61 protein-coding genes, 7 tRNA genes and 1 pseudogene (1 of these 69 only partly in view) are annotated in these 51,926 nt (G+C 51.0%); 24 read left to right on the top strand and 45 right to left on the bottom strand.

The features are described from left to right. Both AC0CW1_RS01100 and AC0CW1_RS01095 read left to right on the top strand, forming a co-directional pair. On the top strand, positions 1-411 hold a 411-nt coding region (locus tag AC0CW1_RS01100; protein WP_488181297.1), incomplete at its 5' end, for an ABC transporter permease. 181 nt (positions 412-592) lie between these two features. Next, positions 593-1,264 (top strand): hypothetical protein, encoded by a 672-nt coding sequence (locus tag AC0CW1_RS01095; protein WP_488181296.1) that lies wholly within the window; start codon positions 593-595, stop codon positions 1,262-1,264. Positions 1,265-1,305: 41 nt separating this feature from the next. Here AC0CW1_RS01095 and AC0CW1_RS01090 read toward each other — a convergent pair whose 3' ends face one another. The 9 genes from AC0CW1_RS01090 to AC0CW1_RS01050 all read right to left on the bottom strand — a co-directional run bounded on the left by AC0CW1_RS01090 (position 1,306) and on the right by AC0CW1_RS01050 (position 3,407). After that, positions 1,306-1,758 (bottom strand): universal stress protein, encoded by a 453-nt coding sequence (locus tag AC0CW1_RS01090; protein WP_488181295.1) that lies wholly within the window; start codon positions 1,756-1,758, stop codon positions 1,306-1,308. Between the two features lie 575 nt (positions 1,759-2,333). After that, positions 2,334-2,416: transfer RNA gene (locus tag AC0CW1_RS01085), tRNA-Leu, on the bottom strand. 8 nt (positions 2,417-2,424) lie between these two features. Next, positions 2,425-2,499: transfer RNA gene (locus tag AC0CW1_RS01080), tRNA-Gly, on the bottom strand. A gap of 2 nt (positions 2,500-2,501) precedes the next feature. Continuing rightward, positions 2,502-2,588 (bottom strand) — tRNA-Leu (locus AC0CW1_RS01075). 26 nt (positions 2,589-2,614) lie between these two features. Next, positions 2,615-2,691: transfer RNA gene (locus tag AC0CW1_RS01070), tRNA-Pro, on the bottom strand. Positions 2,692-2,744: 53 nt separating this feature from the next. After that, positions 2,745-2,829, bottom strand: a tRNA-Tyr gene (locus AC0CW1_RS01065). Positions 2,830-2,835: 6 nt separating this feature from the next. Then, positions 2,836-2,911 (bottom strand) — tRNA-Phe (locus tag AC0CW1_RS01060). 3 nt (positions 2,912-2,914) lie between these two features. Next, positions 2,915-2,991: transfer RNA gene (locus tag AC0CW1_RS01055), tRNA-Val, on the bottom strand. 50 nt (positions 2,992-3,041) lie between these two features. Continuing rightward, positions 3,042-3,407 (bottom strand): MmcQ/YjbR family DNA-binding protein, encoded by a 366-nt coding sequence (locus AC0CW1_RS01050; protein WP_488181294.1) that lies wholly within the window; start codon positions 3,405-3,407, stop codon positions 3,042-3,044. Positions 3,408-3,873: 466 nt separating this feature from the next. Here AC0CW1_RS01050 and tnpA point away from each other — a divergent pair, with 466 nt between their 5' ends. The 3 genes and pseudogenes from tnpA to tnpC all read left to right on the top strand — a co-directional run. Next, complete coding sequence (gene tnpA / locus AC0CW1_RS01045; protein WP_488181301.1) at positions 3,874-4,146, top strand: IS66 family insertion sequence element accessory protein TnpA; 273 nt, start codon at positions 3,874-3,876, stop codon at positions 4,144-4,146. Next, positions 4,140-4,496: an IS66 family insertion sequence element accessory protein TnpB gene (gene tnpB, locus AC0CW1_RS01040; protein WP_488181293.1), complete on the top strand. Its 357-nt coding sequence runs from the start codon at positions 4,140-4,142 to the stop codon at positions 4,494-4,496. Before tnpA ends, tnpB begins: the two co-directional genes overlap by 7 nt. Before the next feature lie 69 nt (positions 4,497-4,565). Further along, a pseudogene (gene tnpC / locus AC0CW1_RS01035) lies at positions 4,566-5,615 on the top strand (IS66 family transposase); the annotation flags it as partial. Here tnpC and AC0CW1_RS01030 read toward each other — a convergent pair. The 7 genes from AC0CW1_RS01030 to AC0CW1_RS01000 all read right to left on the bottom strand — a co-directional run bounded on the left by AC0CW1_RS01030 (position 5,570) and on the right by AC0CW1_RS01000 (position 14,389). Further along, positions 5,570-6,118, bottom strand: coding sequence for a DUF262 domain-containing protein (locus AC0CW1_RS01030; RefSeq protein WP_488181300.1), 549 nt, complete (start codon positions 6,116-6,118; stop codon positions 5,570-5,572). The pseudogene tnpC and the gene AC0CW1_RS01030 sit on opposite strands and share 46 nt — an antisense overlap. A gap of 103 nt (positions 6,119-6,221) precedes the next feature. Continuing rightward, positions 6,222-8,729: a DEAD/DEAH box helicase gene (locus AC0CW1_RS01025; protein WP_488181292.1), complete on the bottom strand. Its 2,508-nt coding sequence runs from the start codon at positions 8,727-8,729 to the stop codon at positions 6,222-6,224. Then, positions 8,730-11,045, bottom strand: coding sequence for a site-specific DNA-methyltransferase (locus AC0CW1_RS01020; RefSeq protein WP_488181291.1), 2,316 nt, complete (start codon positions 11,043-11,045; stop codon positions 8,730-8,732). A 19-nt stretch (positions 11,046-11,064) separates the two neighbouring features. Further along, a complete protein-coding gene (locus tag AC0CW1_RS01015) occupies positions 11,065-12,708 on the bottom strand; it encodes a DUF2326 domain-containing protein (protein ID WP_488181290.1) in 1,644 nt (547 codons plus the stop codon). Further along, positions 12,686-12,925: an ABC-three component system middle component 7 gene (locus AC0CW1_RS01010; protein WP_012283916.1), complete on the bottom strand. Its 240-nt coding sequence runs from the start codon at positions 12,923-12,925 to the stop codon at positions 12,686-12,688. Before AC0CW1_RS01010 ends, AC0CW1_RS01015 begins: the two co-directional genes overlap by 23 nt. Further along, positions 12,909-13,967, bottom strand: coding sequence for an ABC-three component system protein (locus AC0CW1_RS01005; RefSeq protein WP_488181289.1), 1,059 nt, complete (start codon positions 13,965-13,967; stop codon positions 12,909-12,911). The genes AC0CW1_RS01010 and AC0CW1_RS01005 overlap by 17 nt, the downstream gene beginning before the upstream one ends. 203 nt (positions 13,968-14,170) lie before the next feature. Further along, on the bottom strand, positions 14,171-14,389 hold the full coding sequence (locus tag AC0CW1_RS01000) for a helix-turn-helix domain-containing protein (RefSeq protein WP_488181288.1): 219 nt from the start codon (positions 14,387-14,389) through the stop codon (positions 14,171-14,173). Between the two features lie 268 nt (positions 14,390-14,657). On the opposite strand from AC0CW1_RS01000, the gene AC0CW1_RS00995 reads away from it, so the two are divergent. The 13 genes from AC0CW1_RS00995 (at position 14,658) to AC0CW1_RS00935 (ending at position 25,358) form a co-directional block, all read left to right on the top strand. Then, positions 14,658-14,867, top strand: coding sequence for a hypothetical protein (locus AC0CW1_RS00995; RefSeq protein WP_148207143.1), 210 nt, complete (start codon positions 14,658-14,660; stop codon positions 14,865-14,867). Between the two features lie 152 nt (positions 14,868-15,019). Then, entirely contained in the window at positions 15,020-15,499 is a 480-nt protein-coding gene (locus AC0CW1_RS00990) for an RNA polymerase sigma factor (RefSeq protein ID WP_488181287.1), read from the top strand. Positions 15,500-15,645: 146 nt separating this feature from the next. After that, a complete protein-coding gene (locus tag AC0CW1_RS00985; protein WP_488181286.1) occupies positions 15,646-15,828 on the top strand; it encodes a hypothetical protein in 183 nt (60 codons plus the stop codon). Next, positions 15,812-16,144, top strand: coding sequence for a DNA ligase (locus AC0CW1_RS00980; RefSeq protein WP_488181285.1), 333 nt, complete (start codon positions 15,812-15,814; stop codon positions 16,142-16,144). Before AC0CW1_RS00985 ends, AC0CW1_RS00980 begins: the two co-directional genes overlap by 17 nt. Continuing rightward, positions 16,137-17,258 (top strand): DUF2800 domain-containing protein, encoded by a 1,122-nt coding sequence (locus AC0CW1_RS00975; RefSeq protein ID WP_488181284.1) that lies wholly within the window; start codon positions 16,137-16,139, stop codon positions 17,256-17,258. The genes AC0CW1_RS00980 and AC0CW1_RS00975 overlap by 8 nt, the downstream gene beginning before the upstream one ends. A gap of 12 nt (positions 17,259-17,270) precedes the next feature. Further along, a complete protein-coding gene (locus AC0CW1_RS00970; protein WP_488181283.1) occupies positions 17,271-17,849 on the top strand; it encodes a DUF2815 family protein in 579 nt (192 codons plus the stop codon). Continuing rightward, complete coding sequence (locus tag AC0CW1_RS00965; RefSeq protein ID WP_488181282.1) at positions 17,846-19,786, top strand: DNA polymerase; 1,941 nt, start codon at positions 17,846-17,848, stop codon at positions 19,784-19,786. Before AC0CW1_RS00970 ends, AC0CW1_RS00965 begins: the two co-directional genes overlap by 4 nt. An 80-nt stretch (positions 19,787-19,866) precedes the next feature. Further along, positions 19,867-20,073 (top strand): hypothetical protein, encoded by a 207-nt coding sequence (locus AC0CW1_RS00960; RefSeq protein WP_012283926.1) that lies wholly within the window; start codon positions 19,867-19,869, stop codon positions 20,071-20,073. Continuing rightward, a complete protein-coding gene (locus tag AC0CW1_RS00955) occupies positions 20,070-20,738 on the top strand; it encodes a Rha family transcriptional regulator (protein WP_012283927.1) in 669 nt (222 codons plus the stop codon). The genes AC0CW1_RS00960 and AC0CW1_RS00955 overlap by 4 nt, the downstream gene beginning before the upstream one ends. A 15-nt stretch (positions 20,739-20,753) precedes the next feature. Then, a complete protein-coding gene (locus AC0CW1_RS00950) occupies positions 20,754-21,179 on the top strand; it encodes a DUF7768 domain-containing protein (protein ID WP_488181281.1) in 426 nt (141 codons plus the stop codon). Then, a complete protein-coding gene (locus tag AC0CW1_RS00945; RefSeq protein ID WP_488181280.1) occupies positions 21,176-23,569 on the top strand; it encodes a virulence-associated E family protein in 2,394 nt (797 codons plus the stop codon). Before AC0CW1_RS00950 ends, AC0CW1_RS00945 begins: the two co-directional genes overlap by 4 nt. Positions 23,570-23,734: 165 nt before the next feature. Further along, complete coding sequence (locus AC0CW1_RS00940; RefSeq protein ID WP_488181279.1) at positions 23,735-24,016, top strand: VRR-NUC domain-containing protein; 282 nt, start codon at positions 23,735-23,737, stop codon at positions 24,014-24,016. Next, positions 23,997-25,358 (top strand): SNF2-related protein, encoded by a 1,362-nt coding sequence (locus AC0CW1_RS00935; protein ID WP_488181278.1) that lies wholly within the window; start codon positions 23,997-23,999, stop codon positions 25,356-25,358. The genes AC0CW1_RS00940 and AC0CW1_RS00935 overlap by 20 nt, the downstream gene beginning before the upstream one ends. 292 nt (positions 25,359-25,650) lie before the next feature. Here AC0CW1_RS00935 and AC0CW1_RS00930 read toward each other — a convergent pair whose 3' ends face one another. Next, entirely contained in the window at positions 25,651-27,081 is a 1,431-nt protein-coding gene (locus AC0CW1_RS00930; protein WP_488181277.1) for an IS6 family transposase, read from the bottom strand. 213 nt (positions 27,082-27,294) lie between these two features. Here AC0CW1_RS00930 and AC0CW1_RS00925 point away from each other — a divergent pair, with 213 nt between their 5' ends. From AC0CW1_RS00925 to AC0CW1_RS00915, 3 genes are read left to right on the top strand one after another with little or no spacing between them, the layout of a single operon-like run. Beyond that, a complete protein-coding gene (locus AC0CW1_RS00925) occupies positions 27,295-28,863 on the top strand; it encodes a recombinase family protein (RefSeq protein ID WP_488181276.1) in 1,569 nt (522 codons plus the stop codon). Then, positions 28,864-29,295: a recombinase gene (locus AC0CW1_RS00920; protein WP_488181275.1), complete on the top strand. Its 432-nt coding sequence runs from the start codon at positions 28,864-28,866 to the stop codon at positions 29,293-29,295. Continuing rightward, positions 29,282-30,850: a recombinase family protein gene (locus AC0CW1_RS00915; protein WP_012283964.1), complete on the top strand. Its 1,569-nt coding sequence runs from the start codon at positions 29,282-29,284 to the stop codon at positions 30,848-30,850. The genes AC0CW1_RS00920 and AC0CW1_RS00915 overlap by 14 nt, the downstream gene beginning before the upstream one ends. Before the next feature lie 69 nt (positions 30,851-30,919). Here the strand turns inward: AC0CW1_RS00915 and AC0CW1_RS00910 are convergent, their stop codons facing one another. Next, complete coding sequence (locus AC0CW1_RS00910; RefSeq protein ID WP_041314041.1) at positions 30,920-31,243, bottom strand: hypothetical protein; 324 nt, start codon at positions 31,241-31,243, stop codon at positions 30,920-30,922. A 2-nt stretch (positions 31,244-31,245) separates the two neighbouring features. Further along, entirely contained in the window at positions 31,246-31,929 is a 684-nt protein-coding gene (locus tag AC0CW1_RS00905) for a helix-turn-helix domain-containing protein (RefSeq protein WP_012283966.1), read from the bottom strand. Between the two features lie 770 nt (positions 31,930-32,699). Between AC0CW1_RS00905 and AC0CW1_RS00900 the strand changes: the two genes are divergently transcribed. Then, a complete protein-coding gene (locus AC0CW1_RS00900; protein ID WP_488181274.1) occupies positions 32,700-33,185 on the top strand; it encodes an FxLYD domain-containing protein in 486 nt (161 codons plus the stop codon). A 27-nt stretch (positions 33,186-33,212) separates the two neighbouring features. Here AC0CW1_RS00900 and AC0CW1_RS00895 read toward each other — a convergent pair whose 3' ends face one another. Then, positions 33,213-33,455, bottom strand: a complete 243-nt coding sequence (locus tag AC0CW1_RS00895; protein ID WP_488181273.1) for a hypothetical protein — start codon at positions 33,453-33,455, stop codon at positions 33,213-33,215. A 130-nt stretch (positions 33,456-33,585) separates the two neighbouring features. On the opposite strand from AC0CW1_RS00895, the gene AC0CW1_RS00890 reads away from it, so the two are divergent. Both AC0CW1_RS00890 and AC0CW1_RS00885 read left to right on the top strand, forming a co-directional pair. Continuing rightward, complete coding sequence (locus AC0CW1_RS00890) at positions 33,586-33,738, top strand: hypothetical protein (protein WP_488181272.1); 153 nt, start codon at positions 33,586-33,588, stop codon at positions 33,736-33,738. A 472-nt stretch (positions 33,739-34,210) separates the two neighbouring features. Next, positions 34,211-34,342: a hypothetical protein gene (locus AC0CW1_RS00885; protein WP_488181271.1), complete on the top strand. Its 132-nt coding sequence runs from the start codon at positions 34,211-34,213 to the stop codon at positions 34,340-34,342. A 432-nt stretch (positions 34,343-34,774) separates the two neighbouring features. On the opposite strand, the gene AC0CW1_RS00880 is transcribed toward AC0CW1_RS00885, so the two are convergent. The 25 genes from AC0CW1_RS00880 to AC0CW1_RS00760 all read right to left on the bottom strand — a co-directional run. Next, the gene (locus AC0CW1_RS00880; protein WP_488181270.1) at positions 34,775-35,041 is read right to left on the bottom strand and encodes a hypothetical protein; all 267 of its coding nucleotides are present in this window, start codon (positions 35,039-35,041) and stop codon (positions 34,775-34,777) included. Positions 35,042-35,053: 12 nt separating this feature from the next. Beyond that, on the bottom strand, positions 35,054-35,836 hold the full coding sequence (locus tag AC0CW1_RS00875) for a peptidoglycan recognition protein family protein (RefSeq protein ID WP_488181268.1): 783 nt from the start codon (positions 35,834-35,836) through the stop codon (positions 35,054-35,056). Between the two features lie 3 nt (positions 35,837-35,839). Next, entirely contained in the window at positions 35,840-36,139 is a 300-nt protein-coding gene (locus AC0CW1_RS00870; RefSeq protein WP_488181267.1) for a hypothetical protein, read from the bottom strand. Between the two features lie 81 nt (positions 36,140-36,220). Further along, on the bottom strand, positions 36,221-36,373 hold the full coding sequence (locus AC0CW1_RS00865; RefSeq protein WP_488181266.1) for a hypothetical protein: 153 nt from the start codon (positions 36,371-36,373) through the stop codon (positions 36,221-36,223). Positions 36,374-36,376: 3 nt separating this feature from the next. Beyond that, entirely contained in the window at positions 36,377-36,691 is a 315-nt protein-coding gene (locus tag AC0CW1_RS00860; RefSeq protein WP_488181265.1) for a hypothetical protein, read from the bottom strand. Beyond that, on the bottom strand, positions 36,688-38,115 hold the full coding sequence (locus AC0CW1_RS00855; RefSeq protein ID WP_488181264.1) for a phage tail-collar fiber domain-containing protein: 1,428 nt from the start codon (positions 38,113-38,115) through the stop codon (positions 36,688-36,690). Before AC0CW1_RS00855 ends, AC0CW1_RS00860 begins: the two co-directional genes overlap by 4 nt. A 12-nt stretch (positions 38,116-38,127) precedes the next feature. Next, positions 38,128-38,691 carry a phage tail protein I gene (locus tag AC0CW1_RS00850; RefSeq protein ID WP_488181263.1) on the bottom strand — a complete coding sequence of 188 codons (564 nt, stop codon included), beginning with the start codon at positions 38,689-38,691 and terminating at the stop codon, positions 38,128-38,130. Next, positions 38,684-39,799 (bottom strand): baseplate assembly protein, encoded by a 1,116-nt coding sequence (locus AC0CW1_RS00845; protein WP_488181262.1) that lies wholly within the window; start codon positions 39,797-39,799, stop codon positions 38,684-38,686. Before AC0CW1_RS00845 ends, AC0CW1_RS00850 begins: the two co-directional genes overlap by 8 nt. Further along, positions 39,786-40,103, bottom strand: a complete 318-nt coding sequence (locus AC0CW1_RS00840; RefSeq protein WP_488181261.1) for a GPW/gp25 family protein — start codon at positions 40,101-40,103, stop codon at positions 39,786-39,788. The genes AC0CW1_RS00845 and AC0CW1_RS00840 overlap by 14 nt, the downstream gene beginning before the upstream one ends. Continuing rightward, on the bottom strand, positions 40,100-40,492 hold the full coding sequence (locus AC0CW1_RS00835; RefSeq protein WP_488181260.1) for a phage tail protein: 393 nt from the start codon (positions 40,490-40,492) through the stop codon (positions 40,100-40,102). The genes AC0CW1_RS00840 and AC0CW1_RS00835 overlap by 4 nt, the downstream gene beginning before the upstream one ends. 2 nt (positions 40,493-40,494) lie before the next feature. Next, complete coding sequence (locus AC0CW1_RS00830; RefSeq protein ID WP_488181259.1) at positions 40,495-40,926, bottom strand: phage baseplate assembly protein V; 432 nt, start codon at positions 40,924-40,926, stop codon at positions 40,495-40,497. 1 nt (position 40,927) lies between these two features. Continuing rightward, entirely contained in the window at positions 40,928-41,938 is a 1,011-nt protein-coding gene (locus AC0CW1_RS00825) for a phage late control D family protein (RefSeq protein WP_488181258.1), read from the bottom strand. Positions 41,939-41,942: 4 nt separating this feature from the next. Beyond that, the gene (locus AC0CW1_RS00820; RefSeq protein ID WP_488181257.1) at positions 41,943-42,143 is read right to left on the bottom strand and encodes a tail protein X; all 201 of its coding nucleotides are present in this window, start codon (positions 42,141-42,143) and stop codon (positions 41,943-41,945) included. Beyond that, positions 42,136-44,232 (bottom strand): phage tail tape measure protein, encoded by a 2,097-nt coding sequence (locus AC0CW1_RS00815; protein ID WP_488181256.1) that lies wholly within the window; start codon positions 44,230-44,232, stop codon positions 42,136-42,138. Before AC0CW1_RS00815 ends, AC0CW1_RS00820 begins: the two co-directional genes overlap by 8 nt. A 147-nt stretch (positions 44,233-44,379) precedes the next feature. After that, positions 44,380-44,661: a phage tail assembly protein gene (locus AC0CW1_RS00810; protein ID WP_488181255.1), complete on the bottom strand. Its 282-nt coding sequence runs from the start codon at positions 44,659-44,661 to the stop codon at positions 44,380-44,382. Between the two features lie 73 nt (positions 44,662-44,734). Next, complete coding sequence (locus tag AC0CW1_RS00805; RefSeq protein ID WP_488181254.1) at positions 44,735-45,253, bottom strand: phage major tail tube protein; 519 nt, start codon at positions 45,251-45,253, stop codon at positions 44,735-44,737. Between the two features lie 13 nt (positions 45,254-45,266). Next, entirely contained in the window at positions 45,267-46,451 is a 1,185-nt protein-coding gene (locus tag AC0CW1_RS00800) for a phage tail sheath family protein (protein WP_488181253.1), read from the bottom strand. Beyond that, the gene (locus AC0CW1_RS00795) at positions 46,452-46,910 is read right to left on the bottom strand and encodes a hypothetical protein (RefSeq protein ID WP_488181252.1); all 459 of its coding nucleotides are present in this window, start codon (positions 46,908-46,910) and stop codon (positions 46,452-46,454) included. Then, a complete protein-coding gene (locus AC0CW1_RS00790) occupies positions 46,907-47,473 on the bottom strand; it encodes a phage tail protein (RefSeq protein WP_488181251.1) in 567 nt (188 codons plus the stop codon). The genes AC0CW1_RS00795 and AC0CW1_RS00790 overlap by 4 nt, the downstream gene beginning before the upstream one ends. Continuing rightward, entirely contained in the window at positions 47,470-47,784 is a 315-nt protein-coding gene (locus AC0CW1_RS00785) for a hypothetical protein (RefSeq protein ID WP_488181250.1), read from the bottom strand. The genes AC0CW1_RS00790 and AC0CW1_RS00785 overlap by 4 nt, the downstream gene beginning before the upstream one ends. A 4-nt stretch (positions 47,785-47,788) precedes the next feature. Beyond that, on the bottom strand, positions 47,789-48,118 hold the full coding sequence (locus AC0CW1_RS00780) for a DUF2190 family protein (protein ID WP_488181249.1): 330 nt from the start codon (positions 48,116-48,118) through the stop codon (positions 47,789-47,791). Between the two features lie 47 nt (positions 48,119-48,165). Beyond that, complete coding sequence (locus AC0CW1_RS00775) at positions 48,166-50,055, bottom strand: prohead protease/major capsid protein fusion protein (protein WP_488181248.1); 1,890 nt, start codon at positions 50,053-50,055, stop codon at positions 48,166-48,168. Then, positions 50,006-51,511, bottom strand: a complete 1,506-nt coding sequence (locus AC0CW1_RS00770) for a phage portal protein (protein ID WP_488181247.1) — start codon at positions 51,509-51,511, stop codon at positions 50,006-50,008. Before AC0CW1_RS00770 ends, AC0CW1_RS00775 begins: the two co-directional genes overlap by 50 nt. A gap of 14 nt (positions 51,512-51,525) precedes the next feature. Continuing rightward, positions 51,526-51,726 (bottom strand): DUF6148 family protein, encoded by a 201-nt coding sequence (locus tag AC0CW1_RS00765; protein ID WP_488181246.1) that lies wholly within the window; start codon positions 51,724-51,726, stop codon positions 51,526-51,528. Beyond that, positions 51,723-51,926: the 3' end of a phage terminase large subunit family protein gene (locus AC0CW1_RS00760; protein WP_488181245.1), read on the bottom strand. Its footprint extends 1,686 nt past the window's final position; 204 of the gene's 1,890 nt are visible here — the last part of the coding sequence; its start codon lies off the right edge, out of view; its stop codon occupies positions 51,723-51,725. Before AC0CW1_RS00760 ends, AC0CW1_RS00765 begins: the two co-directional genes overlap by 4 nt.

The following is a 51,926-nucleotide window of genomic DNA, read 5'->3' as shown; positions in this document are numbered from 1 at the left end:
CCTCTGAGCGGGATGATCGTCGGCAACGCCATGGTCGCCTCGGGATTGACCATCAACCGGTTGCAGGCGGAACTCTCCAGCCAAAAGGCGCAAGTACTGGCCGCCCTCTCTTTGGGGGCCACCTCCCGCCAGGCGGCGGCTCGGGCGATCAAGGCGGCCGTGAAAGCCGGGATGAGCCCCACCATCGACAGCATGAAGACGGTCGGCCTCGTTCAACTGCCGGGGATGATGACCGGCCAGATCATCGCCGGCGCGAGCCCCGTCGAGGCCGTCAAATATCAGATCCTGATCCACCTCGTCCTGACGGGGGCGACGGCTGTCGCCAGCATGGCAGTTGGCCTCTCCTGCTACCGGCCCTTTTTCACGGCGGAGCACCAGTTGTCGCGCCATTATCCAGGGGCTGTACAGTGAAGGTGCAGTGACGGCATGGGGATGACGCGGTGATAACTCGGTAAGCGCGGTGACGGCTTCAAAGCGGCGGATAGCGGAATGGAATGTTGTTCGAAGTGTTGCCCTGTCCAGCCCAATCATTGATGATCAGTGGCAATGATGCAGATACTACCGTCATGACACATTCTTTGGACTTCACGCTATGAACGACCAAAAAGACCCTCAACCAACAGACGATCTGGAACGCTGGATCCTCGACTTTTATCAGTTGCTAAACCAGCCAGTTCTGGAAAAAGACACCCCGCCAAGCACAGTCCAGCCCAAGGGGTACCTCGATCTGTCACGCGGATCGAGCAACATGGCTCGCCTGTCGACGCAAGGCTGGCAACCGCCCCGTGTTGACCATCAGGAAGCCGCCCTGGAACGACTCCTTGACGCAATGGCCGGCCACCGCTGGTTCCGGGTGCGCTATGGGATCAACGAGTTGTTCAAAAAGTACCTGCGCGATCTGGCTGAACGTGACGCCGTAGCCGACCCGGAGGCGCACACCCAGCGGTATATGGAGATGGCCGGCCTCATCTTCGAATACGGCCACTCGACCAACTTTCCCTTTTCGGAGAGCCTCTGGACCTACCTGAGTGCCTGTCTCGAATCGGTGGGCCTCGCCCTGGCCGACCAGCAACTCTGGCAAGCGTTGAAGGTGGTTATCGAAGAAACAGCCGCCATGGGCCGGCAGGCTGCCCGCAGCGGCTTGCAGACGGCGCCACTGCAACACTTTTTACGCCGACTTGAAGACAGTTGCCATTGTAGAGGAGAAGGCGGGCGTGAAATCGCCCGCCTTGCCCGCAACCTCCGGTTCAACCTGGAGGTATAGCTCTCTTGCTTTTCTCTTCCATTTTAATCAAAGGGGACTTGTCAGTCTTTGTCTTCCTTGACGACCAGCACCGGACACTTGGCCAGGTGAAAGACACGGTCGCTGACGCTGCCTGCAAGGAAGCTACGAAACTCGCCCATGCCGCGTGATCCCATGATGATCAGGTCGGTCCCCTTTTGTTCGGCCGTATCGACGATGACAAAGGCGGGATGTCCCATGGCGGCCTCGGTCTGGCAGGTCAATCCTTCGGCTTCGAAAACAGACTTCGTGTCCGTCAGAACCTTCTCTGCCACCTCATTCAACTTTTCTCGCATGATGGTCGGATCAAAGAAGACAGCCCCATCGGAGCCAAGAAAGTACTGGTGGGACAGGTCAAAGACGTAAAGGACCGTTGTCTCGATCTGCGGGTCAAGCTTCATCAGGTGACAGGTGTAGCGGGCCGCTTTCAAGGCGTGTTCTGAGCCGTCAGTGGCCAAAAGAATTTTCTTAAACATACGCAAACCCCTCCCCCTCTTTTCACCTCATTTTCCTGCCATTGCCTTAATTATTCTACAAAGAGTAGTAAATTCCTGCTCCTTAGGATTTCAATCACAAATGAATTCATAATATTCTTTCCACTTGCAGTTCGTCTCACTTTTCGACGGGGATAGCTCCTTCTTTGCCTGATGCCCCTGTGGTAGTTGGCAAAACTGCAAAAAAAGCATTGCAACCTGTAATTATACAGGATCACAATGCTTTCTCGCTCCTTCAAAACTGGACAGAGGATTGTATTTGCGCAAAAGGTCAAGTCCTCGACCGATTCGTACCCGTCGACTGAACGCCTCGCGGCGCGTACATCTCGAGGCGGAATCTTATAATATCACGTTTCATTCGGCTTTTCAACTGGTATTTTTAAGCATTTATTTGTTGTCGCTTAAAATCCTTTTGAAAGTCATCTCAGACAACCAGACGATATCAATGAAGCAAATCATCGAGCCTGATAATCACGGAGGATTCCGAATCAAACGCCCCATCGCAGACAGGAACCGTATCTTATCATGGATTCACTGCAATGGCAAGTGGGAATGTTTGGTGCGAAAGGAGGGACTCGAACCCTCACGGTTGCCCACACGCCCCTCAAACGTGCGCGTCTGCCAGTTCCGCCACTTTCGCATGTAGAATGGAGCGGAAGACGAGATTCGAACTCGCGACCCTCGCCTTGGCAAGGCGATGCTCTACCGCTGAGCTACTTCCGCATTGGTGCGGTCGAGAGGACTTGAACCTCCACAGCCTTGCGACCACTAGAACCTGAATCTAGCGCGTCTGCCAATTCCGCCACGACCGCCTGTTGAGTTTACTATGAGAGTTCCATGGTCGGAGCGACACGATTTGAACGTGCGGCCTCTACCACCCCAAGGTAGCGCTCTACCAAACTGAGCTACGCCCCGAAAACATTTGGTTGCGGGGACAGGACTTGAACCTGTCTATGTAATGGTGGAAATGGTGGAGGGAGAAGGATTCGAACCTTCGAAGGCAGAGCCGGCAGATTTACAGTCTGCTCCCTTTGGCCACTCGGGAATCCCTCCGTGATATGGTGCCTCGGGGCGGAATCGAACCACCGACACGAGGATTTTCAGTCCTCTGCTCTACCAACTGAGCTACCGAGGCAAATGGTGGGCGATAACGGAATCGAACCGCTGACCTCTTGCATGTCAAGCAAGCGCTCTAACCATCTGAGCTAATCGCCCGCAACGGAATTGTATCTTACCAGTAAGACAAAAGAATGTCAATGTAATTTCTATCCATCTGAACCCATGATTTCTTTTTGCGTCTTTTTGCTTAAGCCGTTAAAGATCAGTTCGTAGGACTTATCCAACATGTCCTTGACCACGTCGTCCGGAACGTCTCCACCCAAATCGAGCGAATTCCAATGGGTTTTGTTCATGTAGTATCCGGGGACAATGTCTTTATATTGCCGTCTCAAAAAATCGCCGTACATCGGATCGAGCTTCACCGTTATGATCGGCTTATTCTCCTTGTTGCATCCCTGGAGGGCGAACATCTTTCCTCGAATCATGTAGCGTGTGGCGTTCCACTCGACCTGAAAGTCTTTCTCCGCGCCTTTTTTGCTTAGACAGTATTGATCGAGCCAACTGTACTTCACTCACATCACCTACAAATGCATTATAGCCTGATGACCTGATTTTCTCTTACGAAAACAGTAAAGATTGGCTTTCCCATTCGATGCCAAGTGTTCCCCACGAAATAACCATTGAATCTACATGGAGAGTAATATGGAAGATGAAAATGTTGTAAATCCCAAACCGTTTGAATATGCCCTATCACTTATCGGTGGGAAATGGAAGCTGCATATTTTATTTCGGCTTTGGAAAAGAGAAATTATGTTCTTAACATCTTCAGCGATTTTCTTAACAAAAATAATGTATAACATAATAAGCCAATATGCTACTAAAATTATGATAGATAGTATATCCGTAAGCGTCAAATCCGCCCCACATAGAAACGGGTTACAATTCGTGCAATAATCATCCCCACAAACCGAAATGGGGATGATTTTTTTATGACGAGAGGAGAACTTCGCAAAGAGTGGGCCACACAGGTCGCCGCGTATCGGGCAAGCCGGCCAGAGTCTCCCCAAGTGGTGTGCGGCCCACGATGTCAAGCCGTATCAGCTACGGTACTGGCTCAAGCAACAAACAGCAGAGCAACCCAAAGTGAAACCATCGCCCTGGCTGTCCGTGGAAGTGGCAGAAGCTTCGGAAGAGCTCGCGCCCGAAAGCAACGTGTCCATAAAAATAGGAAGCGCCACCATTGAGGTTCGGCCCGGTTTCGACCCGGCGCTGCTCACCCAAGTGGTACGGACATTGGTAGGACTATGCTAGACGAGGCGTCGATCGAGCACGTGTACATCGCCAGCGGAAGCACCGATATGCGCAAATCGATTGACGGGTTGGCCGTGCTCGTCAAGGAATGCTTCCAACTCGATCCCTTCTCCCCCTGTCTGTTCGTGTTCTGCAATAAACAGCGAGATAAACTGAAAATCCTCCAGTGGGATCACAACGGCTTCTGGCTCCATTATCGCCGACTGGAGCGAGGTAAGTTTAAGTGGCCCGATGAGAGCCAGGCGCCGTCGATCAAGATCAGCCGTCGACAGTTGCGCTGGCTGCTCGACGGCCTGACGTTGAAACAGCCGCAGGCGCACGCCCCTGTAACGGCCCGCACTGTTCTATAAAAATAACTTTATATTCGGATTTTCTACATTTGGATAGGACTCTTTCAAAATTCGTCGAAAACATTATACATGAAAAAAGCAACAAACACGCCAGACAATCCGACAACAGAACAACCGCTTGCGGTGCTGCAACAGCGCTGCGATCAACTGGAGCAACAGAACGCCGAATTGCAAGCGAAGCTGAAATGGTTTGAGGAGCAGTTTCGCCTGAGCAAGCATCGGCAGTTCGGCGCTTCCAGCGAGCGCACGAAAGATCCCGACCAGTTGGAACTCTTCAACGAAGCGGAAAAAGAAGCGTTGGCCGTCCTCGCCGAGCCGACGCTGGAGACCGTTACATACAAGCGCCGTAAACAAAAGGGCCAGCGTGAGGCCAAATTGGAAAACCTGCCGGAGGAGATCATCGAGTACCATCTCCGCGAAGAAGGGCAGGTTTGTTCCTGTTGCGGCGGCCCTCTGCACGAGATGAGCACCGAGGTGCGGCAAGAACTGCAGATCATCCCGGCCCAAGTGAAGGTTGTCAAGCACGTGCGGCACGTCTACGCCTGCCGTCGTTGCGAGCGCGAAGCGACCCAGACCCCCATCGTCACGGCTCCAATGCCGAACCCGGTGCTGAAGGGGAGCTTGGTGTCGCCTTCACTCATGGCGTACATCATGAGTCAAAAATATGTGGAGAGCATGCCGCTGTACCGTCAGGAACAGCAGCTTGAACGCCTCGGCGTGGCCCTGTCGCGCCAGACCCTGGCGAACTGGATGCTTCATGGGGCCAACCACTGGCTGCGCCACCTCTACGAGCGCATGCATCAGATTCTTGTGGCGCAACCCATCCTTCACGCTGATGAGACGCCTTTGCAGGTGCTTCAGGAACCGGGGCGGGCGGCCGAGACGAACTCGTACATATGGCTATACCGCACCAGCCGGGAGGGCGAGCCAATTGTCCTCTACGACTACCAGCAGACCCGGGCGGGCGAACATCCCCGCACGTTTTTATCCGGTTTCAAGGGCTATCTGCATGTAGACGGCTACGCAGGCTACCATGGGATGCCGGATGTGACCTTGGTGGGGTGCTGGGCCCATTATCCAAGAAATATGATTATCCGTATCTTGCCGACAGGAAACCAGTGATGGTTATCATCATTTGCTTTCGCTTCCGTATCAGTAAGAAACTCAAAATCATATTCAAAGTCCTCATCTTCCGGCTTTGAAAGTAGATTCAAATATAATTTTTTCTTTGGGTATGCCTGAGGATTGTCCCAGCGTTTATATGGCAACTTATCAGCATATGTCCCTTTCAAGGAGATATATAGTGATGTTAGCCGTTGTTGGCCATCCAGCACTGCCATAACATCGTCGCTGCCGCTAATATTTGCTTTTGGGTTGTGACGATTATCCTTTTTGTGATAATCCCGCAGAAATTCATAGAACTTGAAGTCAGATGCCTTCTCTTTCGGGACCTTCCAAAATAAAAATGCGTTGATAGGATAATCACGCATAAGACTGTCAAATAATTTTTTGATTTGCTCTTGACTCCATACAAATTCCCTTTGTATGGACGGCAAAAGATATTTTTTTGCATGAATGTCTGTTATAACCTCATTGATAGTTAGCGGCGTTTGAAACGACATAAACGACATAACGAAATCCTCCATTATCAATTATTATTTATCACCAAGGGGAAATCCTGTATCTCAATATAATTTATTGCAGAATGGCTGTCCCCATCAGAAGTTAATCCTCTCGCTCAGCATTTTCATCAAAAATTCTATCAAGTTCTTCATTTGAAGTAATGCCGCGCACTCTATTTCTAACAGGCGTTTTCGACATATCAAGGCGATAAAAATGGTCGCGGCCATCTACTCCTCGTTTTTGTCGAATCAACTGAATCCGTCCAAAAACATCCCAATGCTTCTCAGCAAACTTCGCTAAGCCCACTGCCTTGGGGTAATTATCCTTGCGACTTGGGTCATGCGGTTCCAATATATCAAAAATGTACCCTTGTGCGTCAGCGCGGACAATCACTAAATCCGGGAACATGGAAGTGGTTATACCGCCGACTTCATACGGGATTTCAAGTGACCATTTTTTACGGTCGAGATTACGAAGCCAGCAAACAGCACCATTGTTCAGCTCTTCTGCAACAACTCCGCTTTCCCAGGGGTTCAGCGTTGCTTGGAATATCCCGTCCTCAGAGCAAAAGAGGTGCTGTTCAAGCTTAATGCTATCATCCGATACAGAGAAATCGATTGAATCCGGCAATACCCACGGTACAGCTATCGGTTGGGCTGAAGCATTGATTAATCTTTCATAGACAATCTTTCGCGCTTCGTTCAGCTTTGCGATGGCGCGTTTGTTGTTTTCGTAAAGATTAATAAATTCTTTCTCCGCATAGGTATCTATCCGCTCCATAGCGTCCGTATCACTTGTGAGAACAATAATTTCTTTTTTTATATCGATATGGTCACGGGTACTGTGCCGGATCCAATACTCCTTATGCAAGCCCTCTCCCAAGAGCTTTCCGGCTTGTTCAAAATGCCGGGAAATATCAAATTCGGATACCGTCATAGTCTGTGTCGTCTCATCAAAGGAATAGGCATTGTCTCCATATTCAAATATCAGCGTCCCAAGAGGAAATCCGGTGATTGCAGCCGCCCGGCTGGCAAAGTCTCCGCTTTCTTTTATCCGTGCAATCTCCTCATCCATTTTTGATAAAACTGCATTTTTTACAGATTTCTGTGCTCCCAAGTCAATGCCATCCATCGTCAGCGCGCGGGAAAGCTGTATTAACAATTTGAGCGGCGCCTGCTTGCGGGACGAATCCACCCGATATGTGATAAGTTTATCCATTGCATCAAACACATCAGCATAGGCAAGATTGCGCCCAAGTGTAACAAGCTCTTTGTTAGTACCTGTTTCTGTAGGAATAATCGCTTCACTGTCACGTAAAGCATTGACCACATTCTTCACTGTATCTTCATCAAAGTACGGAAGAAATAGACTTACACTATTAAGCTCAGCATCGGAGGAAATCCTTCTTGCCAAGGGAGTACGAATCATGCGTCCCAAAAGCTGCGCAATATAAGTGTAGTCCTGCGCACTGCGGAATGACATCATCGTTTCAGCGCGCGGGCAGTCCCAACCTGTGGAAAGGTTCATTTTGAAGAACACGACCTTTACATTTTCCTCGTCCTCAATTCGGGAGGCTTCAATTTGCTGAATATCAACGTCACGGACTTTAATCGTGCCGCGGTCATTGAATGTATGTACTACTTCGCCGGGCAGTAATTTGCGTCCCAGTGCTTCCTCCAGTAAATCAATGCAAGCACCCAAATCAGTATGGGTTACTTCACGCTCGTTGCCGTCCTCAACCTGAACAACAAGAATAGGATTTATCATTTTTTCGTCTTCGCGCTCACAGTAAGCTTTCCAGTGAGTGCACATTTTAAGCCAATTATCTACTGCACCTTTGAACATGGTCATATCGGCACTCAGCTGAATGTCTGGGTAGTGAATGATGATTCTGTCTTTCAAAAGCCCTGACTCACGCACTTCCTCAGGCGGAACGATGACTTTTTGAACTGTCGATGTCGTTCCAGCGATTAAGTTATCAAATCTCTGGGGTGTTGCGGTTACACCGATAACCAGGGGCATGACGCAAAGCCCGTCGTCCCTGCTTCCTTTGATGAATTTCTGCATAATGGACTGCGCCTTGTTCTCCGCCTGAACGGATGTGAATGTGCCTCTATGTGCCTCATCAATCACCACATAAAGCTGCTTTGGGTTACGTCTGGCAGTGTTAGTGAGCGTCTCCCAAATAGAATACTGCCGCGTATCAGACGTTCCTGTCAGCAGCTTGTCAGAACCGAGTTTTTGTGTGTTCAGAAAATAGATGCGGCCGCCTTCAAAATATTCGGCGCTAAAGGTTGAATCGATAGTCACTAAGTCCCGCACACGGATTTTATCAGACTTGCTTTCGATTTTCAGCCGTGTTTGTTCATTGAGTTCGGGTGAATCGGAAAGCCAAATGAACACCGAATCCGGCTCGCCGATTTTATCTGTACTTCCATACAGAATTTCTTCAAAAAGTGTGGTCATAATAATGGTTTTGCCTGATCCGGTAGGTGCGGAAAATGAAATCACTTGCGGGTCACGTTCGCTCCACATCAAGTGCGCCTTATTGATTTTTTCATGCAATTCGGCAAGAGCCGTTTCCTGAAATGGAAATAGTGTATCCCTCATTTACGAATCCCTCCTGCTTCCCAACACAAAGTTATCAATGTAATCGCGGTATAGTTGGTATGTGTTATTTATTTTTATGCCAGCGGTCATTTCGCGGAAAGCTTCCTCGGAGTTTGTCACGAAATAGACCACTTTAATATTATCTTCTTCCGAAATCTTTTCGGCAAACTCGGCATATTTTGTTTCATCAACCAGAACTGCGAAGCCGTTCTGTGGAAGTATCAGCATCTCCGGTTCCTCATCACTGCTTATCTCCGGCCGCTGGCCAATTGCTCCGGATTTGAGCCACAGCAGCGGCAGTATCTCACGAAACTGTCGGCCAAGTGAAACACTGTTTTTATCCAAGAAGCCCAGCTTAAAGTATTCGACATTGGCAGGAAAGCCATCGCTCATGGGCCGTTTAACTTGCGATGTTACATTTATTGGACCAAGTAAGTCAGAAATCCGTGATTTAATTTCTTTGAATTTCCCCGTTTCTTTGACCACTATGTAAAAGTCTATGATGTGGTCTTGATCTTCTAACGCTTCCAGCCATGCATCAACAGCATTTACGTCGAATAAAATCGACGCTGAATGTTTCTCCGAAACAATGAATTTAGTGTCCGTTTTTACCAACGTTTGCGGTAGTTGTGTTTTTCCTTCCTTATCGCGAAGTAAAGAAACAAGCTGTTTTTTAGTACTAGTTGTTAGTTCTGTGGGATTTTCTATAAAACCAAGCTGATAGAATGAACGATCGACTTCCTTTGTTACAATCTGGTTTGTGAAATACTCTCCTGTTAGGACTGTACCGTCGTCACGTCTTCCAAGGATACTATACTTTGTCCTAGGCCAAGTTACCGAGCGGCAAATACCATGTTTTTCCCATTCAAGGTCACCGGGTTGATATCCTTTTTTTTGTAGAGCTTTTGATTCAGCATCCGATACCTCGTTATTCGTCACTAAAATGCAGCGGCGGTTACCATTATCCTCTATGTTCAGTAAATTTACCGCATGGAGCGTTGTTCCACTGCCAGCAAAGAAGTCGACAATAAGGGCGTTAGGTTTCCCTGAAACAACATGCCATAATGCATCATGAACAGCATAAAGCGATTTCGGATAAGAGAAAGTTGTATCTAGCATTGAATTGATCATTTTAGTGCCATATTCTTCAGCATTATATAATGGGTCAGTCCATATCGTTTTTGTATTTTCACTTTCGCGCTGAATATGTATTTCTATTGTTCCTGAGTTATTTACTGCTCTTAAGAATGGTAGCACTTCATCTTCATTCTTTTTGCTATATCTCCATTTTCGCTCGATACCTTGTGAATCGATAGGGTAAACATATATATAATCTCCAATTTTAACATTGGCCCCTTCAGGATGTTCGTCAAGAGGTAGAACATCACCAAACTTAACGATATTAAGTTCTGCGTCAACAATAACAGGATAAAATGTGGTTGCTCGAGCCGTCTGGCTTCGTTTTGACTGATTTCCCCATTTTCTAAAATTACTAATCTCACCACCCAAATGACTTTTTTTATAAATCTCGCTCGTTTTTGAAACTACAAATATTGCTGTTTCATGAGTAACTGCAAATTTTTCTCCTTGTGTACCTCTAGGATTATGTTGAATAGGCACTGAAAATAGTTTTCTATCAGGGAATATTTCATTAAGGAGCATAGTAAGATGAGCGTGTTCATTATCATCAATAGTAACAATCAAAACACCATCATCGGCAAGAATTCTCTTTGCAATCCTCAGCCGTTTTTGCATCATTGAGAGCCACTTACTGTGACGCCAATTATCACTGGAATCTACATAGTCATTATTGTATTTCCAATCCCGGGCACCTGTGTTGTATGGTGGGTCAATATAAATACAATCAACTTTCTTAGGGTAGAGATATTCCAGTAACTGAAGGGCATGGTAATTGTCTGCTTCAATGATTGTATGCCATAAGTTACTATCAGGAGCATTCTCTACAGAATCAATCGGTTGGAGCATAGGAAATATCGGTTCGCCAAACTGTGCAACTGAAACTAGCTCCGAAAGCGGTATGTTTATGGTTTCGCCTGTTGCTTTGTTACGGCAAAGGGCAGAAGAATCTCCATCTAATTTCAACACAGTATATACATCATTAATTTGGCCGGTTTTTTGAGCAACAGTCGAGCCACGTTTGACAGGAACATCGTAAAGCGGAGTACATTCAGGAATGTGCTCTTCAAATACAAGACCAAATTTCTTATTTTTTGATAGGCGGGCAAATTCCTGTTCCAAGCGACTACGCAAAGAAGTGTCAGGAATTTGACGCAGTAAATCATTGATTGCAGCCATACTTTAGCTCCTCCTATGCTTAATCATTCGATTCATACTTGCTCCACGAACGGCCAAAAAGCTCATTTCCGTCCGACAATCGCAAAACTGCCGTAGCTTCTAAAATCTCATGTGCCTTTGCGGTCGTAGAATCAGCCTTATCAAATGCAATGAAAATCTGTCGTCCACTGTCCATATAACGTTCCAATATGTGTTCCAGATGTATATCCTCAATACGCTTGAGAATATTGGAATCATGAATGAGTGCTGGAATCGGGCGTAATTCAAGTACACTCAAATCATATATCACAAGGCTCTTGAACGCAGTACCTTCACTGGTATTACCAGGCGTTCCAAAAAAGATTTCCTTTTGCGGTGTGATTTGCAAAAGAGGCGCTGTTTCCTGTTGCTCGGTCACGGTCACAACACCGTTTATTAATTCCATGCGCATATTGATGTCGTCTTGTATCTCTTCCAGCTTTTCGGTTTGCTGTTGTAACAGCTCTGCCAGCCTATGCTCTGCTTCGGCGCGGGCCTCCTGCAATTCTTTCTGGTGAATCAGCTCAGCGGTTTCTTCTTCAAGCCTGTCAATGCTTTTTGACACGTTGACACATTGAGAGAGCACTCGTTCCGACATCTCCTTTGCCAAACCGGACTCCTCGATCTTTTGATGCAGGCGTTTAATTTCCTTATCGCAATGCTCAATAAGCGGTTGCAAACGTTCTATTTCTTGAGCCATCTCTTCACTCAAAATTTCCCTGATTTTCTTATGGAAATGCTCAATCTCCTCGAACGCTTTTATATCAGTATTTGGGAAGAAATGCACCAAGGAATCAAATTCACTGGCGGTTTCGGGATTACTGTCAGCAATATTACTCTCAATAGCATTAAGCTGCGACTGCAGACGGTTACGCTTGCGGATAAAACTGTTCAACTCTTTTTGAGCCACTGTTATCCGTTCAAATGTCTGAGTATCAAAACCGAACATCGCTAATTGGGCTTCTTCACTGTTTTTCATCAGCTTTTGAAGTCTTTTCTTCAGTGACTCTATAGTCTTCCGATTCATTTCGATTTTCTCGATGTCCACCTGCTGACGCTGGCGCGATTTGAGCTGCGAGAATTTAACACCAAGTTCTTCCTCCATGCTCTTGATGGCAGCGAGAATATTGTGGTGACCAAACAGCTTCATTAGAAAATCAACGGCTTTTTCATCCTGTTCCCGGGGCTTTACCAGCAGAGGATACTTTTCCAGTGTATTTTCACGCCCATAAATACGAAAGTAACGCTCTGTGATTTCTGGAAATGTGAGAGCTGGCAGCCCAACCTTGTATTCCTGAAAGAGAAAGCTCCGGAATTCGTCCAGCGTCAATTTCGCAATGAAATGGTGATCCTTATCACAGCGATAAACATTTTTAGGATTATCGGTACTCCGGTAAAAGTAATGGGGCTGTTCTTCAAATTGGTGAGTGAAATAGATGGTATGGGGACCTATTTCCTTTTTAATATCATCCGACAGGGAGTAGTAGCTTTCGCCACCGAATGCATAGTCAATAATCCACAGAAATGTTGATTTGCCGATGGCATTGCTGCCGCCCGCACTGCCTAAAACCGTATTAAGGCCCGAATTAAAGCGGATGGTTTGATGCTCCGGCGCAAATTTATCACTTCGAATTTCTGTCAACATAGCGTAGTACCCTCCCTTCCTCGATTATTTCAATTTTTCCCAAAGCAAACAGGCAGTCTAAAGCGCTTAGAAAATCACCCATATCCTTTTTGGCTGACGTGGTCAGTTCAAACAGCTCTTTAGGGGACATATCTCTCTGCGTCAATGCTTCTAAGATGTCTGGGAAACGGGCAATGACGCTGTTTGAATAGGATGTAACTTTATTCGGCAATCTCATCGAACACCTCACACCTTTGCACGAAATAGGAGATTATTATCTTGCAGGCTTCTCTATATTTGCGGCTAGTCTTTTCAAACAATGTATCAGCAAGCAGGTTGTAAATATCGCTTTGGGATGTCAGCTTTTCGCTTGCATCCTCATACATCCGCTTAACGCTCTTGGCAAATCTGTCTACATTCAGTTTGTTTTCCCCGGATAATCGATCTAATGCATTATTGACGCCTTCGTACAACTGCCTGACATCAAAAAGCACTCGCTCTTTCAACCGCTTTTCAGTGATTTTTCTCTCAACCTTTACAGGTTCAATTTTGAGTCGTGTATCGTCAGTAACATCCATCAACTGGACTTCACGAAGCACATATTCAATTTGCTTTTCTAACGCATATCGTGACGTTGCATCCCTTGCCGCCATAAGATTTTCCAAGTCATGCTTGTCCGAAAGCAAAGCCGATTTTTCTTCTTCAGAGGCATTGCGCATTTCGCGTTCACAGTCAACACAAAGAACAACATCATCGGTTTCGGAAAGGTGAACGACCTTAGCGTAGTTAACGTCGTTACCTTCCTTTTTTATGCCCAACAGTCTTCCGCATTTTTGACACTTACCCCCAGTTTCTGCTAGAAGCACTAAGGAGTGAGTGTCAATCGCGATTTCATCGGCTGTCTCCGTAGAAAATCTGCTATATGCCGTAAGGAAGCTTATATTCGTTTTTTGAGCCTCAAAAGATTGTATGTACTCGTCAGTTATCTTTTTTACATTTTCTTCACAATTTCTGTTTTCAACATTGACTGCTGTATAAAGGAAAATTCCGGCAAGAAAATCCTCCAGAACAAAAGCATCACGTCCTGCGATATTTTTCTTTGTCATGTCATTCACTTTTTCAACAACTGTGTCTGGCTCAATTGTGTCATCAGAAGCAATCATGTCCTTCAACGCAAGAACGATGAGGCTCTTTTTGTTGCTATCCAACAAGGGAAGGATGTTCTGCTTAAAGTAATTTGAAGCAGCACGAGCATCTGCTGTCGGAGCAACATCAGTCACATAGGGCGATAGATTTTTTTACCGAGTATCAAATCTGAAACAGTACCATCATCGCTACGAATATCATAATCAGGCGCAATAGAGAGCAGTATGGTACCGCATAGCCGCTTCTGTGTAACTCTTTTTGCCATGCATATTTTCAGAATTGTTGCAAACGTACCAAAGCACAGCCTTTTCAAACATTGCGCCCCCTTTCAATGAATTTAGATAGTCGTAGTCTCATCATCGACATAGTCAACAATATCGCCAATGTTGACATCAAGCGCCTTACATATTCTGGCTAACACATCCATGCTTACCGGCAAGTCCTTACTCATCTTCGCCATCGTTGTCGATGTCAAATTCGTCTTCGCCATCAAATCTTTTTTCATCATCTTTTTATCAATTAAAAGTTTCCATAGTTTGTTATAACTAAATGCCATTCTATCGCCTCCAAGCACTACACGGTATTCAAAGACGCGTTTCTATTATTTTAGCAAACTACTAAGCGAATTTCAATAATAAATTTGATTATGCTGATTCTACCTCTGCAAACGCTTATTTCCTTTGGCGATAAAAAGCGAATCGAAATTTGCTGAGCCACGGCGGAGGGGCAGCGGAGTTGTGGCTGAGGACTTATCATGTTCGAATCAATAAAATTAACACAGACGGTCAGACAAGTCGTACTTTTTGCAAAAAGGAGGACAACCCATGGAAGAGATTCGCGATTGTAACGGTCGTATTGCCTGTAAGGGAAACGCAGCTACTGGACTTGTGGAAGTTGTATATAAACGATGCAAAACCAGTACACAAATACCTATCGGAGGAACGTTCAGGATTGAACGTGAAGGCATTGTGACAATAGTCACACGAATAAATGATACTGCTTTCCACGTAGAAAGCCATTTCTGCGTAGCGTAAGCGTTAATCAACTGAATAGAGAATCCGCAGAGCTGCACGACGGTCTGGATTAGTTCTCATATAAGAGGACTATCCCGGCCGTCGTTTTTTGTTCTACGGATTTATTCGGCTCCTGCGGATTTCAAAAATTTGAAAACCAAAGGAGTCAAATTATGGAAAACCAAAAACGTTACATCCCCATCGATGGTCAACAAATCACTGTTACCGAAGAAAGTTACCGCGCTTACAAGCGTCCGGCATGGGCAGAACGCAAGCGCAAAGAACGTGAAAAGCGCTGTGTTATCAGCAACGGAAAGGGTGGCACAAAACGCTGCACCGGCGACTGCAGCAAGTGCGAGAAACAGCGGACAGGCAGTATCCTCTCGCTCGACAGCCTTACTGAAGAAAGCGGCTTTGAACCTTCCGACCCCATTGATATCGCCGAACTCATAGCGGACAAACTGCTTTTCGAAGAGCTTTACGCCGCTCTGGAGGAACTGGACCCGGACAACCGCAGAATCATGGAACTCTTCAGCATTGGCAAATCCGAGCGGGAAATCGCCGCCGAAATCGGCCTGTCGCAGAAGGCGGTCAACAAGCGCAAGAACAAGCTGTTCGCCCAGTTGCGCGAACGTCTCAAAGACTTTATCTGATCTTAGCACTCACGCCCTCTGGTGTCCTATGGATATCAGAGGGCAGCACCAAAAAAGAAAATTTCCAATACCAGTACTCAACTTTCCATCTTCTGTCCTGTGGAAGATGAGGGAAATAAAAGAGCCCTCGGAACGGAGGTTTAAAAATGGATACACAAGCAAAACAAGCCGACATCGAATGCCGTGACCGTGAGATGGACGAGGAATTGGCGGATGTCCTCACGGCAATCAGCGTGGTGTCAAAACGCCTAGCCCGGAAGCTGACAATGCTTTCACGGCAGGACGAACATAAGGAGGAAGGAGGAAAATCGGATGAGCAAGATGAGTGAACTGTCCCTTGCGGTAACGGAACTGAAGCGCTGCGGTGAAGCTCTTATCGGTATATCGGAGTCGCTGGCCGGTTTGTTCAGCGGTAAAGAGGATGTTCAGACTGCGGATCAACCAAAAGCGGAAGTCTCTGCTCCGGCTGAAAAGCCCATAACCCTTGAGGCGGTCAGGGCTGTTCTTGCGGAAAAGAGCCGCGCCGGTCTTACCACAGAAGTACGGGCTCTGCTTGAAAAGCACGGTGCCGCGAAGCTGTCGGAAATAAATCCAGCAGAATATCCGGCACTGCTTGCGGAAGCCGAGGTGCTGGGAAATGGGTAAACATGCTCTCCTGTCTGCCTCCTCTTCCCACAGGTGGCTCAATTGCCCGCCTTCCGCAAGGCTTTGTGAGAGTTATGAGGATAAAGGCAGCGACTATGCCGCCGAAGGAACGGATGCCCATACGCTCTGCGAGTATAAGCTGAAGACCGCGCTCGGTTTCCGTGCCAAAGACCCAACCGCCGACCTTACCTACTACAACGAAGAGATGGAGGACTGCGCTAACGGCTATGCCGCCCACATCCTCGAAATTGTGGAAACGGCAAAGCAGACCTGTGCCGACCCGGTTGTCCTCATCGAACAGCGGCTCGACTTCTCCAAATACGTTGAGGACGGCTTCGGCACCGGCGACTGTTTGGTTATCGCAGACGGTACACTCAACATCGTTGACTATAAACACGGGCAAGGTGTGCTGGTGGAAGCGGAGGAGAACCCGCAGATGAAGCTGTATGCGCTGGGAGCCTTGGAAATCTTCGACGGCATCTATGACATCGATACGGTTTCCATGACCATCTACCAACCAAGGCGCGACAACGTATCCACCTACACGGTTTCCAAGGAATCATTGTACCAATGGGCTGAGGAAGTCCTGAAACCGGCAGCCGAACTCGCTTACGCCGGTGGCGGGCGATTTAACTGCGGCGAATGGTGTCAGTTCTGCAAAGTAAAGCACGAGTGCCGCGCCAGAGCCGAACACAACCTGAAACTCGCCCAATATGACTTCAAGCTTCCCCCTCTGCTGGAGGACGATGAGGTCGAGGATATCCTTGGGAAAATCGACGGCCTAATCTCATGGGCCAACGACATCAAGGACTACGCCCTTCAGGCTGCGCTCAGCGGAAAGCGGTGGAACGGGTGGAAGCTGGTCGAAGGCCGCTCCAACCGTAGGTACACCGATGAGGCCGCGGTGGCTGACGCAGTCAGCGCGGCGGGATTTGACCCATACGAACGCAAAGTCCTGGGCATCACCGCCATGACCTCTCTTCTCGGCAAAAAACGCTTCGAGGAAGTCCTCGGCGGCTATATTGAAAAACCTCAAGGCAAACCAACGCTTGTGCCGGAAAGCGATAAACGCCCGGCAATCCATACCGCACAGCAAGACTTTAATGAATTTTAGGAGGAAAATCTTATGTCAAACAACACAAACAAAGTCAATACCAACCCTATGAAGGTTATCACCGGCCCCGACACCCGCTGGTCTTATGCCAACGTCTGGGAGGCCAAGTCCATAAATGGAGGCACCCCGAAGTTCTCCGTATCGCTCATCATCCCCAAGTCCGACACCCGCACCATTGCAAAAATCAAGGCCGCAATTGAAGCCGCCTACCGCGAAGGTGAAGCCAAGCTGAAAGGCAACGGCAAAACCGTACCGCCCCTTACCGCTATTAAGACACCATTGCGCGACGGCGATACCGAACGCCCTGACGATCCCGCCTATGCCAATTCATATTTCATTAACGCCAACTCCTCGACCGCACCCGGCATCGTGGATGCCGACCGCCAGCCCATCCTCGACCGTTCCGAGGTTTACAGCGGAGTCTACGGCAGGGCAAGCATCAACTTCTATGCCTTTAACAGCAACGGAAACAGGGGCATCGCCTGTGGGCTGAACAATCTGCAGAAAATCCGTGATGGCGAACCACTCGGCGGCAAATCCAGGGCTGAGGACGATTTCGCCACCGAAATCGACGAGGACTTCCTCTCGTGAGGGCGCTCAGTATCGACATAGAAACGTACAGCAGTGTAGACCTCGCCAAAAGCGGGGTCTATCGCTATACGGAATCCCCGGACTTTGCAATCCTGCTCTTCGGATATTCCGTTGATGGCGGCGAGGTTCAGGTGGTTGACCTCACGTGCGGCGAAGCAATCCCATCCAAAGTCGTCGATGCACTAACCGATAAGGATGTGACGAAGTGGGCTTTCAACGCCCAGTTTGAACGCATCTGCTTGTCAAAGTGGTTAGGGTTGCCCACAGGTCAATATCTTGATCCAATGTCATGGCGCTGCACGATGGTGTGGTCGGCATACATGGGCCTGCCCCTCTCCCTTGAAGGAACCGGCGCCGTCCTTGGCCTTGAAAAGCAGAAGCTCACGGAGGGCAAAGACTTAATTCGGCATTTTTCTGTGCCGTGCAAACCTACAGTCTCCAATGAAGGCCGTACAAGAAACCTGCCAATCCACGCCCCGGACAAATGGGCTGCATTCAAGGCCTACAACCTTCGCGATGTTGAAACTGAGATGGCGATACAGCAGAAGCTGGCTAAGTTTCCCGTACCCGAGGGCGTTTGGGGGGAATACCACCTCGATCAAGAGATTAACGACCGTGGTGTCTTTCTGGACATGGATTTTGTGCATAAAGCTATCAAAATAGATACCCTCTCCCGCTCCAAACTGGCTGGCATGATGCGGGAATTGACTGAACTTGAGAATCCAAATTCTGTTGTCCAAATGAAACAGTGGCTTTCCGACCAAGGCCTTGAAACCGATACGCTTGGCAAGAAGGCTGTGGCGGAACTTTTAAAGACTGCATCAGAACCGCTCGGTAAGGTGCTGGAACTCAGGCAGTCACTTGCTAAGTCATCGGTCAAGAAATACACGGCTATGGAAAACGCCGTCTGCGCCGACGGGCGCGCCCGTGGGATGTTCCAGTTTTACGGCGCCAATCGAACCGGCAGATGGGCCGGCAGATTAATACAATTGCAAAACCTGCCCCAGAACCACATACCCGATCTGGAACAGGCTCGAAGCCTCGTGCGTTCCGGTAACTTCGCGGCTTTGGAAATGCTCTACGGCTCCGTGCCGGAGGTACTGTCGGAACTCATCCGTACCGCCTTTGTGCCTAAAGATAACTGTAAATTCATCGTGGCGGACTTCTCGGCGATTGAAGCGAGGGTCATCGCCTGGCTTGCGGGCGAAAAATGGCGGCAGGAGGTCTTTGAATCCGGCGGCGATATCTACTGTGCTTCCGCTTCCCAGATGTTCCATGTTCCTGTGGAAAAGAACGGTGTCAACGGCCACCTGCGGCAAAAAGGCAAAATCGCGGAACTCGCCCTCGGATACGGCGGGTCGGTCGGTGCGCTCAAAGCTATGGGCGCATTGGAGATGGGGCTTGAAGAGGAGGAACTTCAACCACTTGTTTCCGCCTGGAGATCCTCGAACCCCAATATCGTGAGACTCTGGTGGGATATTGACCGTGCCGCCATGAAGGCAGTCAGGGAGCGCACCGCCACAGAAACACACGGCATCCGCTTTTCCTATCAGAGCGGGATGTTCTTTATAACTCTCCCCTCCGGCAGGCGTCTTGCCTATGTGAAGCCGCGTATTGGTCAGAACCGCTTCGGTTCGGACTGCATCACCTACGAAGGTGTCGGCGGCGCAAAGAAATGGGAACGGATTGAAAGCTATGGCCCGAAACTCACGGAAAATATCGTGCAGGCCACGAGCCGGGACATCCTCTGCTATGCCATGCGGAATCTTAGGCACTGCTCCATCGTGATGCACGTTCACGATGAGATTGTTATCGAAGCTGACCGCCGAATGTCCACCGAGGCTGTATGCAAACAAATGGGCCAAACACCACCCTGGGCAAAAGGCCTTTTACTGCGGGCGGATGGATATGAAACAGATTTTTACAAAAAAGATTGATGCTTTTGGCACTCACAGCGACAGTTTCTGTCCTGAGAGTTTTAGAGGGCAATGATGCCTTCAAGAATGGAGGTTTGCCTATGTTCTATGTAAGAGAAAAGATCAACGACACAGTGGGGATCACCGTGGAAATCCACGATGACAATGTGTTCTGTACCTGCCCCGGCTGTGGGTGTGAGGTCAGGATTGACCTTGCGGAACTGTTCAACGACGGTGAAGGTGATCTGTACGGTACGGCGGTTTACTGCCCGGAATGCAGCAGGTCAAGATTGGAGGGAAACAGATGAAGGAATTAATTCCAAAAGACAAATACGGCGTTTTCGCCGATACCAACGACACTGCGAGGGTCGACAGCCTGTTTGTTGCCCGGTATTTCGAGAAGGAACATTTCCACGTTCTTCGCGATATAGCAAAAATCACTGACACCAAATCTGGATTGAGTGAGGACTTCACTAAATCCAATTTTGAGCAGACCTTTTACAAGGACAGTACCGGGAGAAAACTGCCGTGCTACATGATGACCCGCGACGGTTTCACCATGCTGGTCATGGGATATACGGGGCAGAAAGCGATGAGGTTCAAGGAACTGTATATCAGGCGCTTTAACGAGATGGAACAGTTTATCAAAACACTTGTCGCCGCCCGTAAGGAATTCCCGCTGCTGACCGAAAACATCAAGCTGCTGCATGAAAATCCCAAGCCATACCATTTCAGCAACGAGTGCGACATGATAAACCGCATTGTTACCGGGATGTCGGCAAAACAGTTCAGGCAGGCACACGGCCTTGAAAAAGGCACCAGCATCCGCCCTTACCTGACGGACGAGCAGGTCAGGATGATGGAAACGCTACAGAAGGTCGATATCGGCTTGCTGGTTGCCGTACCGGATTACGAACAGCGCAAGCGCCACCTGGAATGGTATAAGCTGAAGCTGCTCGAAAAGCCGGCGTGAAAGCGAGGCCGACCTATGGGCATCAATAAATTCAACCCGGAAGGCTACTTTGACCCCACCGCCTATGAAGCCTTGACGGCTGTAGAGCAAGAGGAAAAAGCCGCTAAAGCCTTCCGGCCCCTTGTATATATCTGTTCCCCGTATTCCGGGAATGTCGAAAGCAACATCAAGTCGGCCAGGCGGTACAGCCGGTTTGCGGTTGAAATGGGTTATATCCCTTTCACACCGCACCTGCTTTACCCTCAATTTTTAGATGACGACAACCCGGCTGAACGCAGCCTGGGTTTACTCTTTGGCAATGTACTTATGTCAAAATGCGCGGAAGTCTGGGTGTTTGGCAGCCATATCTCCTCCGGTATGAATACTGAGATTGAGAGAGCCAAGCGAAAGAAATACACCATCAGATATTTTTCTGATGACTGCAAGGAGGTCTCGGAATGAAGATTTCATACGGTAACAGCCGCATGGATAAGAAGTGGAAAAACAGCGACATCTCCTGGGATGACTTTTGCACACGGGTTAATACCACTGTCCGCACCACGGAAACCGTGGAGGTGGAGGAATACCGAAAACTGAAGAAAGGTCAGCAGGACGCTATCAAGGATGTCGGCGGCTATGTGGCCGGGCACCTCAAGGCAGGCCGCCGCAAAAAAGGATTTGTACTCTGCCGATCGATGATCCTTCTGGATATGGACTACGGTACTCCGGGCATTTGGGATGAAGTCATTATGAAGTGCGACTTCAGGTGTTGTGCTTACTCCACCCATAAGCACACTCCTGAAAAGCCCCGTATCCGCCTTGCCATCCCGCTCTCCCGTGATGTCAGCGAAGCGGAATATCCTGCGGTAGCCCGGATGGTGGCAAAGGACATTGGAATTGACCTTTTTGACGATACGACCTATGAAGCCCACCGGCTCATGTACTGGCCGTCCACCTCTATGAACGGCGAATTCTGGTTCCGGAAGAAGGATGGAATCGACCTTAACCCGGATGAATACCTTACCCGCTATGACGATTGGCAGGACGAGTCCACTTGGCCGCGCTCCAGCCGTCAATCCGAGGTGGTGCGGAGCGGTGTCGCCGAAGCGGGGAATCCGCTCACCAAGCCGGGCATCATCGGTGCGTTCAACCGTACCTATACCGTTGAGGAGGCAATCGAAGCTTTCCTCTCCGATGTATATGAGCCATCCGCCATGAACGGCAGATACGACTATATCCCAGCTGACAGCAGCGCGGGCGTGGTTATCTATGACAGCGTGTTCGCGTACAGCCATCACGCCACCGACCCCGCCTGCGGAAAACTGCTGAATGCTTTTGACCTGGTACGGCTCCATAAATTCCGTGGTCTTGATGACAAGTCCGCCGAAGATACCCCGGTGAGCAAGCTGCCGTCCTATAAGGCAATGACGGAGCTTGCGGTGAATGACGAGCGTGTGAAGCTCCTATTGGCAGAAGAACGCCGGGCGCAGGCATCGGCCGAATTTGCCGAAGATGATACGGACTGGGAGAAAAACCTCGAGTATGAACCGCGCTCCACCGTGCTTAAAAACTCCCTTGGCAACCTTCTGCTCATCCTGAAAAACGACCCAAAGCTGCAAGGCATCCGCTATAACCGCCTTGCGAATCAGATTTACGGCGATGACGCCCTGCCGTGGGAACGCCCCTACCAGGCATGGCGGGATGCGGATATGGCGCAGCTTGTGGCTTATGTGGATAAAACCTACGGCACGTTTTCTTCCCGCAACTATGAGCTTGCGCTCACTAAGGCTGCGGACGACCGTGCCTATCATCCTATCCGCGATTACCTCGACAATCTGCCTGAATGGGATGGCACCAAGCGGGTGGAAACCTTGCTTGTCCGGTATTTTGGCGCGGAGGATACGGAGTATACCAGGATGGTTACCCGCAAAACCCTCGCGGCGGCGGTGGCCCGCATCTATCAGCCTGGGATCAAGTTTGATTCCATGCTGGTCCTAAACGGCAAAACCGACCTTGGCAAGTCCACCTTCTTTGCCCGGCTTGCCGGGGAATGGTTTTCCGACAGCCTGAACTTTACCGATATGGGCAAAGGCAAAGATGCCGCAGAGAAAATCCAGGGTGTCTGGATTGTGGAAATCCCCGAACTGGCGGGCCTGTCAAAAATGGATGTCAACAACATCAAAGGCTTCCTTTCCCGGCAGGACGACCAGTACCGCCCTTCCTACGGGCGAACAGTAGAAAGCCATCCGCGCCAATGTATTATCGTCGGCTCCACGAATGCGGAAAATGCTGGATTCCTTCGTGATACCACCGGAAACCGCCGTTTCTGGGTCGTGCGTGTCTGGGGCGGCACCAAAAAAGGCTGGGATCTGCCCGAAACCGATGTGCCTCAAATTTGGGCGGAAGCGAAGCACTACTGGAAGCAAGGCGAAAAGCTTTATCTGGAAGGCAGCGCGGCAGAACAGGCAAAAGCTGAACAGACGACGGCCCTTGAAGCCGATGAGCGCGAAGGCGTGGTCCGCGAATACCTCGATATGCTTCTGCCGGATAACTGGTACGACATGGATTTATACAACCGGAAACATTACTTTTCCTCGGACGACCCATTGCAGCCGGAAGGCAAAAACCAGCGTGAGTTTGTCAGCAATATGGAAATCTGGTGCGAATGCTTCGGCAATGACCGAGGCAAATTCGAGCGCCAGGCTGACAGCTACAAAATCAAGCTGATCATGCAAAAGATTGGCGGCTGGGTATATTCAGGCCAGAAAAAGAAAATCAAGGGCTATGGCGCCCAGTATGTGTGGGTACGAACCATAGACGGAACCGGAAATTCCAATCTTGGAACCTCTTAGAACCTTGATATATCAACGCTTTTTCCAAGGGTTCCATAGTTCCAATATAAATAAAGAATTATGGATATAGGAAAAGAGCTATCGTGTGTACCCGCATATACGCGCGTATAGGTTATATGGAATTCGTGGAACTTTGGAACCTTGGAACTGGCAGAAAGGACTTGTATGAGAGAAAAAGCCATAGAAATAAAACTCAAAAACACAGTCAAATCGATGGGCGGCATTGCCCTGAAGCTTATTTCACCAGGTTTTGATGGGGCGCCTGACCGCTTAGTGCTTCTCCCCCATGGCAAGCTTGCCTTCATGGAACTCAAAGCGCCGGGAAAACGACTTCGCCCCCTGCAGGAAAAACGAAAAAGGCAACTGGAAGCGTTAGGATTTTTAGTATTCTGCATTGACGGTACCGAGCAGATTGGAGGGATGCTTGATGAAATACAGTCCTCATGACTACCAAACCTATGCGACCAATTTCATACTGCAGCATCCTATCTCGGCGGTATTTCTGGATATGGGGCTTGGCAAAAGCGTCATTACCCTTACCGCCATTTTCGACCTTACCCTGGACAGTTTTCTTGTTCGCAAGGTTCTGGTTATTGCCCCCCTCAGAGTGGCACGAGATACATGGCCCGCTGAAATCGAAAAGTGGGATCACCTGAAAGGCCTGACCTACTCAGTGGCTATCGGCACGGAGCAGGAACGCAGGTTTGCGCTTATGCAAAATGTCGATGTGTATCTGATCAACCGTGAAAACGTGGACTGGCTGGTAAACAAGAGCAACCTGCCCTTCGACTACGACATGGTGGTGGTTGATGAGCTTTCCTCCTTCAAGGCATACGGTTCAAAGCGGTTCAAGGCACTGCGCCGTGTCCGTCCGAAGGTAAAACGCATCGTGGGGCTGACAGGTACCCCTTCCAGTAACGGCCTTATGGATTTATGGGCAGAAATCGGCATTCTCGACATGGGCCAGCGGCTCGGCCGATTCATTACCCATTACCGTAACAGCTTCTTTACCCCGGATAAGCGCAATCAGCAGGTTGTTTTCAGTTATAAGCCCCTGCCCGGAGCGGAGGATGAGATCTACCACCGTATTTCCGACATCACCATCAGCATGAAAAGCACAGACTACCTTAAGATGCCGGAATGCGTGATAAACGAGATTCCTGTTCGGCTGTCGGACAAAGAGAAAGAAGTCTACGATACCATGAAGCGAGATCTGGTTCTTTCACTAGGAGGACAAGAGATTGATGCCGGAAGCGCCGCGAGCCTGTCGAACAAGCTGCTGCAGATGGCTAATGGTGCAGTTTATGCCGATGATGGCTCAGTTGTCAATATCCACGGCCGTAAGCTTGACGCCTTAGAAGATATCCTTGAAGCCGCCAATGGCAAGCCCGTTCTGATCGCCTACTGGTACAAGCATGACCTAAACCGTATACTTAAGCGTTTCCCCGCCGAGCGGCTGGATAGCGTCGATTCCATCAGGCGATGGAATGACGGCGAAATCCCGGTAGCAGTCATCCACCCGGCTTCTGCCGGCCACGGTTTGAACCTGCAGGCCGGTGGTTCCACCCTCGTATGGTTTGGGCTGACATGGTCGTTGGAACTCTACCAGCAGACCAACGCCCGGCTCTGGCGTCAGGGGCAAAAAGAAACCGTGGTCATCCACCACATTATCACCAAGGGTACGATTGACGAGCAGGTTATGAAAGCATTACGGCTCAAAGACAAAACCCAGACCGCTTTGATTGATGCGGTCAAGGCAAACCTTGAGGTAGTGTCAAAAGTTCTATGAAAGAATGAATTTTTGGAACCAAAAATGGAAACATGAGCCAATTATGCACATTGGAAACTGAATAAACAACAAGAAAACCACGGAGATAGATTACCTGTGGATTTGATGGATAACCCGCCCGGGGCATGGATAACATGTGGATAAAGCATTGGCAACGAAAAGCGTGTTGCCAACACTTTATCGCACAAGTTACCCACACCCCTCAAATCAGCGGGTTACCCACAAGCTCCACAGGTTCTGCGGCGACTATTTTGCTATGCTATGCTGCAAAAAGAAGGATAAATTTCATCCTTTAAGCAAATTGTTGAGCTTTGATGTATTCCTGGGACATCTTAATGAGTGTCACCCACCTGGCAGGCATATTAGGTCGGTCTTTGAGCTCTTCTAAGACCACCGGCACCCTGCCTTCCAGAGAGGAATGAGGTCTTAGGAAGTTGAAGTAGGCTACAAACAGCGTAAGGAAGGATACTGAACCTGCATAGTTGTTAAAACCGTTGGTGGGTCTGTAGTTTCCTTTGAAGGTGCGGTTTAACCTTTCGATGATCTGCTTTAAAGGTCTATATTCTTCGGAGATAGGGTCGTCGTTGGTAAGACCGATTACCTGCTTTATGTCAAAGTGGATGCCGTATTGGGCGAAATAGTGTTGAGCAAGCATGTAAATAGGGTTCCCGTCAAAAATCAGGGTAAGATCCTCAGGAAGCTTATCGAACTTGGACAATGCTTCGTCAAGAGCATAAATTGCAGCTTTAACATCACGGTTGGCAGAGACGGGGTATGAGAGGATAATCTTCTTTACTGCATCGAAAATAAAGAATACGTAATGCCATTTGCCCAGAACCTTTATGTACGTCTCATCCCCGCATATGGAACCTGAGAGATCATACTTGTAGTTGTCAATGAAGGGTTTAATGTTTGTGGAAACAGCATCGGCATAATTTGATACCGACTGATGAGAAACACTTACACCATGTACTTCACGCATAAGGGCAGCTGTCATCCGGGTAGAAAGGCCAAAATTGACATGGTATGTAAGTATCAGCCCCAAGACGTGAGGAGAGACATAAAGCCTTGATATATCTACACTCGGAGGCTGGAAAGGCTTTCTTACCAAAGGTTCAAAGTCAATATCAAACTCCCTGTAGATGTAATGGAGCTTGAAATCATGTGGAGAAGACTTGTAGCGCTGCTTGTCTTCCACGGACATGGAATTGAGCCTGTCAAGGTAATAGGGGCACTTGGAGTTGGTACACTTATGTACGTTGAAGTCCTTACGCTCTTTCTTAAGTTCCAGTGTTCTTCCACAGTGGGGGCAGAGGAAGATGAGATTTTTTAGGTAACGGTTTTTCTTGTTGAAAGTGCACTTGCAGACTTTGCATAAGTACTGGCCTTTACCACCGGTATCGTCGTAAAGGTATTCATGAGGAGCTCCACATCTTGGGCAGACCATAGTATCAGGGATTGTAGAAGCTTTTCTCCTTGTAATAGGGGTTATAAGCTTACCGGTTTCCTTGAGATGATTTGAAATAAGCTGCTTATAATCAAGCTTCTCAAGTGTCTTAATAATCGGCATGGTATCCACCACAAGCTTGCGGTAAGGTTTCCTAACAGGCTCATCGTAGTACTTGCGGACGGATTCTTTACTAAAGAGTGCACACATGAGGTAAATGATAATTTTAGCTTGGATTTGAATGTATAGTAGTAAAACTGTTATAATGTTGTTCAAAGGTACTTAGCTCCTTTCTTTGGGGGTTGTCCAGCAACAACATTATACCAAAAAAAAGGGCAAGTACCTTTGCCTTTCTATACATTCTTAATTTCCTTCCAGTTAAACAGGGGGCAAAACCCCAATAACATAAAATCAAGTAAAATCAAGGGTTAGAGGTGGAAAGAACACCAAAACTTTTGACACTACCCAATTATACGAGGAGGTGAGAGCATGAAAAAGGTAACGAAAATCGCCCAAAATACGGCTGATCTTACCGAGCGGCCCAAGCTGCGTGTTGCGGCCTACTGCCGTGTGTCCACCGACAGCGATGAGCAGCTGGTCAGCCTTGAAACCCAAATTAGGCACTACGAATCCTATATCAATGCAAATCCTGAATGGGAGTTTGCCGGTCTTTACTATGATGAGGGCATTACAGGCACAAAAAAGGAAAAACGGCCTGAGCTGCTTCGGATGATTTCCGACTGTGAAAATAGGAAAATCGACTTTATCGTAACCAAGTCTATCAGCCGGTTTGCCCGTAACACCACCGACTGCTTGGAACTTGTCAGAAAGCTGCTTGACCTTGGTATCTTCATTTATTTCGAGAAGGAAAACATCAACACCGGGTCTATGGAAAGCGAACTCATGCTGTCAATCCTGAGTGGACTGGCCGAAAGTGAATCGGTCTCCATCTCGGAAAACAGCAAGTGGTCGGTAAAGCGCAGGTTCCAAAATGGTACCTTCAAAATCTCCTATCCACCCTACGGTTACGACGCCGTAGACGGGAAGATGGTCGTGAATGAATCACAGGCTGAAATCGTCCGGTTCATCTTTGCTGAAATCTTGTCAGGCAAAGGCACCCATAAAATTGCGGATGACCTGAACCGTCGCAAAGTTCCAACCAAGAAAGGCGGTTGCTGGACGGCAACAACCATTCGCGGGATGGTCAGCAACGAAAAATATACCGGCGATGCAATTTTCCAAAAGACCTATACCGATGAGCACTTCAACCGCCACACCAACTACGGCGAGAAAGACCAGTATCTGATCAAAAACCATCATGAACCGATTATCAGCCATGAAGATTTTGAAGCCGCACAGATGATCATCGAACAGCGCGGCAAGGAAAAAGGTGTAGTAAAAGTAAAGTATAACGAAAAATACCAGAGCCGTTATCCTTTTTCCGGTAAAATCATCTGCGGTCAGTGTGGCAGTAAATTCAAACGCCGAATTCACGGGAGCGGCAGAAAATACATCGCATGGTGCTGCTCCACTCACATTGCGGACATCAAGAAATGTCCTATGAAATATATCCCGGAGTCCGATTTTGAATACGCATTCGTCACCATGATGAACAAGCTCATCTTCGGACATGAAACCGTCCTAAAGCCACTGCTTGCGAGCCTGCGCGGCATGAATTCCGACGACAGTCTGACAAGCATTCGGAAGCTTGACAAGAAACTCGAAGAAAACACGGAACAGCGAAAGGTGCTGGTGGGGCTTCTCACCAAAGGATACCTTGAGCCTGCCGTTTACAATAAGGGCAACAATGAACTTCTGCAGGAGGCCGAAAGGTTACACCGTCAAAAGGAATCCTTAGTACGCTTCTTAAATAGCGACACCCAAAACCTGAGGGAAGTCAGCGAGCTGCTGCACTATACCACAAAAGCAACGATGTTGACCTGCTTTCACGGCGACATTTTCCAACGCTTTGTGGAGCGGATTATTGTTTATTCCAAGACAGAAATAGGATTTGAGTTAAAATGCGGCATTACACTGAAAGAAAGGCTGGTGAGATAAATGAGCCACACACCATTTGGTTACCGAATTGAAAATGGAAAAGCCGTGATAGACAAGGTCGCTGCCGAGCAGGTAAAAAACCTGTTTAAGTCCTATCTATCCGGCGATTCTTTGAATACTGCCGCCAAAAAGGCCGGCATTCAATCCTTCCATGCCGGTATCGGCAGGATGCTGCGGAATGCCTGTTACCTTGGCAATGAGTATTACCCGGCAATTATTGACCCCGACACGTTTGCGGCTGCCGAAGCCGAGCGTATCAAGCGGGCTGAGAAACTTGGCCGCATCCGTGAACCAAAAGAAGAAACTGCGGTGGTCTTTCCCACTGTCTTCTATATAAAAGAAGCAGCACAGCGGTTTGATGACCCGTTCCAGCAGGCGGAATACGCCTACAGTCTGATAGAAATGGAGGTGCACGAAGATGGAAGTCAGTAAGAATGTCACAGTGATTCCTGCGAGGAAGCACATCCGCAAAAGTAAAGATGAAGAAAAACCGAAGCTCCGTGTGGCAGCTTACTGCCGCGTCTCCACCGACAGCGACGAACAGGCCACCAGCTATGAAACGCAGATTGAGCATTACACGGCCTACATCAACGGTCACCCGGACTGGGTGCTGGCCGGCATCTTTGCGGACGACGGCATTTCCGGCACCAACACCAAAAAGCGCGACGAATTCAACCGCATGATTGACGAGTGTATGGCGGGCAATATCGATATGGTCATCACCAAGTCCATCAGCAGGTTTGCGCGCAATACCCTGGACTGCCTGAAATACATCCGCCAGCTGAAGGAAAAGAATATTCCCGTGTACTTTGAAAAAGAAAACATTAACACCATGGATTCCAAGGGTGAGGTCCTGCTGACGATTATGGCATCCCTCGCTCAGCAGGAGAGCCAGTCCCTGAGCCAGAACGTGAAGCTGGGCCTGCAGTACCGCTACCAGCAGGGCGAGATTCAGGTCAACTGTGCCCGCTTCCTCGGCTACACCAAGGACGAAAACAAACATCTGGTGGTCGTGCCGGAGGAAGCCGAAGTCGTCAAGCGCATCTACCGGGAATATCTTGAAGGGGCCAGCATGCTAAAAATTGCCCGCGGGCTGGAAGCCGACGGCATCCTAAACGGCGCGGGCAAAGAACGCTGGCATACCAGCAATATCAACCAGATTCTGCGGAATGAAAAGTACATCGGAGACGCCCTATTACAGAAAACCTACACAGTTGATTTTCTCACAAAAAAGCGGGTCAAGAATAACGGCCTTGTCCCGCAATACTATGTGGAAAACAGCCATGAAGCCATCATCCCGCGTGAAATTTTCATGCAGGTGCAGGAGGAACTGGTGCGTCGGCGTTTAATCCATAAAAGCCCGAACGGAAAGAACCGGGTGTTCAGCAGCAGCCACTGTCTGGCGAACATCGTGTATTGTGGCGTTTGCGGGGAGTTTTACCGCCGGATTCACTGGTACAACCGGGGCAAAAAGTCCATTGTCTGGCGCTGCATCAGTCGCCTGGAAAACACCGGATTGTTCTGCGACGCCCGCACCGTGCCGGAAAGCCAAATCGAGCAGGTGCTGGTCAAGGCCATTAACCAAACGCTTTGCGACAGGGACACCTTTCTTACGACGCTTCAGAACAACATTGAAACCGTCCTGAGCCACGGGAACGACCAGGTCCTTGCCGACATCGACAAGCGATTGAAAGAGTTGCAGGCGGAGCTTTTGAAACTGGCTACTTCCAATGCGGATTACGAAAAAGTAGGCAACGAAATTTACCACCTGCGCGAGGAAAAGCAAAAGCTTCAGCTGGAAAGCGCCGGGCGGGATGAACAGAAAAAACGTATCTCCGACATGGGCACCTTCCTTCGGGAGCAGCCCACCGCCCTGACCGAATACGATGAGTCGCTTATCCGGCGGCTAATTGAAAAAGTCACCGTCTACGAGGACAAATTCACTGTTGAATTCAAATCTGGTGTCAATGTTGAGATAAACGAATAATCGCACCAAAGCAAAGACTCCTCAGAACTGGAACAAATCCGGTGATGGGGAGTCTTGTTTGATTTTCAACTATTTCTTTGGTTTGAACATGGCACTATAGGCTTTAACCGCCTCATCCTTCATAAGCCACCCGAACTTTCTAAGAAATTCTAACTTCTGCTCGTCATTCGCCCATTCCTGCAACGTGTGCATCACACCTTCAAAGTGCTCATTCTCCTTGCCATTAAAGAACTTTCCTCCAGGGCCTTGCTTGAACATTACTGGTACTCCATTCTTGATTGCCTTCCAAACTGTGGAGCCTCCGGTAGTAGTTAAATCGTCACCTACAAATCCATCTAATTCACCTGAAGCCAATTTTTTCAAAAGACTCTTTTCTTCATTCGTTATCGCCATAATCAGTCCTCCCATTCATCAAGATTAATATCCTCAGAGTCATAAGCACCAACTGGATACTCTCGAATCCATCCTTCAATTTGTATTACCTTACCGCACTTTGGGCATTCGAAATTATCTTCGGAATTAAAGCTGTACACTATATCAGGCCCCATCCCATTTTCTCTTTCATCGCTACTCTGGTCATAAAGGTAATCTTCCAAATCGACTTCATACTCTTCACCACAGTGAGGGCACTGGATATTACGGATAAACGACACTGGACGGTAACCATACATATCTTCGATGTCGATGAATTCCTCTCCAGCTGCTTCCTTCTTCGTAATAACATTCCAGTAACGGTCAGTTTCAAATGTCTCAAATTCCGCCTTATCATCAAGCAATTCTGAAAGTAAAGACAGAGAGTTTCGTTTTCTGGCTATCTCAGCATCAATACTCTGTTTACGAGAAACAATCGCTTCTTCCAAAGTCCATTCGCCATCCTGCAGTTTTCTTATATCACTACAGGTAAGCCCAGATTTAGTTAGCACTACAAGAAGACGTAAATTTTCACAGTCTGTTTCTGTATAATTTGTACTCCTGTTTCCGGATGGCGGATTCTCCGGAAAGAAGATGCCCTCTCTCTTAAATAGCTTAATTCTGTCGGCATCGATACCAAGTTTTTCTTGAATTTCTTTTGGTCTCATTTAAGTTCGACCTCCTTTCAAGACTCATTCTAACAAGTGGGGACTTTATCCCCGTCAAGCATCTTTTCAAAAAATTAAAGAATTTCTTTACTCAAAAACATCCCCAATTCTTTACTGTTTTTCGTTCCATTTTATCCATAATAAGATTCTACATCATAAATTAACAGATACTTATCAACATCCAACCTGACCACACAACCTCGGAAAATCCAAAAAACATCTAAATCGACCACTCGCGAACACCCAACATCTAAATCGACCACTCGTCAAACACTGACATCTAAATCGCTCTGTCACACTCAAAACTGTCAGCTTTGACTTGTTCCCGCGAACCGATATTTTTATGATTTTTACACATCAGGTTTTTGCGCTCAAACATCGAAAAGCCTTTATTTACAGGACTTTTTGCACACTCACCCTTTTACCCTCGACATCAATACTACCGTCTCCACGTGCCCCGTATGTTTAGACTGCTTTATCTAGAGCGCTTTTTCATTATCTCCCGTAACCAGCAGAGCGGTAAAATCAACACTCTGCGGGTTACACTTTTATTTAATGTTATCCGGCGTTACCCGAAAAGCTAAAGCATTACGCTCAGGAGGTAGGCAAATTGTAGGCATTGCCTACCGCATCTTGGGGTGCGTCCCAGATATTCATTCTTCCCCTACAACTATTGTTCAAGGCATTTCCAAAAAAAAATCTTTGCGCAAGGAGGAAATTTTTTCTTTGTGTAGAAAATATCATGTAAAATTATGAAGGAAGGTGTATTAATGGCAGATCTAGCCCCCCAAACACAGGAGCCACAAAAGCCGAAAAAACCCCTCTGGAAGCGCTGGTATGTTTGGGTTGGTATCCTTTTTGTCTTAATGGTGATAGGAAGTTCCGGTAGTAAGGAATCTTCCGTGCCGACCTCCTCAAAAAGCACCGGACAAATGAATGCCTCCACCACAAGCACGGCGCCAGCTAAGCCCTCTACCCCGCCTGAGCCTAAAAAGCCGGACCTAGAACTTATTGACTCATCGACTCAATCAGACCAATTCTCCCGTTATGTGGTCGGAACCGTTAAAAACAACACAAGCCGAACATACAAGTATGTTCAAATTGAAATTAACCTATACGATGATTCCGGCGCTCAGGTTGGTAGCACACTAGCCAATACGAACAACCTGGAGCCCGGCGGTACGTGGAAGTTTAAGGCTATTGCGTTGGAGGAAAACGCATCAAAGTTTAAGGTCAAAGATATCTCCGGATTTTAGCCATAAAGAAGAAAAACCCCGGCGTCCTCAGTCAGAGGATAGCCGGGGTTTTTCAGTCTGCTCGATCACCACACAGAAGCCCATTATCTCCGCAGCGCGTTGAAAATCAGACAAGCGGATCGTCCCGTTATTGACGGCCGACCGAAGTGTATTCTCCTTCTCCCCCATCTCTCTGGCCAGTTCCGATAACCCGGATAGCCCGGAGACTGCGATCATCATTCTGACAGTGGTTCTTATATCCGTCTGGCCCAGGTCAATTCTCGTAGCCATTCACCCACCACCTCAGATACATCATAACACAAAAATGGGCGAAACGTCAAAAATATTGGCCCAACCACGAAATATTCGTTGATTTAACTATTTAATCGTGGTATTATTATATCAGAAAGGAGGTGGCACTTTGGAGATGGTTCGGGACTGGCTTCCGCTGATTATCTTCCTCTACACGGTGGCGAAGGACATCACTACATACCTCGCCAAGCGGAAGCAAACGAAAAAGCGACGAAGCCCCGCACGGCTACGCCGCCCAAAACCCAAAGGGTCGGGGGAGTAATCCCCCACCCTCATCTCCATAGTATCGCATGAAAGAGCGGATATCAATCACCAACCTCATTTCGAAGCGCGGTGCGTTAGGTCTCGCCATTGCGGCAACCTACTCGCCGGCGGATCCCTGGTGGCGCCAGGCCATCGTGGTAGTCGCGGCCAGCTACCTGCTGGTGACGGCGCTAATGGGCAAAACAGACTAAAGCGCTACATGGGACAGTTCCCCTCGGCGGCCGGCTAACTACCGGCCCCAAGCCACGGATGAAGCGGTGCGAAGACCTGGGCCGCTGCCGGCAATGCGCTGGCCAGAGTGGAGGCAAAGCTGATGGAACGACCGGTAAGGGTAGCGCCTGAATCCGGCAGCACTGGAAGGCCACGACCGTAAATCCACCGGACGGCACGGAAACCAAAGAGGAGCCCGACACCTACCCCGGCGAGTTACAGCGCGTCATCCGGAGGGCGCGGCACGGAAACCCCTACCCGTGCAGCATGTAGCGGACCACAACCAGCAGCGGGCGAATCGGCGGCGGACGTGCAAGAACGTGGTTGCCAAGCCTACCGGCATCGAGGGAGGCGGCTATAGAGCGAAGCGGATCACGCCAAGCGCCGAGTAGGGGCGGAGGCAAGGCGCGATCCGTGGACCTCTATTGCCTATCGAGCCGACGCTGGATAAACGCAAAATGCCCCGCCTATCCCATAATCGGGACGGGCGGGGCACTCTAATTTGTGGCTTTTGACCAAAGACATAAAAATAGATGCGCCGGCGAATACTATGGCGGCACCTTGAAAAATTAATAAGGAGGGAAGCATCGTGAAGGATGCTCATGTTGAGGTCGCGGCCATGTTTTTCATGTCCGCGATCGTCATCATTCTTATTTTGGTTGGTCGGTAAGTATCGAAACGAGGCCCAGCAAACCAGGGGGTTCACCCCCTCTGGCTCTGACCAGCACAAAATAAAGGAGCATTCGCGATGTTTCCCTTCAAATATAAATGCAAAAACCCCCACGTCTCCGTTGTCGGAGTACCTGGGGGTTTTGCTGTTGGCTTTATTTACTTGCTTTTCCCAACACATACCCAGCAGGTCCGGCTACGGCCGCACCCAGGACAGCGCCGGAGTAACTCCTAAAGAGATCGACGAACTCTTTGAGTATGTCTCGGGCCACGGCCTGGATCTGCGGATCCGGCGATTGGAGCGCCCAGGAGAATGCCACGACCAGGACGATGAACGTGGCACCGAAGACGGCCAGGACGGCATAGGCGAAGAGGTTCATGCCTTGCTTGGGTTGCTCCTGGGTTTGAATTTGTTCATCCATGAGTATCCCTCCCTACTCGACCGTAGCGGTCAATGTTGGTTGATCCCAATCGACCCGCAGACCATCGGCCTCGGCCAGAGGGCGCAAGGGGGCATAGGTGTATCCGTCGACGATTTGACCGACGACGGCCGTCTGCTTCACGGTCACCAGCGGGTAGCCGGGCAAGCCATGGCCGCTGAGGGCTGAGCCGAGATCAGCGACGTACTTGACTTCGTCCCAGCGCGATTCGCGGCCCACGGCTTTTGCGTAGGCGCGAACGGAGACGAGCATGGCCCCTCCGTCAATGCGGCATGGAATTTCCACGCCTTTGACGATAGCTTTGGGTTCCATCGCGCTTTCCCCCTTGATCAGTTGATTCAGCCGCTCGAAATCAAGGTTTCGGCCGGGGCAGTCTGTGGCCGCCCAGTCCCGGTGACCGCTCACCGGGATGTCTCCGTAGATGCCGCAGATGTATTTGACCAGGTCAGCCAGGGCTTGATACTGGGCTTCGGTGGGCTGCCCGGTTTCGAAGTTGCCGGCCAGACAGACGCCGATCGTCACAGGGTTGGCCGACGGGCCGGCGTGGGAGCCCTGGGCATCGAGAGGGCGGCCCGTCTCGACCGTGCCATCCATACGGATCACAAAATGGTATCCGATGCCGAGCCAGGTGCCGTTGTCTCGCTGCAGGTGCCACTGGTGGATGGTGGCCGCCGACACGTCGCCGGCGGTGTCGCTGTGGTGGATCACGATCCCTTGAGTGGCCCGGCGCGGTTTAGAGGTTCCACGCCATTTGTGGTTGACTTGGACGATGTTCATGTATCAGTTACCCCCTAAAAGCTTGGCAATAATCAGCGCTGCCGTGGGGCCGACAAAGGCGCCGATGATGGCCATTTTCACTTGCCACGCAAGGCGCTGCTTTTCTTTGCGTTCCTCGTCGTGCTGCTCCTCGTGTTTGTCGATACGCTCCTCGATGGCGTCCATCCTCTTGGAGCCCCGGTCGAATGATTCTTTGACGTTAGCGGCCAGGTTTCGGACATCGGCTCGGATTTCCGCCATGCCCACCAGGATTCGCGTTACCTCGCCCTCGCTCACATGACCACCTCCATTTTCATTCGTCATCGTTATCTCCTTCCGCGAGTTCCTGTAAATAGTCGAGCCGCCCCATTGCTAGGGCGGCTCTTGCTATGTCGCGATATGGTCCTATTGCGCGTTGAGAAGCGCGACCAGTTCGTTGTACTGCTCCTGAGTGATCCGGTTGTTCAGCAAGAACACGTCAAGTTTGGTCATCATGTCCTCTTTCGTTTTGTACGTCCGATTTTCGATGACTTTTTTGCACAAACTGTATGTAGTCAATATCTACACCCCCAATCCTAATCCTAGCTCCAGTGTGGACAGGCGGAAATCAAGTTCCAGGAGATAGTCTTCCTGGGTGGTTTGCGGTTTCGTGCCAACTTGATACCAGCCCCGGTCAGGATGGTATTCCATGTCGAGTTCGACTTCCTCTGCGCCTTCCGGCAGTGGGTTGGTCACAACGTCTTCATAGACGGCATCTTTAACCAGATTCCCAACTTCATCATATTGGGCAAGTTCCTTCTGCACCCTGACGATTTGGTAATCCCAATCGCCAACGTTGATAATCTGTCCGTTTAGGACATAACATTTTTTCATCATTTTCCAACCCACCCCGTATTTCCTGTTCCGCTTTGTTTTACATAGAGTGTTGTACCTGTGCCACCGTCTGTGCGTTGGTATATGGAACCAACGGGAGCAGTTACGACACCTTCTGGACTACCATTGCCACGATAATGTTGAAAGGCAACGCTTCTATACGTCCAGCCATCGTTGTATTCGAGCGCACCGTTGTTCCAACGAAGCATTTCCGAGTTCCAGAGCTTTGTCCACGGATTCCAAATTTCTCCGACATCGGAGCGAGTTCTTATGAAAATATTCCTTAAGGTGTTTGTCGTTATTTTTTGAATTATATAGCCGTACTCGCTTACAACTTCTAGCAAAGAATAACTAACGTTTTCTCCTTGCGGCAAATTAGTGATTCCGGTTGATACTTCTATTCTATATACACCCATTTGGGTAAAGGTATTAAGGTCACTGCCAGTCGGAACAATTGTCGCTCTAGCCGCAAAAAGCACGGAGCCTTGCAATCCGTCAACCAAGTCGGCGTCCAAACCACTACCAGAACCATCTACAGTTTTAATTTTTGTCAAAACGTCCGTAGCTGTATAATTATGTGCCGCGTTATCCGCCAAATGCGACGTAAGATTACCCTGTACCGTACCGATCAAATTGGTTATGGTCGTCGCAAAGTTCGGATCGTTGCCCAATGCATCGGCCAATTCTTTCAGGGTATCCAGGGTCGTCGGCGATGCATTGACCAAGGCTGCAATGAGCGCCTGGACCTGCTGCAACGGTGTGGCATGGAGGGGCTGCGTGGCGTTTCCGGGGAGCGTCAATGGACCTGTCATCGCGATGCTTCCGTCCTTGGCCACGGCCCCCACCTGGGCGGCTGTAGTGCCGTGAGGGTTGTCCGTTCGGTTCGCATGGGCGTTGACCTTGGCCTGGGCTCCGTTCGGGGTTTCATGTCCCGGGTGCGGCGCCGGGGCGTTTATATGCGAGTTGAAGTCGGAGACAGACACGTAGATTAAGGATTCGTCGATCGTTGCGCTCAAGCTCGACGCGTTTCCCACGATCGTAATAATGTCGATCGCCTTTTCCACGATGTCCGTACCTCCGCCGGGAGGGATGTACTCCGCCCCGGCTCCTGCGTTAGCGTAGCAGTAAAGGATTTCTCCTACGTCTGGATCCTGTGCAAAAACGCCGACTTCGCGGAAATAGAACCCTGCTAATAGCCCCTGGTTGGAGAGCACGCCGCCGACAACAGCCCTCCCTCCAGCCATGGTTTTTGTCTTTGAGATGGCCAGCGACTGTACGGGATGAACAAGAGCGGTCAGATCTGCGATCTGACCAGATAGGTTCCCATCACCCACTGCAATACGAGTGAACTGTAACTGCACCCCGGCCTGCGCCTTGGCCTGTAGTGCCCGTCCCCTGTTTGTAAACATGAGTCCGCCGAATGCCATGATTCCACCTCGCTATGCCGTCTGTTCTAACGTCAAATGATCTCCTGTGTAGAGGGCGAATCCAGCCGTTATGTTCATCTCCCCGAACAGTTGGATAATCACCCCATCGAGCCAGGCGCTTAGCCGCTTAACCGAGTTGAGTGCGTCCGCGAAGCGCTGCGCCTGTTCGCTGGTAGTCGACGCTTCACTGGTAAGCACTCGGAACCGCCCGGGCTCCCCGCCATATTCAAACCACTCCTCGACCGTTCCGCTCCCGAACACGTCGGCAATGAGTGATTCAATGGCGGACGGCGTCCCTTTTGTCCGGTGGCGCCGATATGCGTCCGAGACTAGCTTTCGCTTTGTGTCCAGGTCTAAGGTGGCGTCGTAGAAGTCCACATGCCACTGCCAGGCAAGGTGGTCAACGATTGGCTGAGGCAATGCGTTGAGTCTCGGAACAAGAACGCACTCATCGATGGCCAGCGTGACTGCCTTTAGTTCAGCGTCGAGCGCCTTGGCGGCCGCCAGTACGCTTTCGTCGCCGCTAATGCTTGGAGGGAGTAAGTCAACCAAGCTGACACTTCGGATATCAGCCATTATCAATTCCCCCATACGCCACAGAAACAGCATTGGCGACCGCTACCTGGCTGGCGGTGATCGGCGTATACGCCGGTGATGTAATGGCGACCCGTTTGGCGCCCGCCATTTTCATGCGGAAAATCAACTCGGAAGGGTCTACACTCCTGCCGAGCTTCGCTTTTTGCCAGGATACATAGGAGTTCACCACATCTGTCACGGCCTGCTGAATGCTTACCGCAGCCGCTTTGCTATCCGAATCGATCCAATAAGAAACTTCGACCTTGAACTGGACGGTCTCTGGCGCGAGTACGGTGACGCGATCTCCGAGAGGTCTCCTCTGCCTGCTGTTACATGCCTCCGCAACGACATCGAGTATCTCTTGACCCGGGATTTGCCCTCCATCCAGCAGCGGACGGATCTCAATCTCTGCTGGCGCCGGGGAGGTTACAGACACATCAACAATCGACGGGTGAGCCGATTTCGCCCAGTAGATGTACGAACCCTCGGGGCCAGCCACGGAGAATGACCGTGGAGCCTGCCGGATGCGTTCGCGGTAGCTGTCGTCATCCTCAATATCAGCGCCACCGCCGCTGACCGATGTGTTGGTCACCGATTGCACCCAGGGCAGAGGATCGACCAGTTTGTTGATCTGCCCTATCTGCCAGTCGTTCCCGGCGGCTCCAGCAGTGGTACATTCCACGGGAACATCCACCGTCGCCGTTCCGATCGGCACCGCCACCGCTTGGGTAGTTGCGAAAAAAACCTTCCCATCCGGAGTAACGCGGGTCCCGCCGGGGATGGTAACCGCCTGCGGCTGCACGGCAAGCGTGAAGCGGATGGTCGTCTTAGATGAACTGGCCTCCATGCGCTCCGTGTCGACAAAGGCACCTATGTGGTCCAGCATCTCCCCCTTGGCATAAGCCAAGAGGTTCTGCCTTGCCGAATAATCGATGAGCGTTCGCTGCTGGACGATGATATGCGCGATGGCCAAAAGAAAAAGCCGAACCGGATCCGCTTGCGCCAGCGTTCGACCGGTTAGGCCCTCATAAACCGTGATAATGTTCGATTCAATATCCGTCACGTCTTTCTGGGCGAACGTAACAGATGGCAGATTAGCCAGACTCATTGAGCATCACCTTCACTCTCGGGCGCAGAATGCCTTCCGTGGCATCACCTTCAAAGGTCACTTGGGTTACTGTCACCCTCGGCTCGTATTTCCGGACCTGCATAATAATCTCCGACGTCAACCTCGCCTGTGCGATCGGAAGCGGCGCATCCAGCGCATCGAAGGAGAGACCAAAATTCCGGTCCAAAGGAACACTGTATTTTGGGGTTGAGATGATCACTCGGACATTCTGGAGGATTTCTTCAATCGTCGACGCCGGTAGAAAGTTGACCTGTCCGGATGTGGCCACTGTGTATTCGCTCATCCTGCATACTCCTCCAGTTGGACCTCCGCTGTCCCCGACAGTACGTTGCCTCGGGAATCGACCTGATCCCACTTTTGGGTAACCGACTTGACTACCCAGAGGAATACTCCAAGGCCCTTGCCTCCGATCGTCAAGGGTACAGCCTGACCGGAGCGCGCTAAAGCCAATAGGCGTTCCATCTCAGCCCTCGGATTAATTCCCATCGTCACATCGAAACGCATCGCGAATGAAATCGTATCCAGGTCCGGGCCCAGAAACTCCGTCTTGGGCTTCTGCATGATGATGTCATGCTTGGCCCACCGGCTCGCCGTTGATCGCTGAAAGTCTTGGAATGTCTGGCGCTGCTCAGCGCTTACGGAAAATACCACATCCCCTAGGGCGCCAATCATCGTCACCAACTCCCCGAGGAAGATTTCCCTTGAATGACTACTCCTGTCCCTGCTGGGTTGGTGGCAGACAGCGAGATGCCATCGGGAGCACTAACGGCTATCTTTTTGATTGCGGATATGGTTAATGTGCTTGTGGCCTGGTCGTATTCTATCCTGGTGCCGTCTTCGAATTGGACCAGGCGCTTTCCGTCGTCATTTGCCGGCGGCGGATCATCATCTGAGTAAATCGCACCTAGGATGATCCCCTCGGCGCCCACCGAAGGGAATAGACAAGCCACGTGCTCCCCGACGTGAGGCATGTGGTAGTCTTTATTCCTGAGCGTTTGGCGCTGGAGAACGGGCAATTCAGTTGATACCATGCCCGTGTCCTCGAATACCACCTTCGCCATTCCCTTCGCCGGGTTGACGGCAGAGATTCGGCCATACTTCAGCATCTCAATAGCCCTCCAATACCCGGCGAAGTTCCAAGCTGGTGGTATAACCCGGCCCTTTATGTGTGGCCGTGACGACGAAATACTTGCCGTCGAACCATCCCCAACCGTCAAGCATAACCGTCACACCGGCTACCAAGTTGCTATTGCCCAGCATGACAAGGTTGAATTTAACTTCTTCCCGATTGGCCTGGCGCAGTCTCTTCTTTGCCAACCGCTCAGCCTGGGCTATGTTCTCCACTCGTTCTTTTATGACGAGCGTCTTCCCGGTTGCCGGCCGGTTGGCCGGGGTGAACGTGTAAACGATGGGGGCCTTTTTGTTGCCGGGCTTGTGTTCAACCCGGCAGGCGCAATAAACGTCTCTGGTCTGGCTCGCTGCCGACCAATTCAGGATGAGCGCCCTATCCTTGGTAATGGTCATGACTGGATCCATGGCCTCGTACTTGGCGTCGTCGTAAATGACGATGCTATCGCCGATGACTTTCAAACTGAAGCCGGCGTCCTCGCAGAGCTTATGGAGGAATGCTAGGTCCGTCTGTTCCTCCTGCTCCTGCCGGTCATATTCTGGGTCGTCCTCGACTTCCCATATGAGTTTCATCCCGGCATGATTGGCCTTCTCCTTGGCGATAACCGAAAGCCGCGTCTTTTCCCATGCCTTGGTCTTCTCCTCACGGAGAGAACCAGACTCTGGGATAGACACGGCTTTTATCGTGACAACTTCCGGCTGACCTTTGCATTCAATTTCGTCCAGTTCAAACTGGCCCAGGGGGAGAAGTTCCTCCTGTCCCTCTTGCGCCCAATTCGTTGTGGAGATAGCCGCCGTAAGGGTAGCGCCCTTATCCGGCATCCAATCTCCCTTCCAGAGATACTCCGTATCCTCCAAGGTGATCTGCAGGTCGTCGGCTTTACCGCTGGAATGGTCGGTGTAGGACCAGTCCAACAGGTAATGTTGCATGTCAGCGGTAATATCTCGGTTGTTGTATGTCAGTATGAGGCGCAATGCCCGGGCGTCCATTGATTCACCTCTTCCAAGGAGGAAGCTTTGAGGGAATTGGAGTGGAGACGGTCGGAATGGTCAGTCTGACTCCGGCTGAAAAAAAGACCGTCTCCCGGTACTCCAGATTGGCCTCGATAAGTGCGGTCATATACCTTTCGCTGCCGAGTTGACGCAAAGCGATAAGGTCCCAGGTTTCGCCTTGGATGGTCACATACTCAGCCATAGGACAACCTCCGGTTTTGGTGCATCATTGATCCGAACCGACTTGCAAAGTCATCCTGGTCTTGACGTAAAATCTGCTGGGCTTTGCTCGGTTCCACACCGTAAAAACTATGGCTCGGTGCATAAACAATCTGCCCTCCGCCGGACGTTGGTTTTACACCCAACGCCTCGCCGGCCTGCGCCCAAAGGGAAAACGCCCGAGGAGATCCATCTAGGGGGATGGCCGCTTCTGGGCTCTCTTCAGCAAAAGTGGTTAGGAAAGCGCCTTTGTCATAAATGCCACCTTTGGCGTTATGCGCAACTTCGACGGCTCGGAAGTCTCCAGCCCCAACCGCGGCCTCCGGTGTAACAAGCCCTAGTTTTTCTCCGATCCAACTGACAAGCTTTCCGATTTTCTCCATAACCTTACTCGCAAACTTGTCGAGGGCTCCAAGAGGATCGTTCCAGAAGTCAACGAAGAAGGCTTTGATTTCGTCCCAGTTCGCATAAAGCGCATATCCGATCGCAATGAGTGCCACTGCGCCGGCGATCATCATGCCGATCGGGTTGGCTTCCATCGCAATGTTGAACAGCCATTGAGCCGCCGCCCAGGCCTCCGTGGCTATGGCTGCCGCCTTTTGGTAGAGCGTCGACTCCGCCACCCATTTTGCAAACGTAGCGATTGGCCCAATGATCGAAGCAAACCCCCATTGTAACAAATTTACCGCTAGCCCAAACCCGATCGTGGCGATAGTCCCGTAAATGACCAGTTGGGTCAAGTTCGGATACTTTTGGGAGAGCTGCTCTACTTTTTCGGCTAATGCCGCAATCTTATCCGCCACGCTGTTGAGGTGCGGAAGTAGCGTGTTCCCAAAGCCAACACCTGCGGCAATGGCTCTGTTTTTCAGCAGTTCCAATTGGTTCGCCGTGGTGTTCGAGCGTGCCTCAAATTCCTTCTGCATGCTTCCGGCATACCGAGTGGAATCCCCGACTTTTTTTAGGTTCTCTTGGAGCCCGTCGAGGTTGGTCAACAGGGGGGCGATTGCCCCGATGGATTCTTGTCCAAACAGATCCGAAAGAACGGCGGCTTGCTTGTATTTCGGCAATGCCTGAAGCTTCTGCATGACCGTTAGGATCGCGCCCGAGGCGTCCTTTTGCATCGTTATGGCCATTTTCTTGGCATCAAGTCCGAGCGCCTGGAACGCCTCTGCCTGGCTCTTTGTGGCCCCTTCTCCGGCTACCATGCCAAGGATCAGGTTCTTAATGCCAGTGGCCGCGACCTCTTCCTCGATGCCCGCAGAAACCATTGTGGCGCCAAGGGCGGAAATTTGGGCCGCCGTCGTCCCGCCGACTTCCCCCAGGGGGCCAATTCTGCGGACGACCTCGGATATCTTCGGAGCCGAGGCGGCCGTGGTATTTCCCAGGTAGTTGATCTGGTCGGCCAACCGCGTAACCTGTTCTAGGTTCATATGGAACGCGGACTTCCACTGCGCCATCGTCTGACCGGCTTGTTCTGCCGTAATGTCGAAGGCGACGCCCATCTTGGCGGCTGTTTCCGTAAAGCCAGTTAGCTGGTCCTTCGCCACGCCGGCCTGACCGAACGAAGCGACAATTTTGGCGATTTCTCCGGGCACCATCGGGATCCGCTTTGACATGGTCAAAATATCGTTGTTCATCGCCTTGAACTGTTCCGGGGTATCGAACTCCACGACCTTCTTCACGTCGGCCATTGCGGACTCAAACTTCACTGCTTCGGTGATAGGGAAGGCGAGGGCTGCGGCGCCAGTAGCCGCGTATGTAGCAACCTTATCTTTGGCTGACTCCTTCATATCCTGTGCTTTGTTCGATAGGGCCGTAGCTTTGGCAATCCTTGTCTGCGCCCGTTCCGCCTTCTCCAATTGCTGCGCCAGTCTTGCATTCGCTTCTGCATACTGCAGCGTTGTGATTTTACCAGCCTTAAACTCCTTTTCGAGGTTGCGCGTCTCCGCTTTCAAGGACGAGATCTTCCGGTTCAGGTCGGACAGCTTGTCGTCCGCGCCAGAAAACATGCCCTTGAAAGTTGAGCCGATTTTCCCAATCAGTTCGAACGCGATTTCATGCGTCTTGGCCAATTACGGATCACCTCCTGTCCTTCCGGATGCGCACCAGGTCGGCTAGCCACTCATCCAGTTCGGCCAGTGTGAGTGATAGCCAGAACGGGATAGGCGTGTAGGTTTCAGCCGATAAACGGAGCGTAATGTCCCGTAGTAATTTCGGGGTTACGCCTGATCGAGCAAAAAATTCTGCACCCTCAGGGTAATGGCCACGAAGTCTTTTGCCGGCAGAGACAGAATCATGTCAACCGGGACCCTGGCCACTTTGGCCGCGACAACGGCGCAATGCATCTTCGACAATTCGGGAACCGGCGACTTGTCCCCCAGCGCCCGAGTTTCTTTTTCGGCGTTGATCAGGTCCTGGCCAGTGAGAGTGTCGAGGTCGAGCGCGATTCCCTTGTATTCCGTTCCTTCAAAAACGATGGCTTTGGAAAAAGTGAATTCCATTTTCTTTCCCCTTCCTGTTTTCAAGAATTGAGGAGCCCGCCGTGTCTGTTTATTACGGCGGGCTTTGTCTGGTCTAAAGTCCAAGAGCATTGCGGACATCTTTTAAGTAATCGACGCCATCGATGACGCATACATAATTCAGCTTGTCAATTTCAAGCGTCGTCTGGCCGTCCTGAACGATCTTGATGTAGACGACTTCCATCTCGTTGTTGGTGTCCGTGTTGGCGCCCACGTCGAGCTTGCCGATGTTGACCTTCTTGGACATCGCCCGGACCACAACTTTGGTGGCGCTGATGCGATAATCCCCTGTGCCGCCATCCTGGACCTGTGTGGCACCTCGGAACTCCAACTGGTGAACGCCGGGGCGCGCCAGGAATACAGCAGGCTTGGCTAGTGTCCGCCAGTTGATTTTTAAGCTCATGGGGCCGAAGTGACCGAAGATAGGGGTATCGATTTCACCCGCAATGCCCGCGCCTTTGATTTTGTCGGAGAGATACTCAATCGAGGGAAGCTCGACGTCAGCAACCCCCTGGAATTCCTCTCCCTCTCCGTAGACACGGAAAGAAACTAGCCGCTCTGATACGGCATTCAATCAGGCCACCTCCTTAGCCGAACAGGCCTTTCATGTAATTGGCATCGTATTCGACGATGAACTCAATTTCCTTGGCCGGGACCGGCGCCGCCTGGTATACGTGGAAAGTCATTTTCCCATCCATGAGGTTCGTGGTCGGGTTCTCTTCGGGGAGAAACTCCACCCGGCCGCCAAGCATGAAGCCCCGGGCGGCGAGACCGTTGAACCAGATATTCGCGGAATCGACAACGGATTCCACCAAGCGCCGGTTCATGGGGTTGTCAATCTTTGACCAGAAGGTCGTGACCAGGGTGTTCTCGATCCAGTCCTGCATCCGCCGGACAGGAATGAAGGCGTCTTTAGGATCCGAGTTTGCGGGATAGCAGCCCGTGCGGTTCCCCCAGGCCTTCCATCCGCCGATGAAATTGAGGGCAGTCACAACACCCTGGCCGTTCAGCATCGCTGCCTGTTTGGTGTCCAGGAACACCTCGGTCTCGTCGGCGAGGCAAGCGCCGTTTGCTTGCAGCGCTTTATTTGACGGGCTGACATAGGGGATGTCGCCGTTATCGGCGTCCGTGCGGCCGATGATGCCGGCCAACTGCGTCGACAGGTGAAACTGCAACTCACCCAGCTTAACCTTTGGCCAGCAGACAATCTGCCGCTCGTCCGTGTAGGTGTTCGATGTCTTCCACGCGGCCACATCGGTGTATTTTTTGACAGCCGCCGTGGGGACATCGACCAAAGACGTACACCTGAAATGACCGTTGATGTCCTTGGAAGCTGCTTTGATGGCTGCGGCCACGGTCGGGTTTTGCGACCACCCCGGTGCCAGTAGAAGTCCGGGGACCAGGAGAAAGCGCGGAAAAACCTGATCAACGAGAAGGGCAGCTGCCGCGATCTCGTCGGCAGTGACCGCCTCAGGGTTCTCATGTTTGCTCCGGTCGTAGACATTTATGAAGACGACAGGCGCCACTTTGTACAGCTTGAACTGAGAGTACATAAACTCGCAGAGCGTGTACTTGGACCAGTCCGCGTCATAGCCGAAGGCGTCTTCGGCCTCTTGATAGGAATAGCAAAGCACCGGTTTGCCCACAGGCGCCGGTGCTCCTTCTTTACCCGGGGCGGTTCCGATAACCACCGGGAGGCCCGCCGTGGCGGTTACAGGGGGAAGTACCGATGTCGGAAGCTCCGTGATGAAAACGCCGTGTCTATACGTCAATTAGTATCCCTCCTCCAGTTCGGGGATGATTTTAGGGATCGTCCAGGTCGTCGTCATCCAGCCAACCCATTCCGGATAGGGTTGATCCTCCGGCATCTCCATTTCGATCGGGAACTCCATGCGAAACTTTCCGGCCAGAGAGTGCCGTTTGAGCAGTTCCTGGCGGATCCGCTCCAGGATGTTGGCAGGATCCATCCACCCGTTTTGCGCGTGTTCGGAGCGAGTGCCGGCAATGATTTTGACCATCGCCTTCGTACCATCTTGGTCATCCGTCACTTTGATGAGTCGAACGATAACAAAGGGATGATCCGGCGTTTCGTTCGCCCGTTTCGTTGGCAGATAACCGGCCGCCACCTGGGGCTCCTTGGCCAGTTCGGACTTGTTGGTCTCCAGCCGATAGTTATGGACGACCTGGACCAGGAAGTCCCTTAACGAGTTCACGAGCAATACTGGCGTCATTTCCCTTCCCTTTCTAGCAGACGGGTGATCTCGTGTTCTAGTCGAATATCGAGCATTTCCCGGGCTTTGTCCTCGACCATTCGGCGCACGTATTTCTGGCCAAGCATCTCGGGTACGGATGGACCATATTTGATGTGCAGCGGATAGCGTGATTTACCTACCCTTTGCAGCACATGGATATTGCCTGATGATCTTCCGCGCGCGACAAAGGCTTTGGGTAGATCCTTCAATCCGCCTTCTTTGAGAATTGCCACCCGGAGGACAGCCGGCTTCTTCTTTTTTGGCGACGACGGCGAAACCTTGAAATGAATAATCGGCCTTCTTGTGCCGCGCGACTTAACGGATGCCCGCAGCCGTTCCGGTGATGCCTTTCGAAGGGAAATCGTGTCCCGGACATCTCTTGCTCGGATGTGGTATCGTTCCGTCACCTTTCGCACGGCCTCGGTTCTGGCCGACTCTATCGAGCGATTCAGGGCTGCGGAAATAGCCTTTGGCGCGCCGCCTGGGATGTTTTTCAGCAGCGCCTGGACTCGCGCTTTTTTGCTCGGGTCGAGAACAATCACGTCTCATTCGCCCCCAGAATGAGGGTCAAAATGCCGTCAGATTCGGTGCATTCCGTGACTAGGTATTGGTTGTTGTCCAGACGGAGCAATTCCCCTACCACCGGCCGTTCGGGCAGGTCGCCGTAGCGGAGATACACGGTCAATTCGCTTGTGTAAACACCATCGAACCCGCGGCGACTAAGGCCGTGGGTTTTCAGGACGTCATTGTCCACGATGGCGCTGACTTCCTTGCCATTGATGACATGGGTTTCAGCAAATTCGTCCAGGTTCAAAAAGAGAGCGATGTCCTGTCTGATTTGCTCCCTGAACATGGCCCTAACCGATCTTCGCCATGGCGGTGGTCGCCGACTGAGCCTTCGGCACCGCAGCGAACCCGGCAGCGAACGTGCCGGCAGTCTTCGTCAACTTGTGATTTTCGTCATCCCAATACAGGGCGTCTCCCATCGCGAAGGCCGCCGTGTTGTCGGCGGGCAGTTCCCATACACCGACGGCGTGGGCTGATCCAGTCGAGCCGTTCGGGATGTTTTCACCGGCGACCAGGATCCGGCCGCCGGCGGGGATAACGTCCCTGTACGCGATGTCGGCGCCCGTGTTGTTGGGGAAGTCCAGGACCTTGCCGTCCTGAATAAACGTGCCCTTAGCCAATCGTGTTCCCTCCTTCTTCAAGTGAAAGGCCAGTAAGCGCTATCTGCTTACTGGCCGGGGTTTCTGTACAGGCCTCGGAAATCGAGGACCGTCACGCCGTAGTCGATGTAGATCCGCCACTTCATGCCGAGGAAGTCGAACCCGACTTGGCTTTCCAGCTTCGGCATATCGTCTCCGTTGAGGTAGGTTACTTCAACGGTATCGACATCAGCCGGGGCGGCCGCCAGGTACCAGGCATCCTCGCTGTAGTCATCGAGTTCGGCATCGACCACATGGGTTAAGGAGTTACGGAAGATGTTGGCCACTCCAGAGTTGTTGCTCTGGGGATCGGCGATGGACCACAGGAACTGCTGCGCCTGCGTCTCCAGCGAAGCCGGTGTGATCAGGAATGCCGGTCCGATGTTGAGGGTTTCCTTCCCCCTCAGGTTCTTCTGTTTCCGCATTGCCTCCCGGCCGGCTCCCACCGTCGCCGTGGCGATGGCGCCGCCGCTGGCTGCCATGTTCTTATGATTGGCGTGGAACAGTTGAGTTCCATCGTAGATCACGGGGTTCTCGCCGATCATCTTATAAACCAGCTTGTTGATGCCCCGGGCGGCCGCGCGGACATAAGCCTCGGGGATCCGCGTCAACACGCCGATGTCATCGTTGATCATCGCTTGGCGGGTAATCCCCCACTGGCGACCGAAGGTAGCGACCGCCTTGTTCACCCCTTGGTCAGACATTTCGTCGAACTTGAACTCGCCGGCCTGGGTCATCTTCACGAGTTCGCCGGCCTCGGAGATCTGGTAATGGGTCGTCGCCTTGAAATCAGGGTTACTGCCCCGCCCGGTCCAGGCCTGATATGTAGGCTTGGCGGATCGGTACGCGGTGGCCATGGACTTGTTGACCGTATTGTTCAGGATGCTGGTGAACTGGCTGTCCGATGTCAGGGCGCGCCGGAAAAGTTCGTCGCTGTCCAGCCGATGGGCATTGCCCTGGCCGCTTCGGGCAAGGCACTCGATAGCCAGATCCCGGAGCTTCATCCCGCGCAGATCGCGGGCGCCATCGGCCGTCTTTTCGATGTTGAAGCCAGCCCGCATCATGATCGCATCAGACGCGGCGCTCCGGAACTTATCGGTTTCCTCGGCAGTCACACGGACATCCGAGGGGGCGCCGGCAGGCAAGGGTTGCCGTTCGGCCTTGAGCTTGTCCAGGACCTTGGCTCGGACTTGGTCCAAGCCGGCGCCGGACTGGATGAATTCGTCCGGCTCCATCGAGAACTCCCGGCACAGCGCCGTGATATCGATAACCCGCTGCCGTTCCGCCTGGATCAACTGGTCACGCTCGGCAGGGTTGCCAACGACAGGGGCAGGGGGTTGAACAACAGTTTGGTTTTCTCCGGGCAAGTTTCTCTCCTCCTCGTTATCAGGTTCTTCCATTTGCCTCCCCACGCCGACTGTATCGTCGGCTGGAATCGAGACGATCGACACTTCCATGGGTGTCCATTTTACGGCGACATAGGCCGGGCCGGTGAATCGGCCGTTGCTGGATGTCTTCCCGGCCGCGACCTCTTCCCAGACATCCACCGCATATCCGACAGACACACCTTTGAGCGTCCCGCTGCTCACCTTTTGGAAAATGCGGTCCGCATCCGGATCGCTGTCAAAGACGATGTCCGCATAAGCCCGCTTTTCGTCAGCTGCGAGCCGTGCGTTCTCGATTTTGCCGAGCACGTACTTCCGGTCATGGTTGAACAGAGCGACGCCAATGTTGTTCAGGCGCTCCATGTTCACGTTACCGTCGTCGTGCTGTAGAATCTCTAATCCGTACCATCGCGAGACCGGCGATTCCGACGAAAAAGAAACGGTGACGCGCCTTTCCTCCGCTTTCACCGCTCTGACCGCTAGGTCAATTGTTCTGTTCTGCTGTACCCCCGTTTTGGGTTTGTGGTTTCCCACTCGCTTTCTCACCTCCCACTAAGATAGAGACATCGAGACCGACCGACTTGGCGAACTCGAACTCTTTAGCCCGTTGCCGCAAGACATCCCTCCAGTCCTCACCCCGTTCTGCACAAATTCTGGCCAACGTGTCCTGGCCTGTATTAAGCGCGATCTTGTTGGCGTTGACCTCTTTCAACGGGTCGATCCAACTCCAGCCCGGCGGTATCCATACGTGTTTGAGATACCTCCGCTTGTCCTTCCAGAAGTCCGGGATATTCAGTTGACCAGACAGCACAGCGGAGATGACAAACTCGGTATACACTTCCCGGCAGAGGTGTTCAATCATGAACTGCTGCCACATGGAATAGGTACGCTGGTCCTCCAGCAAGCCTTGCCGGGCGCTGCTGTAGTTGACCTGGCTCATGTCACGTGCCACAGCTTCATAGCTGAGGCCCTGTCCACTGCCGGCCAGTCGTTGCTCAATGCCGATGAACTCCTTGGCGCTGTTCGCCTGGCCGGAAGGAGTAACAGCCTGGATGCTCTCCCCCGGTTGCAGTTCATGGATCATCCCTGGTGACATCGTGCGCTTCGGGTACTCACTCTTCGGATCAACGTTCACACCGCGCCCCATTTTCGACGGTTCCTGCTTGGTGATAAACACAGAAAGACAAGCCAGGATCCGTTCTTTCACGGAAACCGCTTCGATGAACTCGTTCACATCGCGTACCCGCGAAAGCGTCTTGGCCAGAGGAGAGATCTCACGGATCTGCGTGGGCCTTGTTTTTCGCCACAGAAAGATGACACGCTGCTCCGGGATCCGTTCGGATTTGCCGGTCCAGAACCCGTCTGGGGTGTACTGCTTCAACCAATAGGCTACAGGCCGGTTGTACTTATCGAACTCGATCCCGCCGATGACCCGGTTGCCGCTTACGCCGGGAAGGCTGGTCATGGTTCCGTCAAGGTCATCCACCTCCCTGGCCTGCAAGCTGAACGGCAAGAGCCCGAAGTTGGTGTATGCCTTTACGAAGATAATGCCGCCGTCAACGAAGAGGCGGCGGACGGCCATCTGCTGCATTTCCACAAAGGATTGCTGACCGGCGACGTCACAATTGCGGGCTCGCTGCCATTCCTCCCACAGGTCCTCGATCTGGCGGTTGAGTTCGTCGTCCTCTTCCCCGTCCCGTGTCAGGACTTTCGCCTGCGCCCTTATGCCTGTGCCAACGACGTTTCGCTCAAAGGCGCCGATGATGCTCTCCGCCATATCGGCGTTGCGCTCTAAGTCTCTGGCCCGAGCCCGGATGATGTCCCGCTGGCCCTGATCTGTCTGTTCGGCCGTGGCGTTGACGGTGGTCCACCGTGAATTTAGCCGGTCCGTTCCGCCAGCGTCATAACCTCGTAGTGCATCACGCCAGGCTGCCCGGCGGTATCCCCAGGCAGGACTAATCAGGGATATCGCTCTATCCAGCCAATTCAAGCTGTTCCCTCCTGTCATCGCCGGTCAAAGGCGGCGACATAAACGCCTGCCCCCTGTTCTTGGGCGAGTTGTTGCTGAAGGCGTCTCCGTTCCTGGTACAAGATTGAGAGGTCGGGACGTCTCAAAGACCTACTCCCAATCCGGTATTCTTGGGCGCCAGATTCTATCGCGCTGATGGCCTTATTGATTTGTTCCATCTGCTCTTGGGGCGTCATCGTAACCAATCACCACCTTTCCGTGATATCCAATCTGATGCCGACTTGAGGAACCCGCTTTGCTGCGTTTCTTCAAGCTTCTGCTGCGGTCGCGGCGGCTCCTGCTCTTGGGATCCAACTGTCTGTAAGTAGCGCACATGAAGAAGGTCCGCTGCGAGGGCAGCGTAGACTTCTGCATCCAGGAAGTGGTTTGCAGTGTG

Source organism: Heliomicrobium sulfidophilum, assembly GCF_057715735.1.
Note: the sequence above shows the minus strand (reverse complement) of the source record. Positions and strands in the feature narration are given on the sequence as shown.

What these genes read in the sequence shown, in the direction of transcription:
- AC0CW1_RS00950 (WP_488181281.1), top strand. Translation starts at nt 20,754, where the DNA reads ATGGGCATCAATAAATTCAACCCGGAAGGCTACTTTGACCCCACCGCC.
- AC0CW1_RS00990 (WP_488181287.1), top strand. Translation starts at nt 15,020, where the DNA reads ATGGAAAACCAAAAACGTTACATCCCCATCGATGGTCAACAAATCACT.
- AC0CW1_RS00940 (WP_488181279.1), top strand. Translation starts at nt 23,735, where the DNA reads ATGAGAGAAAAAGCCATAGAAATAAAACTCAAAAACACAGTCAAATCG.
- AC0CW1_RS00830 (WP_488181259.1), bottom strand. Translation starts at nt 40,926, where the DNA reads ATGCTGAAGTATGGCCGAATCTCTGCCGTCAACCCGGCGAAGGGAATG.
- AC0CW1_RS00850 (WP_488181263.1), bottom strand. Translation starts at nt 38,691, where the DNA reads ATGGCTGATATCCGAAGTGTCAGCTTGGTTGACTTACTCCCTCCAAGC.
- AC0CW1_RS00820 (WP_488181257.1), bottom strand. Translation starts at nt 42,143, where the DNA reads ATGGCTGAGTATGTGACCATCCAAGGCGAAACCTGGGACCTTATCGCT.
- AC0CW1_RS00795 (WP_488181252.1), bottom strand. Translation starts at nt 46,910, where the DNA reads ATGACGCCAGTATTGCTCGTGAACTCGTTAAGGGACTTCCTGGTCCAG.
- AC0CW1_RS00955 (WP_012283927.1), top strand. Translation starts at nt 20,070, where the DNA reads ATGAAGGAATTAATTCCAAAAGACAAATACGGCGTTTTCGCCGATACC.
- AC0CW1_RS00870 (WP_488181267.1), bottom strand. Translation starts at nt 36,139, where the DNA reads ATGACGAATGAAAATGGAGGTGGTCATGTGAGCGAGGGCGAGGTAACG.
- AC0CW1_RS00970 (WP_488181283.1), top strand. Translation starts at nt 17,271, where the DNA reads ATGTCAAACAACACAAACAAAGTCAATACCAACCCTATGAAGGTTATC.
- AC0CW1_RS01020 (WP_488181291.1), bottom strand. Translation starts at nt 11,045, where the DNA reads ATGGCTGCAATCAATGATTTACTGCGTCAAATTCCTGACACTTCTTTG.
- AC0CW1_RS00960 (WP_012283926.1), top strand. Translation starts at nt 19,867, where the DNA reads ATGTTCTATGTAAGAGAAAAGATCAACGACACAGTGGGGATCACCGTG.
- AC0CW1_RS00905 (WP_012283966.1), bottom strand. Translation starts at nt 31,929, where the DNA reads ATGAGACCAAAAGAAATTCAAGAAAAACTTGGTATCGATGCCGACAGA.
- AC0CW1_RS00910 (WP_041314041.1), bottom strand. Translation starts at nt 31,243, where the DNA reads ATGGCGATAACGAATGAAGAAAAGAGTCTTTTGAAAAAATTGGCTTCA.
- AC0CW1_RS01010 (WP_012283916.1), bottom strand. Translation starts at nt 12,925, where the DNA reads ATGAGATTGCCGAATAAAGTTACATCCTATTCAAACAGCGTCATTGCC.
- AC0CW1_RS00980 (WP_488181285.1), top strand. Translation starts at nt 15,812, where the DNA reads ATGAGCAAGATGAGTGAACTGTCCCTTGCGGTAACGGAACTGAAGCGC.
- AC0CW1_RS00835 (WP_488181260.1), bottom strand. Translation starts at nt 40,492, where the DNA reads ATGATTGGCGCCCTAGGGGATGTGGTATTTTCCGTAAGCGCTGAGCAG.
- AC0CW1_RS00895 (WP_488181273.1), bottom strand. Translation starts at nt 33,455, where the DNA reads ATGGCTACGAGAATTGACCTGGGCCAGACGGATATAAGAACCACTGTC.
- AC0CW1_RS00920 (WP_488181275.1), top strand. Translation starts at nt 28,864, where the DNA reads ATGAGCCACACACCATTTGGTTACCGAATTGAAAATGGAAAAGCCGTG.
- AC0CW1_RS00875 (WP_488181268.1), bottom strand. Translation starts at nt 35,836, where the DNA reads ATGAACATCGTCCAAGTCAACCACAAATGGCGTGGAACCTCTAAACCG.
- AC0CW1_RS00765 (WP_488181246.1), bottom strand. Translation starts at nt 51,726, where the DNA reads ATGACGCCCCAAGAGCAGATGGAACAAATCAATAAGGCCATCAGCGCG.
- AC0CW1_RS00860 (WP_488181265.1), bottom strand. Translation starts at nt 36,691, where the DNA reads ATGATGAAAAAATGTTATGTCCTAAACGGACAGATTATCAACGTTGGC.
- AC0CW1_RS00975 (WP_488181284.1), top strand. Translation starts at nt 16,137, where the DNA reads ATGGGTAAACATGCTCTCCTGTCTGCCTCCTCTTCCCACAGGTGGCTC.
- AC0CW1_RS00785 (WP_488181250.1), bottom strand. Translation starts at nt 47,784, where the DNA reads ATGTTCAGGGAGCAAATCAGACAGGACATCGCTCTCTTTTTGAACCTG.
- AC0CW1_RS01000 (WP_488181288.1), bottom strand. Translation starts at nt 14,389, where the DNA reads ATGGCATTTAGTTATAACAAACTATGGAAACTTTTAATTGATAAAAAG.
- AC0CW1_RS00810 (WP_488181255.1), bottom strand. Translation starts at nt 44,661, where the DNA reads ATGGAATTCACTTTTTCCAAAGCCATCGTTTTTGAAGGAACGGAATAC.
- AC0CW1_RS00900 (WP_488181274.1), top strand. Translation starts at nt 32,700, where the DNA reads ATGGCAGATCTAGCCCCCCAAACACAGGAGCCACAAAAGCCGAAAAAA.
- AC0CW1_RS00925 (WP_488181276.1), top strand. Translation starts at nt 27,295, where the DNA reads ATGAAAAAGGTAACGAAAATCGCCCAAAATACGGCTGATCTTACCGAG.
- AC0CW1_RS00915 (WP_012283964.1), top strand. Translation starts at nt 29,282, where the DNA reads ATGGAAGTCAGTAAGAATGTCACAGTGATTCCTGCGAGGAAGCACATC.
- AC0CW1_RS00845 (WP_488181262.1), bottom strand. Translation starts at nt 39,799, where the DNA reads ATGAGTCTGGCTAATCTGCCATCTGTTACGTTCGCCCAGAAAGACGTG.
- AC0CW1_RS00945 (WP_488181280.1), top strand. Translation starts at nt 21,176, where the DNA reads ATGAAGATTTCATACGGTAACAGCCGCATGGATAAGAAGTGGAAAAAC.
- AC0CW1_RS00840 (WP_488181261.1), bottom strand. Translation starts at nt 40,103, where the DNA reads ATGAGCGAATACACAGTGGCCACATCCGGACAGGTCAACTTTCTACCG.
- tnpB (WP_488181293.1), top strand. Translation starts at nt 4,140, where the DNA reads ATGCTAGACGAGGCGTCGATCGAGCACGTGTACATCGCCAGCGGAAGC.
- AC0CW1_RS00935 (WP_488181278.1), top strand. Translation starts at nt 23,997, where the DNA reads ATGAAATACAGTCCTCATGACTACCAAACCTATGCGACCAATTTCATA.
- AC0CW1_RS00995 (WP_148207143.1), top strand. Translation starts at nt 14,658, where the DNA reads ATGGAAGAGATTCGCGATTGTAACGGTCGTATTGCCTGTAAGGGAAAC.
- AC0CW1_RS01015 (WP_488181290.1), bottom strand. Translation starts at nt 12,708, where the DNA reads ATGTTGACAGAAATTCGAAGTGATAAATTTGCGCCGGAGCATCAAACC.
- AC0CW1_RS01030 (WP_488181300.1), bottom strand. Translation starts at nt 6,118, where the DNA reads ATGTCGTTTCAAACGCCGCTAACTATCAATGAGGTTATAACAGACATT.
- AC0CW1_RS00985 (WP_488181286.1), top strand. Translation starts at nt 15,646, where the DNA reads ATGGATACACAAGCAAAACAAGCCGACATCGAATGCCGTGACCGTGAG.
- AC0CW1_RS01095 (WP_488181296.1), top strand. Translation starts at nt 593, where the DNA reads ATGAACGACCAAAAAGACCCTCAACCAACAGACGATCTGGAACGCTGG.
- AC0CW1_RS00825 (WP_488181258.1), bottom strand. Translation starts at nt 41,938, where the DNA reads ATGGACGCCCGGGCATTGCGCCTCATACTGACATACAACAACCGAGAT.
- AC0CW1_RS00880 (WP_488181270.1), bottom strand. Translation starts at nt 35,041, where the DNA reads ATGGATGAACAAATTCAAACCCAGGAGCAACCCAAGCAAGGCATGAAC.
- AC0CW1_RS01025 (WP_488181292.1), bottom strand. Translation starts at nt 8,729, where the DNA reads ATGAGGGATACACTATTTCCATTTCAGGAAACGGCTCTTGCCGAATTG.
- AC0CW1_RS00855 (WP_488181264.1), bottom strand. Translation starts at nt 38,115, where the DNA reads ATGGCATTCGGCGGACTCATGTTTACAAACAGGGGACGGGCACTACAG.
- AC0CW1_RS01090 (WP_488181295.1), bottom strand. Translation starts at nt 1,758, where the DNA reads ATGTTTAAGAAAATTCTTTTGGCCACTGACGGCTCAGAACACGCCTTG.